The organism is Aequorivita sinensis, assembly GCF_006346335.1.
Classification (GTDB): domain Bacteria; phylum Bacteroidota; class Bacteroidia; order Flavobacteriales; family Flavobacteriaceae; genus Aequorivita; species Aequorivita sinensis.
In genome coordinates this window covers 57,672-115,342 of sequence record NZ_VDMC01000001.1, presented here as the reverse complement: position 1 = coordinate 115,342, position 57,671 = coordinate 57,672, and the positions used below count along the sequence as shown (strand labels likewise).

Annotated in this window: 52 protein-coding genes, 1 tRNA gene and 1 pseudogene (2 of these 54 cut by a window edge); 26 read left to right on the top strand and 28 right to left on the bottom strand. The window is 34.4% G+C overall.

What is annotated here, in order from left to right; genetic code table 11:
- The 4 genes in view from FHP04_RS00535 to FHP04_RS00520 are tightly spaced (at most 2 nt apart) and all read left to right on the top strand, a layout consistent with a single transcriptional unit that may run on beyond the window.
- A protein-coding gene (locus FHP04_RS00535) for a DEAD/DEAH box helicase family protein (RefSeq protein ID WP_139853880.1) crosses the window boundary here: on the top strand, positions 1 to 1,268 show its 3' portion. Its footprint begins 934 nt before the window's first position; 1,268 of the gene's 2,202 nt are visible here — the last part of the coding sequence; the start codon falls outside the window, past its left edge; its stop codon occupies positions 1,266 to 1,268.
- Positions 1,265 to 1,480, top strand: coding sequence for a hypothetical protein (locus FHP04_RS00530; RefSeq protein WP_139853879.1), 216 nt, complete (start codon positions 1,265 to 1,267; stop codon positions 1,478 to 1,480). Before FHP04_RS00535 ends, FHP04_RS00530 begins: the two co-directional genes overlap by 4 nt.
- 2 nt (positions 1,481 to 1,482) lie before the next feature.
- Complete coding sequence (locus FHP04_RS00525; RefSeq protein ID WP_139853878.1) at positions 1,483 to 3,678, top strand: AAA family ATPase; 2,196 nt, start codon at positions 1,483 to 1,485, stop codon at positions 3,676 to 3,678.
- Positions 3,675 to 4,154 (top strand): hypothetical protein, encoded by a 480-nt coding sequence (locus FHP04_RS00520; RefSeq protein ID WP_139853877.1) that lies wholly within the window; start codon positions 3,675 to 3,677, stop codon positions 4,152 to 4,154. Before FHP04_RS00525 ends, FHP04_RS00520 begins: the two co-directional genes overlap by 4 nt.
- A gap of 191 nt (positions 4,155 to 4,345) precedes the next feature.
- Here the strand turns inward: FHP04_RS00520 and FHP04_RS00515 are convergent, their stop codons facing one another.
- The 13 genes from FHP04_RS00515 to FHP04_RS00455 form a co-directional block, all read right to left on the bottom strand.
- Entirely contained in the window at positions 4,346 to 5,731 is a 1,386-nt protein-coding gene (locus tag FHP04_RS00515) for a DGQHR domain-containing protein (RefSeq protein WP_139853876.1), read from the bottom strand.
- A complete protein-coding gene (locus FHP04_RS00510) occupies positions 5,698 to 6,189 on the bottom strand; it encodes a hypothetical protein (RefSeq protein ID WP_139853875.1) in 492 nt (163 codons plus the stop codon). The genes FHP04_RS00515 and FHP04_RS00510 overlap by 34 nt, the downstream gene beginning before the upstream one ends.
- On the bottom strand, positions 6,179 to 6,532 hold the full coding sequence (locus tag FHP04_RS00505) for a DndE family protein (protein ID WP_139853874.1): 354 nt from the start codon (positions 6,530 to 6,532) through the stop codon (positions 6,179 to 6,181). The genes FHP04_RS00510 and FHP04_RS00505 overlap by 11 nt, the downstream gene beginning before the upstream one ends.
- Positions 6,516 to 8,609, bottom strand: a complete 2,094-nt coding sequence (locus FHP04_RS00500) for an AAA family ATPase (protein WP_139853873.1) — start codon at positions 8,607 to 8,609, stop codon at positions 6,516 to 6,518. Before FHP04_RS00500 ends, FHP04_RS00505 begins: the two co-directional genes overlap by 17 nt.
- Complete coding sequence (gene dndC, locus FHP04_RS00495; protein ID WP_218937250.1) at positions 8,599 to 9,966, bottom strand: DNA phosphorothioation system sulfurtransferase DndC; 1,368 nt, start codon at positions 9,964 to 9,966, stop codon at positions 8,599 to 8,601. The genes FHP04_RS00500 and dndC overlap by 11 nt, the downstream gene beginning before the upstream one ends.
- A 208-nt stretch (positions 9,967 to 10,174) precedes the next feature.
- A tRNA-Asp gene (locus tag FHP04_RS00490) sits at positions 10,175 to 10,248 on the bottom strand.
- Between the two features lie 258 nt (positions 10,249 to 10,506).
- The gene (locus FHP04_RS00485) at positions 10,507 to 11,436 is read right to left on the bottom strand and encodes a DUF58 domain-containing protein (RefSeq protein WP_139853872.1); all 930 of its coding nucleotides are present in this window, start codon (positions 11,434 to 11,436) and stop codon (positions 10,507 to 10,509) included.
- Positions 11,437 to 11,619: 183 nt separating this feature from the next.
- Positions 11,620 to 12,075 carry a copper resistance protein NlpE gene (locus FHP04_RS00480; protein ID WP_139853871.1) on the bottom strand — a complete coding sequence of 152 codons (456 nt, stop codon included), beginning with the start codon at positions 12,073 to 12,075 and terminating at the stop codon, positions 11,620 to 11,622.
- Positions 12,076 to 12,145: 70 nt separating this feature from the next.
- Entirely contained in the window at positions 12,146 to 12,691 is a 546-nt protein-coding gene (locus FHP04_RS00475; protein WP_139853870.1) for a ClpP family protease, read from the bottom strand.
- A 157-nt stretch (positions 12,692 to 12,848) separates the two neighbouring features.
- Positions 12,849 to 13,166, bottom strand: coding sequence for a thioredoxin (gene trxA, locus FHP04_RS00470; protein WP_068761863.1), 318 nt, complete (start codon positions 13,164 to 13,166; stop codon positions 12,849 to 12,851).
- A gap of 150 nt (positions 13,167 to 13,316) precedes the next feature.
- Positions 13,317 to 17,726, bottom strand: a complete 4,410-nt coding sequence (gene dnaE, locus FHP04_RS00465) for a DNA polymerase III subunit alpha (protein WP_139853869.1) — start codon at positions 17,724 to 17,726, stop codon at positions 13,317 to 13,319.
- 199 nt (positions 17,727 to 17,925) lie between these two features.
- Complete coding sequence (locus tag FHP04_RS00460) at positions 17,926 to 18,375, bottom strand: ferritin-like domain-containing protein (RefSeq protein ID WP_139854404.1); 450 nt, start codon at positions 18,373 to 18,375, stop codon at positions 17,926 to 17,928.
- A gap of 174 nt (positions 18,376 to 18,549) precedes the next feature.
- Positions 18,550 to 19,347, bottom strand: coding sequence for a DUF6252 family protein (locus tag FHP04_RS00455; protein WP_139853868.1), 798 nt, complete (start codon positions 19,345 to 19,347; stop codon positions 18,550 to 18,552).
- A gap of 138 nt (positions 19,348 to 19,485) precedes the next feature.
- On the opposite strand from FHP04_RS00455, the gene FHP04_RS00450 reads away from it, so the two are divergent.
- From FHP04_RS00450 to FHP04_RS00425, 6 genes are all read left to right on the top strand, one after another.
- The gene (locus tag FHP04_RS00450; protein WP_139853867.1) at positions 19,486 to 20,013 is read left to right on the top strand and encodes a 30S ribosomal protein S16; all 528 of its coding nucleotides are present in this window, start codon (positions 19,486 to 19,488) and stop codon (positions 20,011 to 20,013) included.
- Positions 20,014 to 20,024: 11 nt separating this feature from the next.
- The gene (gene rimM, locus FHP04_RS00445) at positions 20,025 to 20,549 is read left to right on the top strand and encodes a ribosome maturation factor RimM (protein WP_139853866.1); all 525 of its coding nucleotides are present in this window, start codon (positions 20,025 to 20,027) and stop codon (positions 20,547 to 20,549) included.
- A 32-nt stretch (positions 20,550 to 20,581) separates the two neighbouring features.
- A complete protein-coding gene (locus FHP04_RS00440) occupies positions 20,582 to 21,295 on the top strand; it encodes a tRNA1(Val) (adenine(37)-N6)-methyltransferase (protein ID WP_139853865.1) in 714 nt (237 codons plus the stop codon).
- Positions 21,296 to 21,346: 51 nt separating this feature from the next.
- Entirely contained in the window at positions 21,347 to 22,525 is a 1,179-nt protein-coding gene (locus tag FHP04_RS00435) for an acyl-CoA dehydrogenase family protein (RefSeq protein WP_139853864.1), read from the top strand.
- Positions 22,526 to 23,200, top strand: a complete 675-nt coding sequence (locus tag FHP04_RS00430) for a hypothetical protein (protein WP_139853863.1) — start codon at positions 22,526 to 22,528, stop codon at positions 23,198 to 23,200.
- Positions 23,201 to 23,297: 97 nt separating this feature from the next.
- Positions 23,298 to 24,194, top strand: a complete 897-nt coding sequence (locus tag FHP04_RS00425) for a metallophosphoesterase (RefSeq protein ID WP_139853862.1) — start codon at positions 23,298 to 23,300, stop codon at positions 24,192 to 24,194.
- Between the two features lie 4 nt (positions 24,195 to 24,198).
- On the opposite strand, the gene FHP04_RS00420 is transcribed toward FHP04_RS00425, so the two are convergent.
- From FHP04_RS00420 to FHP04_RS00405, 4 genes are all read right to left on the bottom strand, one after another.
- The gene (locus tag FHP04_RS00420) at positions 24,199 to 24,528 is read right to left on the bottom strand and encodes a 2Fe-2S iron-sulfur cluster-binding family protein (RefSeq protein WP_139853861.1); all 330 of its coding nucleotides are present in this window, start codon (positions 24,526 to 24,528) and stop codon (positions 24,199 to 24,201) included.
- A 60-nt stretch (positions 24,529 to 24,588) separates the two neighbouring features.
- A complete protein-coding gene (locus tag FHP04_RS00415; protein ID WP_139853860.1) occupies positions 24,589 to 25,641 on the bottom strand; it encodes an NAD(P)/FAD-dependent oxidoreductase in 1,053 nt (350 codons plus the stop codon).
- A gap of 72 nt (positions 25,642 to 25,713) precedes the next feature.
- Positions 25,714 to 25,953, bottom strand: coding sequence for a NifU family protein (locus tag FHP04_RS00410; protein ID WP_139853859.1), 240 nt, complete (start codon positions 25,951 to 25,953; stop codon positions 25,714 to 25,716).
- A 1-nt stretch (position 25,954) separates the two neighbouring features.
- Complete coding sequence (locus FHP04_RS00405; protein ID WP_139853858.1) at positions 25,955 to 27,094, bottom strand: Mrp/NBP35 family ATP-binding protein; 1,140 nt, start codon at positions 27,092 to 27,094, stop codon at positions 25,955 to 25,957.
- A gap of 245 nt (positions 27,095 to 27,339) precedes the next feature.
- Between FHP04_RS00405 and gldJ the strand changes: the two genes are divergently transcribed.
- From gldJ to FHP04_RS00375, 6 genes are all read left to right on the top strand, one after another.
- A complete protein-coding gene (gene gldJ, locus FHP04_RS00400) occupies positions 27,340 to 29,019 on the top strand; it encodes a gliding motility lipoprotein GldJ (RefSeq protein ID WP_139853857.1) in 1,680 nt (559 codons plus the stop codon).
- Positions 29,020 to 29,092: 73 nt separating this feature from the next.
- Positions 29,093 to 29,647 carry a nitroreductase family protein gene (locus tag FHP04_RS00395; protein WP_139853856.1) on the top strand — a complete coding sequence of 185 codons (555 nt, stop codon included), beginning with the start codon at positions 29,093 to 29,095 and terminating at the stop codon, positions 29,645 to 29,647.
- A 138-nt stretch (positions 29,648 to 29,785) separates the two neighbouring features.
- Positions 29,786 to 30,154 carry a BlaI/MecI/CopY family transcriptional regulator gene (locus tag FHP04_RS00390; protein WP_139853855.1) on the top strand — a complete coding sequence of 123 codons (369 nt, stop codon included), beginning with the start codon at positions 29,786 to 29,788 and terminating at the stop codon, positions 30,152 to 30,154.
- Positions 30,151 to 31,566 (top strand): M56 family metallopeptidase, encoded by a 1,416-nt coding sequence (locus FHP04_RS00385; protein WP_139853854.1) that lies wholly within the window; start codon positions 30,151 to 30,153, stop codon positions 31,564 to 31,566. Before FHP04_RS00390 ends, FHP04_RS00385 begins: the two co-directional genes overlap by 4 nt.
- 62 nt (positions 31,567 to 31,628) lie before the next feature.
- Positions 31,629 to 32,768, top strand: coding sequence for a tetratricopeptide repeat protein (locus tag FHP04_RS00380; RefSeq protein ID WP_139853853.1), 1,140 nt, complete (start codon positions 31,629 to 31,631; stop codon positions 32,766 to 32,768).
- Positions 32,769 to 33,108: 340 nt separating this feature from the next.
- Complete coding sequence (locus FHP04_RS00375) at positions 33,109 to 33,588, top strand: hypothetical protein (protein ID WP_139853852.1); 480 nt, start codon at positions 33,109 to 33,111, stop codon at positions 33,586 to 33,588.
- Here the strand turns inward: FHP04_RS00375 and FHP04_RS00370 are convergent, their stop codons facing one another.
- The 3 genes from FHP04_RS00370 to FHP04_RS00360 all read right to left on the bottom strand — a co-directional run bounded on the left by FHP04_RS00370 (position 33,589) and on the right by FHP04_RS00360 (position 36,760).
- Complete coding sequence (locus FHP04_RS00370; RefSeq protein WP_139853851.1) at positions 33,589 to 34,473, bottom strand: hypothetical protein; 885 nt, start codon at positions 34,471 to 34,473, stop codon at positions 33,589 to 33,591.
- Positions 34,474 to 34,673: 200 nt separating this feature from the next.
- Positions 34,674 to 35,747 carry a glycosyltransferase family 2 protein gene (locus FHP04_RS00365; RefSeq protein ID WP_158319096.1) on the bottom strand — a complete coding sequence of 358 codons (1,074 nt, stop codon included), beginning with the start codon at positions 35,745 to 35,747 and terminating at the stop codon, positions 34,674 to 34,676.
- 41 nt (positions 35,748 to 35,788) lie between these two features.
- The gene (locus FHP04_RS00360) at positions 35,789 to 36,760 is read right to left on the bottom strand and encodes a lysylphosphatidylglycerol synthase domain-containing protein (protein WP_139853849.1); all 972 of its coding nucleotides are present in this window, start codon (positions 36,758 to 36,760) and stop codon (positions 35,789 to 35,791) included.
- 111 nt (positions 36,761 to 36,871) lie between these two features.
- Between FHP04_RS00360 and ruvC the strand changes: the two genes are divergently transcribed.
- The gene (gene ruvC / locus FHP04_RS00355) at positions 36,872 to 37,423 is read left to right on the top strand and encodes a crossover junction endodeoxyribonuclease RuvC (protein ID WP_139853848.1); all 552 of its coding nucleotides are present in this window, start codon (positions 36,872 to 36,874) and stop codon (positions 37,421 to 37,423) included.
- A 115-nt stretch (positions 37,424 to 37,538) separates the two neighbouring features.
- Here the strand turns inward: ruvC and FHP04_RS00350 are convergent, their stop codons facing one another.
- Complete coding sequence (locus tag FHP04_RS00350) at positions 37,539 to 38,600, bottom strand: transporter substrate-binding domain-containing protein (protein WP_139853847.1); 1,062 nt, start codon at positions 38,598 to 38,600, stop codon at positions 37,539 to 37,541.
- A 129-nt stretch (positions 38,601 to 38,729) separates the two neighbouring features.
- Here FHP04_RS00350 and hemW point away from each other — a divergent pair, with 129 nt between their 5' ends.
- The 7 genes and pseudogenes from hemW (at position 38,730) to FHP04_RS00315 (ending at position 44,994) form a co-directional block, all read left to right on the top strand.
- On the top strand, positions 38,730 to 39,908 hold the full coding sequence (gene hemW, locus FHP04_RS00345) for a radical SAM family heme chaperone HemW (RefSeq protein WP_139853846.1): 1,179 nt from the start codon (positions 38,730 to 38,732) through the stop codon (positions 39,906 to 39,908).
- A 157-nt stretch (positions 39,909 to 40,065) separates the two neighbouring features.
- A complete protein-coding gene (locus tag FHP04_RS00340; protein WP_139853845.1) occupies positions 40,066 to 40,812 on the top strand; it encodes a cyclase family protein in 747 nt (248 codons plus the stop codon).
- A 3-nt stretch (positions 40,813 to 40,815) separates the two neighbouring features.
- Positions 40,816 to 41,165: pseudogene (locus FHP04_RS14815) on the top strand (DUF4260 domain-containing protein).
- A 1-nt stretch (position 41,166) separates the two neighbouring features.
- Positions 41,167 to 41,778 carry a DUF4230 domain-containing protein gene (locus FHP04_RS00330; RefSeq protein ID WP_139853844.1) on the top strand — a complete coding sequence of 204 codons (612 nt, stop codon included), beginning with the start codon at positions 41,167 to 41,169 and terminating at the stop codon, positions 41,776 to 41,778.
- 42 nt (positions 41,779 to 41,820) lie between these two features.
- Entirely contained in the window at positions 41,821 to 42,189 is a 369-nt protein-coding gene (locus FHP04_RS00325) for an MmcQ/YjbR family DNA-binding protein (protein WP_139853843.1), read from the top strand.
- 26 nt (positions 42,190 to 42,215) lie between these two features.
- Entirely contained in the window at positions 42,216 to 43,988 is a 1,773-nt protein-coding gene (locus tag FHP04_RS00320; protein ID WP_139853842.1) for a MutS-related protein, read from the top strand.
- Positions 43,989 to 43,998: 10 nt separating this feature from the next.
- Entirely contained in the window at positions 43,999 to 44,994 is a 996-nt protein-coding gene (locus FHP04_RS00315; protein WP_139853841.1) for a metal-dependent hydrolase, read from the top strand.
- Here the strand turns inward: FHP04_RS00315 and FHP04_RS00310 are convergent.
- Together FHP04_RS00310 and FHP04_RS00305 are read right to left on the bottom strand one after the other, a co-directional pair.
- Positions 44,991 to 45,419: a YybH family protein gene (locus FHP04_RS00310; protein ID WP_139853840.1), complete on the bottom strand. Its 429-nt coding sequence runs from the start codon at positions 45,417 to 45,419 to the stop codon at positions 44,991 to 44,993. The genes FHP04_RS00315 and FHP04_RS00310 overlap by 4 nt on opposite strands.
- 30 nt (positions 45,420 to 45,449) lie before the next feature.
- Positions 45,450 to 48,476, bottom strand: a complete 3,027-nt coding sequence (locus tag FHP04_RS00305) for an aminotransferase class III-fold pyridoxal phosphate-dependent enzyme (RefSeq protein WP_139853839.1) — start codon at positions 48,474 to 48,476, stop codon at positions 45,450 to 45,452.
- Positions 48,477 to 48,722: 246 nt separating this feature from the next.
- On the opposite strand from FHP04_RS00305, the gene FHP04_RS00300 reads away from it, so the two are divergent.
- Together FHP04_RS00300 and FHP04_RS00295 are read left to right on the top strand one after the other, a co-directional pair.
- Complete coding sequence (locus FHP04_RS00300) at positions 48,723 to 50,396, top strand: BCCT family transporter (RefSeq protein ID WP_139853838.1); 1,674 nt, start codon at positions 48,723 to 48,725, stop codon at positions 50,394 to 50,396.
- A 28-nt stretch (positions 50,397 to 50,424) separates the two neighbouring features.
- A complete protein-coding gene (locus FHP04_RS00295) occupies positions 50,425 to 51,303 on the top strand; it encodes a universal stress protein (protein WP_139853837.1) in 879 nt (292 codons plus the stop codon).
- A 92-nt stretch (positions 51,304 to 51,395) separates the two neighbouring features.
- On the opposite strand, the gene FHP04_RS00290 is transcribed toward FHP04_RS00295, so the two are convergent.
- The 5 genes from FHP04_RS00290 to FHP04_RS00270 all read right to left on the bottom strand — a co-directional run.
- Entirely contained in the window at positions 51,396 to 52,568 is a 1,173-nt protein-coding gene (locus FHP04_RS00290) for an ABC transporter permease (protein ID WP_139853836.1), read from the bottom strand.
- A gap of 122 nt (positions 52,569 to 52,690) precedes the next feature.
- Positions 52,691 to 53,647 (bottom strand): HlyD family secretion protein, encoded by a 957-nt coding sequence (locus FHP04_RS00285; RefSeq protein WP_139853835.1) that lies wholly within the window; start codon positions 53,645 to 53,647, stop codon positions 52,691 to 52,693.
- 94 nt (positions 53,648 to 53,741) lie between these two features.
- Positions 53,742 to 55,115, bottom strand: a complete 1,374-nt coding sequence (locus FHP04_RS00280; RefSeq protein ID WP_139853834.1) for a TolC family protein — start codon at positions 55,113 to 55,115, stop codon at positions 53,742 to 53,744.
- 205 nt (positions 55,116 to 55,320) lie between these two features.
- Positions 55,321 to 55,881 carry a Crp/Fnr family transcriptional regulator gene (locus FHP04_RS00275; protein WP_139853833.1) on the bottom strand — a complete coding sequence of 187 codons (561 nt, stop codon included), beginning with the start codon at positions 55,879 to 55,881 and terminating at the stop codon, positions 55,321 to 55,323.
- A gap of 99 nt (positions 55,882 to 55,980) precedes the next feature.
- Positions 55,981 to 57,671, bottom strand: the 3' portion of a protein-coding gene (locus FHP04_RS00270; protein WP_139853832.1) for a CHAT domain-containing protein. The gene runs 1,573 nt beyond the window's last position; the window shows 1,691 of its 3,264 coding nt (coding positions 1,574–3,264); its start codon lies off the right edge, out of view; the stop codon is at positions 55,981 to 55,983.

The following is a 57,671-nucleotide window of genomic DNA, read 5'->3' as shown; positions in this document are numbered from 1 at the left end:
TAAACTGCTTGCTTCAAGAGTACAAAAAAACAAAAACCTATAATGCTATTATTTTAGTGCCTTCAATCGCTTTGTTAAATCAATGGGAAGAGGAGGTAAGTGAATTTAATTTCAAAAATGTTTTAAAAGTAGGTGGTGGAAATAATTGGGAAAAAGACCTAGCAAACTATGTTAGTAATGTCTCTTGGGGCATAAAGAAAGATTTAATTATAATTTCAACTTATGGAAGCTTTGTTACAGATAGATTTCAAAAGTACTTTCGGAAAATTCAAGAAGACTATCTACTAATAGCTGATGAAGCTCATAATATGGGAGCAAGTCAAATCAAAAGGCTGCTTCCAAATATTAATGTTGAGAGCCGAATTGGATTGTCGGCAACACCTAAACGTATTTATGATCCTGAAGGAACTGTTGCAATTGATGCTTTTTTTAATGACACTCCACCTTACACTTATTCATTTTCAATGGAGCGCGCTCTTGAGGAAGAACGACTAACGGAATACAAATATTTCCCAAAGATTGTTGAATTACAAAATGAAGAGTTAGAAAAATACATTGATATTTCTAAAAAACTTCTTCGATATTTCGATTTTGAAAAAGGGAAATTTAAAAATGATCCAATAGTTGAAAAGCTTTTGTTGATTAGGAAAAACATTATTCACAAAGCTCACAACAAAATAAATTGCTTTAAAGGAATTGTTACAGAGTTAGAAAAAAGTAATAAGTTAAAATATGCTTTTACTTATGTACCTGAAGGGTTTGTTTATGATGAGGGAGGTGATGGAGAAAGAATGTTGAATCATTTTATGAGAGCAGCCATAGAAATAAAGCCTAACTTGAAAATAAACTCTTACACAGCAGAGGATGATGATTTGAAAGGAATTCTTACTGGTTTTTCTGAAGGGAAAATTGACATGGTCTTTGCTATGAAAATGCTGGATGAAGGTGTGGATGTGCCGCGAGCAGAGGTAGGTGTTTTCTGTTCTAGTACAGGTAATCCAAGGCAGTTTATTCAACGAAGAGGTAGATTGTTAAGAAAACATGAAGATAAAGCGTTTGCAACTATTTATGACATGGTTGTTGTTCCTTCGTTGAGTGATAATAATGTTGAAACATACAGAATGGAAAGAAGTCAGGTTAAAGCAGAATTGCAAAGAGTTGCATATTTTTCAAGTTTATCTATGAATTTTTATGATACGCGAGATGAGTTAGCATTGATATGCTCCAAATATGAATTAAATATTGACCAAATTATAAATGAATTATGAGTAAAAGAGATCAATTACTGAGAGAGGTACTAAATGACCCTCAGATAATGAAGAAATACAATATTCGAGAAAAAGACTTAAATGCATTAAAAACGACAGCTCCATATTCTGATAAGGTGATAGAGGTTCTTGCAACAATCATAAATGAGAATGACAATGGTAGGACGGCTAGACAAATTTATCCGATTTTAAAAAATATACATAAAATATAATTATGGCTTCAATTTTAAATAAGATTTCGTTTAAAAATTTTTTTAATTACTATGGTGACTTTAATGATAATAGTTATGATTTAGAGGAAGGGGTAAACATAATTGTTGCAGATAACGGCGCAGGAAAGTCGAAGTTTTTCAATGCTTTTTTATGGTTGTTTTATGATCAAATACTAGATTCTGATACAAAACAAAAGGTGAATGTCAAGAATGCAGGTGTTAAAATTCTGTCAGATAAAGCAAAAAACGAAACTCCGATAGGTTCAAGAGTTGATTGTGGAATTTTGATTGAATACACTTACGGAACACGCTATAAATATCAAATTATAAAATCTTTTACTGCTACACGAATAAGCGAGTCTATAACGAATGAGAGTAGTTGGCAGTTTATGATCAACGATATAGAGGTTAATCGAACAGAGCTTGTTTTACAGAGGTACAAACCAGTTTATGATGAATCCGAGAAGAGGCAAATCATTGATCGATTAATAATGCCCGCTTTTAGAAAGTATTCTTTTCTACAAGGAGAGGAGGTTGATGACATCATTGACTTTAGTAAAAAAGAGAGTATAGAAGAAGCTGTTGAGAACCTGACAGATATAAAAAGATATGAGGAAATTCATGAATTGTTAGCTGGGTTTAAAAAGAAAGCCTTCAATGATTTACAGAATCAAATGAAAGCGAACAATGCAGATAACGAAAGGTTTGATAATGCTGTAAAGGAGAAAGAAAATATAGAACATAAATTAGAGCATGAACAAGAGAAGTTACAAGAATGGAAAGATACTTTTGATGCTGCAGAAAAGGAAAAAATCGAATTAGATAAGGAGTATGCAAATGCGGAGAAAAGAAAAGAATTTGATGATAAACTAAAGCCGTTAAGAAAAAAGCTTAGAGATAAGAAAGAAGAATTTGAGAACTTCCTGGATAGAATAAATAATCGCTTTTTCGATGGGAATTTTGCCTGGATTGCATTTGGGTTTGAAGATGAAGTGCAGAAGTTTCGAGAATTAAATGACCGGTACATTGAAAGAAGATATGAAAAAAAAGCATTAAAAAGTGTTGAGGAAAATCCTAATGAATACTTCCATTTCTTACCTGAAAACTCCCCTGACTCAGTTTCTTTACAAAATATGATTGATGATGAACATTGTTATGTCTGTAATAGAGAAGCAAAAGAAGGTACGCCAGAATATCAAAACTTATTAAAGTTAAAAAGCAGGCCTAAGGATAAACAAACAGAACAGGCATTTGTAAAGAATGATTTAAAGAATTTCTTTGGAGATATTCAAATTAATGCACAACCTTTTTATACAAAATTTGATAATATTGAGGAGTCTATAATTAAAACGAAAGAAAAGGATGAAGAGCTTAAGAATAGCATTGAGAAGTTAAGAAAGCAAATAAAATCTTTAGAGGATGACCGTAGTTCTATTTTAATTTCGGGTCATGATGCCGAATTAACAGCGCAAGAAGTGATTAGTAATTATAATGGCGCAGTTAGGAGGATGGAGAATGCTAATGGTAAAATCAGTGATATTATTCTTCCAAAAATAAGTAAGTTTAAAAAAGAATTAAAGGCAGTTGAAGAGGAAATTAAAAACCTGAATAAAACCAATGATATTCCGTCAGGATATAATGAGAATTATGAAGTTTTGAATGATCTTGAAGAGGCAGCTCAAAATGCCAAAGAAAGGGTTTTCGATGGGATGATTAATCTTTTAGAAAAACACGCCAACATTCACTTTAAAAATTTAATTAAAAATAACGATTTATCAGGAGGGATTTTAAAATTTGAAAAGAATCCTAACGGCTCAATTAATTTCAATTATATTGATAGTAATGGAAATAACGTCCACGGTAGTTCAGAAGGCTTTCAACGTATGAAGAAATTCTCTGTTGTAATGGCTATCATTTCTGCAAATAATAGTGAATACAATTATCCACTCTTAGCAGATGCGCCAATATCTGCATTTGGAGAAGGGTTTACGGAAGGATTTTTTGATGCAATTGGAAATGTATTTCCTCAAAGTATTGTATTAGTAAAAGAACTATACAAGCGAGAAGATGATATGAAAATTAACGAGCTCGGAAAAAGATTACTTAAAGACGATATTGTTAAAACCATGTATGTAAATCATGTTCCAGAGAATTCTGAACAAATTGATTTAGTAACAACTCAAACAAAATTAAAATGAACGCACAAGAATTTAGAAGTTTAATACTTGTAAAAAAGCCTAGATACGCTAAAAGTAGAATTCCTGTAATGGAAGCTTTTGCTAACAAAGGACAGTCCAAATCTGAATACAGTCAATTTGGACCTCTTTATGAATTATATATATATGCTTTTCGATTAGGTTTGAAAAAAGGATTGAAGTTGCCACTTCCTCCAAGAAACCTAACTCAAGACTTCGTTGAAATAGGTAAATGGAAAAGAGATTCAAGTTTAGTTGACTTCTTACTGATGATTATTTTTAGTCGTTCTGAGGAAATTGGATTTGACTGGAACGATTTAGAAGATATGGAAGAAAAGGAAATCAATAAGGTTGTAAGTGATATTATTGACTTTATTGAAAGTTATGCAAATGGCGGACTTCAATATATTCAAGAGGAATGGGAAAATGATAATTTGATGAATTCGAGTTATTTGTTTGTTGATTTAATGAGACAGTAAGTTAAACAAGGTTTACTTATTTAGCTGATTTTGTCTTGAGATTATTAATTTAAAGGACACTATCCCTTAAGTCTTTAAATTAATAATCTCTTTTGAGTTATACTATTTCTAATAGAGTTATTACCTAATTAATTCTTATTGTCTAGTTTTAATAAAAAAACATGTTCATTTTCATCGGAAGCTTAGTTTGATTAGATATTCTTGGTAAGCCACGTTTTATATTTTTGAAGTACACTATTTTTATCTCTATATTCTTTTTCAAATTCCTCGTAAGATGAGGTGTCAAAAAGAACTATATTTTGGACTAAAGCTTCTTTTATTTTATTCACACTTCCTGCACTACCAACTCCACCAAAAGGTCCTTCTTTACTAAAATCGACATTTTCGAGTCCATCCAGATATCTAATTATATCGGTAGTCGTAGTTTCCTTTATTTTTCCAGGATCACCTTTCCATTCTTCAATAAATATTTTAGGAAAAATTAGATAAAGCAATTTTATTAATGCACCTACACCCATTCCTTTAGATAAAAGATAATCTGAAGGCTTTTCCCATCCATCGGATTTTTCTCTTACCGCCGAAAAAAAGTTCATTAAGAACTTAATAATCTCTACCTGGTAATTTTTATTTAGATAGTAGTATCTGAAAATAGGTTGATATATTCCAGAGCTAATGTTTGGATTTACACTTCTTGATAAAGAATCTATTAAAAAAGCTAGTGATATAGATAGAAGTTTTTTGTCTTCTTGATTTATATTTTGAGGGGTTACTCCAAGCATTTTAACTCTTTTATAAAATGGACTATGCTCAAGTTCATTTAGTGCTTTGACAACCTTGTGGATAAACGATAATTCATCTAGGTTTGAACTAAACTCTCCCATCAGGTGGTATAACAAAGAACGATTTACAGGTTTTTGTTGATAATTGATTGTATAGAATTGTTGTGCTATAACAGATCTGTCATAGCCAATAATAAAGGCAATTATTAGTTCATAACCGTCTTGTATATCCTTACTTGCTTTTTTTAATCCTTCGAGTCTATGCTGTCCGTCTATAATTAAAACAGAACCATTAGTTTTTGGTATATGTAATTTGAAATTACTACCTTGCCTTTGAAAAAAACTAAGATGGTTAGGAATATTTATTGTGTTTTTAAAACTTTCAATTGATGAGTCTTCATCAATACCTAAATCATCAATATCATTAATTAGGTCACAGTTTGCTATGATTGTATTGGGGAAAAAAGCATACTCTTCTTCTTCAAGAAATTTTTTCACTTCGTTTACTCTACTGTCTGTAAACTTTCTTTGAAAATCTTTATCAGTAATTGCTGCTTTATTAGAACTTATCAAATGAGTGTAATATTCTTTTTCATTTGGAAAGGAGTCTGCTAGAGCAGCATTTTTCTCAATATCATATATAGCCGGTCTAACGGTATAAACTTCTAGCAAATCTTTCGCTTTAATTTTACCTACATAAAAAGACTTTTCCTTCTGAGTAACTTTAAAAAGTTCGATTGTTGTGTAGTCAATTTTATTAATCATTATTGCTTTTTTGTTTTTTGAGAGTTGATCCATTCATCTATATTCTGAGATGTTTCTCTAGCTTTAACAAATTTTTTAGATTCTGCTAGTTTTTCAGCCGACTCATTCATTGGCTTAAGATTCAACAAAAATGAAAAAAATAATGCTGTAGCTATTATAATGAGCAGAATAATCATCATATTTTTACGAAAGAAATTTTTATGGTAATCATTTAAGAGTTCTGGATAAATAATAAAAAAAGCTATTAGTATAAAAGACACTAATATACCGAACCATTTAAAAGAACTTTCAGGTTCAGAAAACCTATCAAATAAGTATAGGCTTACTATAAGTAAAGTAAATGAATAAGATATAGAGCTGGATACAATGTTATCATTTAAATCTTCTGAAAGAAGGTAGCTTATCAATATAGGTAGTAAGCAAAATCCAACATTTATTAACAGCCAATTGAAGTAAATTTTTAATCGTAGAAAAGTTATTTTATTTTTCATAAAGTAAATTTGATTTTTTTTCTGTCATTTTTTTTATTAAATCCAACCCTTCATCCAAATGTAACTTAACCAATCTCCCCAAGTTTTTATCATTCCTTTGAATTCCATACAAATTACAAATCATTCCCAAATAAATGTTTTCATAATCACCAAATAAGACTTTACGAGAATATTCTTTTCCACCTGAGTCAGCAAGATTCTTTAAATCTAATTTTTTTCCTTCTTTCAAGGAATGTGCAATTGCCAAACGTGCGATAACATTTTCTGCACCTAAACTGTGCTTATTGGTGAGTTCCGTAACTAGCTCCTTATTTTCTTTGCTGGTTCTAATATGCGAGATCATGTGTTTGTAGATTAAATTTCTTAAATAACTCTTTAGGGTTTACCTTTTCTATTTCTGAAACACCTTTTTTGTTTTGAATGAGGTAGGTGTCATTTACACTTGGTAATAAAGAAGCATATTCTTTTTGTGTTAGCTCTTTTTCTAATAAAGGGAAAAGAACTACTTGTTCAGAAATTGTTGGGTAAAACTGTTCTAAAATATTGCCGGAATGTTCTAAATCAAATTTCTGCAGCGGACTGTCAATGAATATAGGGAACTCTATTTTTGATTCATCTACTAAAGCTTTAAGTAGGGCAGTAGCATATAATTGTTGTTCACCTTTTGACATTGAGTCTTTGTCTCTGACTTTACCGTCAGGCTTAATTAACTCAATATCCATTATGTCATTTTCAATTAGAATATTCACTCTTGATATAAAGTCTTTTTTGTGCATTAATTTTTGTAGACCAATTAAGATAGACTTTTCAAGTGCATATTTCTTTTCTTCCTTAATGCGCACAGTTAATTTATTTATTTGATCTAAAAGCTTCTGAGTGGTGACATATTTCTTTTGATCTATTTCAATAAGATTAAACTTCTTTTCATATTCTGACAGAACTTTTGCATTTGAATTAAACTCGGCCTTTAATTTACCTAATTCCTGCAACAATTTTTCTTTCTTCTCCTGTGCTTTATCAATAGCCTCTTTTAATTCTTCTTTATCAGCTCTAAGTTGTTGGGCAATTGGGTTTCCTTTTTTAGATTCAGATTGTTTTATCTTTCTATTTAATCTACCAATATGCTGACGTATATCACGTTCACTTTTAGTAATCATTTCAAATTGTTGTTTGAATGATGTTGTGACGTAATTATATGTTGCAATAATGTCTTGCGTTTCCTCTTCGGAATAATTTAAAAGAATCTCAATTTTATCTTTTGAAACATCTTTGAATCTTTCCTTTTCAAGTTCTGTAACAGCTTTTTCTATTTCTTTTTGATTTTCTTTAAATGACGGGAGTTTAGCAAGTTTTCGCTTTATAGAATTAGAAAAGTTTTTTATTTCTTCTAGTACAAACTCACTATTTGCACTTATTTTCCTTGCAGACGCTTCTTTTTTGAGTTGCTCGATTAATAATGAAAATTGTTTCTCTGCGATAGCTAAAGGTACTATATCCATTACATCTTTGAGATGGCTTCTTGCTTCAACTAAATCATTTTGCAGTTCACTTCTTTTACTTTTAAGCGCTAACAGTTCTTCAATTGTGATTTCATTTCCTTCACGAATGAGTTTTTCTTGAATATTGTCAATCTTAACCTGGTTGTTTTCTAAACCTTGTTCGATTTCCTGTTGTTTGCTTTCGTTTAGTTCAATTAATTTTCTTAGCTCGTCATCTTTTTCAACCAGTTGGTCAAGTTTTTCTTTATTAACACCTGTAACACCTTCCCTTTTTAATTTTGTTAAGAGCGTATTTAGATTGTATTTTAAATCCTCATATTTCTTAATTCCAAGAACTTCAGAATAAGCTCTGCTTAAACTTCTCAACTCGTTTTTCGTTTTAGCTTCAGCAAGCGAAACAATTTTTTCAGCATCAAAGAAGAAAAACTTAGCAATTTCACGAGGTAAAATAAAATCATTGATGAAGATATCATACCCAACTTCTTTCGTTAATTCATTTTCTTGGCCATCGATCAGAATTGATAAGCTTTCTATGTTGGATTTATAACTAAAAGAGCGTTTAATTATAACTTTCTTGCATGGAATGGATGGGATAAGTACATCAGCGAGTTCAAGCTCAACACTCATTTTAGCGTCCTTAATTTCTCCTGCTTCAAATTTATTTACCACGGAATGGTTTACACTATCTTTCAAGTAGTTTTCATAGCCACCAAGATTTTGAATATCGCGTTTATATTTGTCCTCAACTTGTCGCATTAAAGAACCATACATTACCCATATTAATGATGTTAAGAATGTAGTTTTTCCAAATCCATTTTTACCAGCAATGATTGATATGTTCTTATCTTTATTTTTAGTGAACTTAATTTCACTTGAACCGTATCCTCTAAAATTATTTAAGGCAATTCTATTAATTCTCATGGTCCATCTTTTTTACAAAATCTTCAATCCTTTTTTCAACATCGCTATGGATTCCATATTTCGAAACCAATAAAGTTTTTGATTCTTGTAATGCGATTAAATTATCGATCAACTCATAATGACTTGGTTCGTCTTTACAAACTTCACTTAAAAGTCTTCTTTCAGTTTGACTTAATGTTTTAAGGTTGTTTGTTGAAAGTTCTTTATCAAATACTTTTCTATAAATTTCACTAACAGTAATGTCGAAGAAACCATCTCTATTCCAAATCACTTGAATTGCAATCAATTCTTGATTCGTAATAAGCGTTATTTCAGGTTTTATTTTTTGAGTTTCTCTTTGGATTTCCAGTAATTCCCTTAACATTCTTATCATGTATGTATGGTTGTAATTACCTTGGTTATGTCCATCTTCAGTAACAGCTGGCATTCCGTTTCTTCGCGTATCAGAACGATTTTCGCTAATGTTTCTATTTTCAACTAAGTCATTTCTGAATTTTAGAAGGGGTAACATCCACTCTTCACCATTCTTCACAAGTGAGGACATTGATTTATCTTCTTTAACAACGGTACAAGTCCAGCAACCAAAACGACTTTGTCCACAAGAACTATGTTTTTTATTGGTAACTACTGTTGGGCATTCGTAATCATCAGCACTTGCATCAGAATAAATTTGGAAAAGAACAGAGTTGTCAAAACCCCAAGGAGAGTCAACAGCATTAATTATATACCACACCTCTTCAAGCATTAACTTTTTTATAGGAGAGTAAACATAGGTATTTAAGCTTGTTGGATGTTTTGAAATACGACTTCCTTCTTGTTCGTGTTTCTTCATTGAGCGTTCACGCGTTTTACTTTCCTCGTAGCGTGTACCTAATAACACAATGGCCTCACCTTTTTCGTCGATTTGCTCATGGAGGAAATTTGAAGTTGGTCTGATTTTTAATCGGTCTGTGCACCATCTGAAAGTATTATTGGGAACTGGATAACCTCGTCCAATAACATTAACCCAAAATGATTCATCCAACTTTGGGGTAGTTTTTTTTACAAAAATGGGTAAATCTTGTTCTCTTGCTGCAACTTGAATTTTTGCTAATACTTCATCAACGTAAGTCGCTATAATAGGGTTTTCAACCATAGTGTCATTACAAACAACATGGACAGGCCTTTTTAATTGAAAAGGATTCGGAAACTCTTCCCTAATTCGTCTTAAAGCAATCCATACTAATGTTAATAAAACTGTAGAATCTTTTCCACCACTAAATCCTATAATCCAAGGTCTTTCCGATGTATCTGCATAAGTATATTGTTCAATAATTTCAGAAATTATGCCCTCAACTTTTTTACTTCTTATTTTCACAACCGTTAATTTATTTTATCTTAAAATTAGACAAATTACTTGTTGTCTACAAGGTATATTATTAGAAGATATTTAAAGATTTTTTAGGATTGAAGTAATTTAAGAATTATCCTAAAACAAAAAAAGCCTCTCCGTGTGGAAAAGCTTCTCATCGGTCTATTTCTAAACCACAAGCCACCTTAAAGTGACTCAACACAACTTCTTGTTGCGGTCTGGACGAGACTCGAACTCGCGACCCCCTGCGTGACAGGCAGGTATTCTAACCAACTGAACTACCAGACCAATTTTTTCAATCTTCCTTTCGGGAGACCCTAACAACAGTTAGGCATTGTGAAAAATTGTTACCAATACATTTTGGAACTTGTTCCTTGCTGTATTAAGCGGTGGCAAATATACTACTCCAATTCGTTTTCACAAACTATTTTTTGAAAAAAATTAAAAAAATATTTCTTTTAATTGCAATTCGCTAGTTTTCAGTGAGTATCAAACGGTATAAATTTCACAAAAACCATACTGCTACCGATAGTAGACGATACTTTATTATCCAAACTTCTGCCGTTCTACCAAATAAGTGGTCAAAATCTTATTAAAGCTCTCGTTGGTATCTGCTAAAACGTACTTTATACGGTATTGTGCACAACGCAATTCTAGTTCTTTAAAATAATTTTGAACAGCTTCTTCGTATTGCTCTTTTATGTTTTCGGCGTAAAGGTTTACATATTCGCTAGTCTCAACATCTACAAAACGTTTAGGGCGATTGGAAAAATCGAAATTTACTTCCCGCTTCTTATCGAAAGTATGGAATAAAATTACTTCGTGTTTGTTGTATTTTAAATGTTGAAGTGCTTCAAATAGTTTTTCTTCTTCAGTGTCATTTTGAAACATATCGGTAAATAGAAACACTAAAGAACGTCTCTTGAGCTTTTCAGCAATTAAATGCAGATGCTCATAGGTTTTGGTCTGTGCTTTCTCTTTAGGTGAAAGCAAGGCTTCATTTAGCTTTTGAAGCAACATTTGATGATGGCGCTCGCTTCCTTTTTCCGATGCGTAAAATTCGTATTCATCACTATAAATACTTAACCCAACGGCATCACGTTGGCGTTTCATTAAATTCATAATTGCTGCTGAAGCTAAAACAGAAAATGCAATTTTGTTTAATGAGTTGATGTTAAACTGCTTGAGTTTTGGGTAGTGCATTGAGCTGCTGTTGTCTACAATTAAGTGACATCGCAAATTTGTTTCCTCCTCGTAGCGCTTAGTATAGAGTTTATCCGTTTTGGCAAATAACTTCCAATCTATATGCTTGGTGCTTTCGCCATTATTGTAAATTTTATGCTCTGCAAATTCTGCGGAAAATCCGTGAAACGGACTTTTATGAAGTCCAGAAATAAAGCCTTCTACCACTTGTTTTGCAAGTAGCTCGAGGTTTTTAAAACCTACAATCTCATTTATTTCTTTTTCTATATCCATATTGTCAATCAGAGCAAAGTTGAATAGGTATTTAATTTACTGAATCTGCGCGTAAAAACAGTTTTATAATAATAGGTGATTTTGTAATTACTTAGTAATAGCTATTAATTAATAATCTTTATGACACAAGATTTACTCGTATCATAAAGATTATAAAAAAGGACTTATTTTAAAGCTTGTATTTTATTTTTTCTTCAAAATATAAAAATCAGCTAATTCACCTTCTGCCATCTCTCCGTTAGCGTTAAGCATTGTAATTTGGTTTTCGCCTACTTTATATTGTGAAGTTTCTTCACCATTTTTTAGAATTACTTTTAATCCTGCTTCATCCCAAGAGAAAGTACCGTTATTTTTAAATTCTTCGGTGTTTTCTGGGCCTTTAAGGTAGGTTTGAGAGATTGTGTAGGTATTGTCTTCTTTTAGTTCAATAACTGTTTTAATACCCTCGCAGTCTGCACATGGAAGCGTTCCTTCGTAAACACCAGACCAGTCTAGTGAGTTTTGAGAATTGTGCTCGTCCACAACATCCGAAACTACTTCATCAATGGTTTCTGCATTAATTACTTCTTTTTTTTCTTCATTTTTACAGCCAACCAATGTTATCATGGCTATACCACAAACGAATAATGTCTTTTTCATGTTTGTTTTTTTATATGATTTATATTTTCAATCTATTTTCAAGTTTTATACCGAAAATGTATTTAAAGAATTATTTTAAAATTCCATCTACTATCCCGTAAGCTACTGATTCTTCAGCGTCCATCCAATGATCACGGTTGAAGTCTTTCATTACTTTTTCAAAATCTTGTCCGCAATTATCTGCTAGAATTCTAGCGCTTATTTCTTTTGTTTTTAAAATTTCTTGAGCAGTAATTTCAATATCGCTTGCAACTCCACGAGCTCCACCGCTGGGCTGGTGAATCATAACTCTAGCGTGTGGCTGAATAAATCGCTTGCCTTTTTCACCTGCAGATAGTAAAATACTACCCATTGAAGCTGCTAATCCTGTACAAATTGTTGAAACGGGGCTTTTAATTTCCTTCAGCATATCATAGATAGAAAAACCTGAAGTTACATAGCCTCCTGGGCTATTGATATAAAACTTAATTTCGTCGTGGTTTAAGGCGTCTAAGTACAATAACCTATCTACAACGTGTTTGGCACTTTTGTCGTCCACCATTCCCCAAAGGAATACTTTGCGTTCCTCCAATAGTTTGTTTTCAATTTTATCCTGTACTTTATCTGTTTTTTTCATATTTATTGCTCTGTCCCCTCGAGCGCAGTCGAGAGGTTTTTGATACTTGTTATTTTTTAATGAGGTCTCGACTGCGCTCGACCAGACATTCTACTAATATAAAAAAAGGCTTAGCGATATGCCAAGCCTTTTAGTGATTTATTTTTTTGCTTAATGATTACAAAAGTGAATCAATCGCTTCTGCATAAACATTTTTAGGAGCAACGCCTACTTGACGTCCTACTACTTCACCATTTTGGAATACCAAAACAGTTGGGATGTTTCTTACACCGTATTTTGCAGCAAACTCTTGGTTTGCATCTACGTCAACTTTTCCTACAACAGCTTTCCCGTCATATTCTTTGCTTATTTCCTCAATGATTGGTCCTACCATTCGGCAAGGTCCACACCAGGCTGCCCAAAAGTCAACCAATACAGGCTTATCGCTTTTTAAAACTGTTTCTTCGAATGTTGCGTCTGTTATTTCTAATGCCATAATCTTAATTTTTAATGAATTTCAAAAATAGTTATTTTTTTCGCTATAAAACACTTCTTAATATATGTTTAGGAAATGCAAGTATTGTTTATTTCTATTGTTGTTTTGTACTCAGACGTCAGCCTACGAAAAACCTAACAGATTCTTCTTCTAATTGAGCTTATAATGAACTTGCTCTCTGTCAAGTTCGTCTAACAACTCTTTAGAGATGTTGATTTTATGTGTTCTACTTGGCATTTCAAGAAGAATCTTCTCGTCTTTTTCAAAAACCACAAAATACAACTGCTTCTCGCCCTTATGGGTTTTTACTAAATCTTTAAGTTTATCAATGCGGCCATCTTTAACATCGGTTAATGGAAGGGTAAGGGTTAGTTTTTTACCTTGTGTTTCCATTATATCGTGTAACAGTTGAAAACTATTGTACTGAAGACGAGGCTCTCCTTTTTTGCCTGTTTCGCGGTTGGTCCAACCTTCTTTTACAAAAACGCGTCCATAAATAAAGCTATTGGGAACCAAAAAGTGACGCCACTTTAAGTAATCTTCTCCAAAAATCTTGAATTCGTAACTGTCGTCATAATCTTCAACAGTAAAAATAGCCCATCCTTTCCCGGCCTTAGATTCTCTGTGTTGCACATCGCTAACCACACCGCCAAAAGTCATTTCTTTATTTAAGAAATTGTCGAGATTATTGAAATCCGATACCTTGCAATTGGTAAAACTGTTCATTTCTATTTTGAAATCGTCTAATGGATGACCAGAAATGTATACCCCTACCACTTCGCGTTCTTGTTTTAATTTTTTCATAGTACCCCATTCTTCACATGGTGGTACTTCGGGCTCTGGAATTTGAACTTCACTTGCATCTCCAAACAAGCTTACTTGCGATGAGTTCTGTGTTTCTTGGTATTTAGCGGCATATCGCAATACTTTCTCAATAAACATTGTTCCGTCACCCGAATCGTGTAAATATTGAGCTCGATGTGTATCAAAACTGTCAAAACCACCCGCTAGGGCTAAGTTTTCAAAAGCTTTTTTATTTGCAGCGCGAAGATCTATGCGCTTCGCCAAGTCGAAAACAGATTTGTATTTACCGTCTTTCCTGTTTTCTACAATTGTAGCTACTGCACTTCCCCCAACACCTTTAATGGCACCCATCCCAAAACGGATAGCGCCTTGATCGTTTACCGTAAATTTGTGAAAAGATTCGTTTACATCTGGCCCCAATACTTTCATGCCCATTCGCTTGCATTCGTCCATAAAGAAGGTGACTTGCTTTATGTCGTTCATATTGTTTGAAAGCACGGCAGCCATATATTCAGCAGGGTAGTGGGCTTTTAAGTATGCCGTTTGGTAAGCAATCCAAGCATAGCAAGTAGAGTGCGATTTGTTAAACGCATAACTCGCAAAGGCCTCCCAGTCTTTCCAGATTTTTTCAAGTTTCTCTGCATCGTGACCTTTTTCAGAAGCTTGTGCAATAAACTGCGGCTTCATTTTGTCTAGTACTGCTTTCTGCTTTTTACCCATCGCTTTACGTAAAACGTCGGCTTCACCTTTTGTAAAGCCAGCAAGTTTTTGGGACAGCAACATCACCTGCTCTTGGTAAACAGTAATTCCGTAAGTTTCCTTTAAATACTCCTCCATTGCAGGTAGATCGTATTCAATTTCCTCTTCCCCGTGTTTTCTTTTAATGAAGCTAGGAATGTAGTCCATAGGTCCTGGACGATACAAAGCGTTCATTGCAATTAAATCTGCAAAAACTGTAGGCTTTAATTCCTTCATATATTTCTGCATCCCTGCAGATTCATACTGGAATATCCCTACGGTTTCACCTCTTTGGAAAAGTTCGTAGGTTTTTTCGTCGTCGAGAGGAAAACTATCAGGGTCTAAATCTATATTGTGCCTATGCTTGACAATCTTTACGGTGTCTTTTATAAGGGTAAGTGTTTTTAATCCTAAGAAGTCCATCTTCAACAATCCAGCGCTTTCTACTACGGAGTTGTCAAATTGGGTAACGTATAAATCACTGTCTTTTGCCGTGGAAACGGGGACGAAGTTTGTAATATCACTTGGAGTAATAATTACGCCACAAGCGTGAATTCCGGTGTTTCTAACAGATCCTTCAAGAATTTTTGCTTGATTTATTGTTTGCGCTTCCAAATCACTTCCTTCGGAAAGGTTTAAAAGTTCATTCACCTTTGGAAGATCGTCACTTCTAAAGCGAGCTTTTAACTCTGCAGGACTTAAGCCGAAAATTTTGTTCAGCTTAGTCATATTAGGGATAAGTTTTGAAATCCTATCAGCATCATTTAATGGTAAATCAAGCACTCGCGCGGTATCGCGGATGGATGATTTTGCCGCCATTGTACCATAGGTGATAATTTGAGCTACTTGGTTACTTCCGTATTTATTAATTACGTAATCCATAACCTTGCTTCGGCCTTCATCATCAAAGTCAATATCGATATCGGGCATACTTACACGATCTGGATTCAAGAAGCGCTCAAAAAGTAAATCGTATTCTATTGGGCAGATATTTGTAATTCCTAAACAATAGGCAACTGCACTACCTGCAGCCGAACCACGGCCTGGACCAACCGAAACCCCCATTTTTCGGGCTTCAGCAATAAAGTCTTGAACAATCAAGAAGTAACCCGGATAGCCTGTATTGGCGATAACTTCAAGTTCGAAATCTAAACGTTGTCTAATTTCTTTTATTCGGTCTGAGGCATCCTCAGGAAGTTCCTTGTCTGTTAGTTCCTCTAGCGTTACCTCAGATAATTCTGGATAACGTCTTTTTGCGCCTAAATAGGTTAAGTGGCGGAGGTATGCATTTTCCCCTCTTTTACCACCATCAGCATCTTCAGCAGATAAAAATTCATCAGGAATTCCGAAATTAGGAAGAAGTACATCTCGGTGTAATGAGAAAGGTTCAATTTTTGAAACTACTTCCTCGATATTTAAAATTGCTTCAGGAAGATCCTTGAAAAGCGCTTTCATTTCTTCAGAATCTTTGAAGTAATATTCTTGATTCGGTAAACCGTAACGATAACCACGACCTCTACCAATTGGAGTAGCTTGTTTTTCGCCATCTTTTACACACAATAAAATATCGTGTGCATTGGCGTCTTCTTTTTTAATATAATAGGTGTTGTTGCAGGCTACAATTTTCACATTGTTTCTTCTTGCCATAGCAATCAAAACATCGTTTACGCGTCTTTCATCTTCTTGGTCGTGACGCATAACTTCAACGTAAAGATCGTCGCCAAACTGTTCTTTCCACCAAAGCAGTGCTTCTTCAGCTTGAGCTTCTCCAATATTTAAAATCTTGCCAGGGACTTCACCGTAAAGACTTCCCGTTAAAACAATAATGTCTTCTTTGTATTTTTCAATAATTTTCTTGTCGATTCTCGGTACGTAGTAAAATCCTTCAGTATAGGCTATAGAAGCCATTTTTGCTAAATTGTGATAGCCTGTTTTGTTTTTTGCAAGCAATACAATTTGATAGCCATTGTCTTTATGCGATTTGTTTAAGTGATCTTCACAAACAAAGAATTCGCAGCCCACAATTCCTTTTAATGCCTTGTGTTTATTTTCTTCTGTTAGGTTTTTGTTGTAATTGTTAACCGATTGCACAAAATGAAACGCTCCCATCATATTCCCCGTGTCTGTAAGGGCTACTGCAGGCATGTTATTTTCTACTGCGGCATTCACTAAATCTTGAGTGCTAGAAGTAGATTGAAGAATTGAAAATTGTGAATGGTTATGAAGATGCACAAATGGCACATCTTCTAAAGTGGCAATGTTTTCTTTTATTTCTTCTGAAGAAATTTCTTCAGTTTCTGATAAAGCTTGTATTTGCTCCCGAATTTTTTGTGAAGCTTTTTGAAGATTAATATGTTTTAATCCTATAAGCTCGATTGTTTGAGGGTTTTCTTTTGAAAATTTCTCAAAATAATCTGGTTGAACATCAAGTTCTTCAGCTGTAAAAACTTGTCGACGCACCAATTCGAAAAAGCAACGTGTTGTTGCCTCCACATCGGCAGTTGCGTTGTGCGCTTCAGAAAAAGGTGTGTTAAATAAAAACTCGTGAAGCTCGGTTAATGTAGGTAGTTTAAACTTTCCACCACGTCCACCAGGAATCTGACAAAGTTGAGCTGTAGTTTCGGTACAAGTATCTAAAACTGGGAGGGTGGTCAATGGGGTGTCAATCCCTAAGCGGTAGAATTCCGCTCCCATAATATTTACATCAAACCCAACATTCTGACCAACGACAAATTTTGTTTTTGAAAGTGCAATGTTGAATTTCTCAGCTACTTCCTCTAAAGCTACACCTTCGGCTTCCGCTAATTCGGTAGAAATTCCGTGAATTTTTTCTGCGTCGAATGGAATGTTGAAACCCTCAGGTTTCACCAAAAAATCTTGGTGCTCAATTACATTTCCCATGGCATCGTGGAGCTGCCAAGCAATCTGTATACAACGTGGCCAATTATCGGTGTCGCTTATTGGAGCATTAAAGCGTTTAGGTAAGCCAGTGGTTTCTGTATCGAATATTAAATACATTGAAATTGAGTGTTTTAGATTGACGAAATTAAATTTTGAATGTATTGCCTATGCGAAGTCGAAGGATGGAATTCAAAAAAGTAAAAATAGAAAAATCAACCGCTATTGTGAAATAAAAGTCTAACGAATTGTTCACAAAAGAAAACCGTTCGAGGAAATTTCCTCGAACGGTTTCAATCTTTCTTTTTCAAAAATATTATTAAGCAATAATGGATTCAAAATTCTTAGCATTTTGCCATGCAGTATCGATGGTGTCACGCTGGTTGGTCAAAATTTTCTGCGTTGTAGGTGGTAACGTAGTGTCTTTAATTACTTCGTTGTACTCTTCAATTGCAGCTTTTTCACCTTTTTGAACTTCGCCTAAAATTGTTTTCTCATTATTTGAAGAAAAGGCAGTTTCAATATCCATCCAAGTTCTGTGTAATGCTCCGGTTGTACTACCACTTTTTTCAGGAGTTTCACCGTAGTTTTTAATTTCGCTCTTTAATTCGTGACCAAAATTGTAACGTTTTTGAGCTTGTTCGTTAAAGAATTGCTTCAGTTTTGTGTTGTCCACTTTTTCTGCAGCTTTTTTATAACCCTTTTCGGCATCATAGTTCTTCTCTAACAATTCATTTAATTTATTCGACATCTTTTCAGTAAACTTCATCATCATTCATTTTAAATTATACAGTCGTTTTATTTCTGAATTCCTAATAAAGACAACTGCTCAACTTCATTGGGATATACCCCAATATACCATGAATAAAGGTGATAAAAGAATTTTTAACCTAAGCTTAGTATCATTTAAGAAGGTTTAATGTAATAAGAGTCTTTAAGGGGTTTATTTGTATGTAATGTTAAATTTCCCCTCAGTAATAAGTGTGTTATCAGTGTTAAAACTAAACGTGCCCTTCATGGTTTTTTCTGAAGTATTATGTTCGCTTAAGCTTACTACACCTTCTCTTGTTGTCTTAGAGCCATCGGCATTTGTATAAATTGCTTGTACTGTGGCATTAGGTAAGGCGTAATTTCCAGTTGATACGTCTGGTTTAAAGTTTAAAGTGATTTTTGAATTCACGTTGTTTGCTGAAATTGATATTCTATGAGTAGTTTTTCTAGCCGAAACTATAAATGGAAGGAATTCATTATCATTAATCTTAGCGGAAAAGGTTCCTGCGTTAACGGGATCAAGTTCGGAGCTATTGTTATAAGGTATATCGAACAATGTACCGTTAGAAACGTAAATTGTATCTATGCCTGGGAGAATAGCGTTAAAGTGAAATATACCCGAAATAGTTTTGTTTACTTCATTTACTTCAGATATAGTTACCATTCCCTCACCATCTGGCAAGGTAGTGTAAACACTTCCACCTGGACCTTCATACATAGCAAAGTTGGAAGAACCTTCACCAATTGTATAGCTGTTTTCTGCTAAACTTGATAGTTTAATCGTCATACCTTCATTTTGAGAAGAACCCAAAATGGTTAATGTGCCATCGTCGTTTACTGAAGCGCGAGCATCTGCAGCCATGTAAAGATTATTATCAATATTGGCTTGCAAAGCAGAATCTGTTACTTTAGTATCTTCACAAGAAATGATAAAGAAAGCTGAAAGTAAGACAAGTAGGATTTTTTTCATTGGTGATGTTATTATGAAGTGAATTAGACAAATGTAAAAGAAAAACTTTAATTGATTGAATTTCAAAAAGAAAATATATTATCTTTGCCGTCCTTAATTATAACCGGGGTCGTGAACCCTAAAAAATAATTTTTTAAAATGTCAGTAAAAATAAGACTACAAAGACGCGGAAAGAAAGGGAAACCTTATTTCTGGATTATTGCGGCAGACAGCCGTAGCAAAAGAGATGGTAAATACCTAGAAAAAATAGGTTCTTACAATCCAACAACCAACCCAGCACAGATTGACCTTAATGTGGACCTAGCTGTAAAATGGCTTCAAAACGGAGCTCAACCTACAGATACGGCTCGTGCTATTCTTTCTTACAAAGGGGCTTTAATGAAAAATCACCTTGCTGGTGGTGTTCGTAAAGGTGCTTTAACTGAAGAGCAAGCTGAAGCTAAATTCAACGAGTGGTTGGAATCTAAAAGAGAGTCTATCGACAAGAAAAAAGCAACTCTTACTGAAGCTCAAGAAAAAGTGAAAGCTGAAAAACTTGCTGCTGAAAAGGCTGTTAGTGATAAGCGTGCTGCTGAAGCTGCCGCTGCTGCTGCTCCTGAAGAAGAGGCTACTGAAGAGGCTGAAGCAACTGCTGAAACTGAAACAGAAGACAACAAAGAAGCTTAATTTTTATAACGATGCAAAAGGAGGATTGCTTCTACTTGGGCAAAATCGTTAAGAAATACAGCTTTAAAGGTGAGTTACTCGTAAAATTAGATACGGACGAACCTGAACTCTTTACCGAAATGGAATCGGTTTTTGTGGAACAACGCAAAAACCTGATTCCATTTTTTATTGAAGAAAGTTCACTGCACAAAAGCGAATTATTGCGTGTGCGTTTTGAAGATGTTACTAACGAAGAGGAAGCCAACGCTTTAATTGGTGCTCATCTATACCTGCCTTTGGAATTTTTACCAGAGTTAACAGGAAATAAATTCTACTACCACGAGATTATCGGTTTCACCGCAGAAGATGAGTCTTTTGGGAAAATCGGTGAAATTACTGGAGTAAACGATACAACTTCGCAGGCATTATTTGAAATAGACCGCGAAGGAATAGAGATATTAATTCCTATGATCGATCATTTTATAAAAAATGTAGATCGAGAAAATAAAACTATCCTGCTAGATGTTCCTGAAGGACTAATTGAAATGTATTTATAATTCTGAATTCAGAATTAAAAATTCAGAATTAAATGAACAAGCCCTTTCAATTCAAACAATTTACGATAGAGCAAGATCGATGTGCCATGCAAATAGGTACAGACGGAGTTTTGCTTGGAGCTTGGGTTTCAATTGAAAACAATCCATTTTCAATTTTAGATATTGGTGCAGGTACAGGAGTTATAGCTTTGCAGCTTGCCCAGCGTTCTGATGCCGAAATGATTGATGCTCTAGAAGTAGACGACAACGCCTACGAACAATGCGTTGATAATTTTGAAAATTCACCTTGGGGCGATAGACTATTCTGCTACCACGCTTCCTTAGGAGAGTTTATAGAGGAAATAGAAGATAAATACGATCTTATTGTTTCCAACCCGCCATTCTATTCTGAAGACTATAAAACATCCGACGAATCGCGTGACCTTGCACGATTCAACGATTCACTTCCATTTGATGAATTAATTTTTAGTGCTTCACAATTACTTTCAGAAGAAGGAATTTTTGCTGTTGTTATTCCTCGAAAAGAGGAAGAAGGTTTTTTAAAGCTAGCAGAACAAGAGAATCTTTTCGCAAAGCGAATTTGTCGAGTAAAAGGAAATGAAACTTCTCAAGAAAAAAGGAGTTTGATAGCGTTTTCTTTTGAAAAATCGACACCGAAAATTGAAAATCTTACCATAGAAACTTCACGACACAAGTATACTGAAGAATACATTAGCTTAGTTAATGAATTTTACCTGAAAATGTAGGTCTATATGGTTCTGATTTCTAAATTTGTATTCCTTTAAATTTATAAATACATGAAACCAGATTTATTCGAAGCTCCAGATTATTACAATCTAGACGAATTACTTTCAGACGAACATAAACTAGTGCGTCAAGCTGCTCGCGAGTGGGTTAAGCGTGATGTATCTCCAATTATAGAGGAATACGCTCAAAAAGCAGAGTTTCCTAAACAAATTATCGGTGGACTTGCCGAAATTGGTGCTTTTGGTCCTTATATACCCGTAGAGTACGGTGGTGCCGGCCTAGACCAAATTTCTTATGGATTAATAATGCAAGAAATAGAACGCGGCGATAGTGGTGTTCGTAGTACAGCATCTGTACAATCTTCATTAGTTATGTATCCAATATACAAATATGGTACTGAAGAACAACGTAAAAAATACTTGCCAAAACTTGCATCAGGTGAGTGGATGGGATGTTTTGGTTTAACTGAACCAGATCACGGAAGTAATCCAGGTGGAATGACTACCAACTTTAAAGATATGGGTGACCACTATCTTTTAAATGGTGCAAAAATGTGGATTAGTAACGCTCCATTTGCTCAGGTTGCAGTTGTTTGGGCTAAAAACGAAGAAGGTCGTATTCACGGTTTAATCGTTGAGCGTGGAATGGAAGGTTTTTCTACTCCAGAAACACACAATAAATGGTCGCTTCGTGCTTCAGCAACAGGTGAGCTTATTTTTGATAATGTAAAAGTTCCAAAAGAAAATTTACTTCCAAACAAATCAGGATTAGGTGCGCCACTTGGCTGTCTTGATTCTGCGCGTTACGGTATTGCTTGGGGTGCAATTGGAGCTGCAATGGATTGCTATGACACTGCCTTACGTTATTCAAAAGAAAGAATGCAATTTGGGAAGCCAATTGGGCAATTCCAACTTCAGCAGAAAAAACTTGCCGAAATGATTACCGAAATTACAAAAGCACAATTATTAGCTTGGAGAGTAGGGGTAATGCGTGATGCTGGAACAGCAACAAGTGCACAAATTTCTATGGCAAAGCGTAATAATGTGGATATGGCTATCAATATCGCTCGCGAAGCTAGGCAGATGCTTGGAGGAATGGGTATTACTGGTGAATACAGTATAATGCGTCACTCAATGAACCTTGAAAGTGTAATTACTTACGAAGGAACCCACGATATTCATTTATTGATTACAGGTCTAGATATTACAGGCTTAAATGCTTTTAAATAGATGAGAAATATTGCCTTTGGAATTTTAATTTTTTTTGGAATTCAAGCATTTGCTCAAAAGAAACCCTTTGAAAATGTAAGTTTAGATGCTTTTTTAACTGAAACTCAATACTTCAGTGATAACCCTAAAATGTTGGAGTTTGTTTGGTGGCTTCCTAGAGAGTTTTGGGGTGTTTCATATGCTCAAGATTCAACGGTTAGTGAAGAAGACTATAAGGAGTTGCTTAAAATGTTTCAAAATTTTGAACTATTCGCCGTTACACAGGGTGAAATAGGACATTTTGGTGGAGTTACATACTATTCTAGGGAAGATGTTATTGATAATCTGACTATTCATTATAGAGGTGAGAATTTAATGGTTGCTTCAGAAGAAGAAATCTCGTCAGATTTTTCAAATTTTATAATGATTATGCAACCAATGATTGCCAACATGTTGGGGCAAATGGGAAGTAATATTCATTTTATACTATTTAAAAGTATACGAGGAAACGAAGTTCTACCTATAAATCCTTTAGATAGTAAAAATTTGGAAATTACACTTTCTGAGTTTAACAAAACAATTGAGTTACCATTAAGTAGCTTATTGTTAGAGAAAAGATGTCCAAATGACGATAAACTCTATTCAGGTAAATGGAATTATTGTCCGATACATGGGGAAAATTTAATTTTAAACTAATGGTAAATTTATTAAAAAGCTTTCCAAATTTTGGGAAGCTTTTTTATTTTACACACCTTTCACATACTAATTGTATCTTTAAAAAAACATTTACAGTATGTCGTCAAAATCTCGAATGTACCGTGCCTATAACACCGCCCGACGGGTTACATTCAATGATGATTCAAAATTTATAATTTTTAGTGATTGCCATCGCGGCGATAATAGTTTTGCCGATGAGTTTGCAAACAACCGAAATATCTACTTTCACGCACTTCAAAATTATTACAAAAACGGATTTACTTATTGCGAGTTAGGTGATGGGGATGAACTTTGGGAAAATATTTCTTTTAAAGATATTTTCGAAGCACATCAAAACGTGTATGAATTAATGAAGCTTTTCTATAATGAAGGGAGGCTTTATAGGCTGTATGGAAACCACGATATGGTTTATCAAAATGAAAGTTATGTAGAGAAAAACCTCTTTACCTATTTTGATAAAATTACGGGAAAAGACGCTCCATTATTCCCTGGTATTAAAATTACAGAAGGCTTAATTCTAGAACACGAAACTACCAAACAAGAGATTTTTATGGTTCACGGGCATCAAACCGATTGGATGAACTATGTGGGTTGGAAAATCAATAGGTTTATGGTTCGAGTGCTATGGCGGCAACTTCAAGTTTTTGGAATAGGTGATCCTACTAGTCCTGCAAAAAACTATAAAGAATTAATTAAAGTAGAAAGACGCACCAAACGATGGATCGTAGAGAATAAAAACATCTTTACAATTATGGGTCATACCCATAGGCCGCGCTTTCCAGAGCCTGGAGATATAGCACTGTTTAACGATGGAAGTTGTGTTCATCCTCGAAGTATAACAGGCTTAGAGATAGAAAATGGCGAAATTTCACTTATCAAATGGCAAATTTCAACCACAGCCGATGGCACCTTAAAAGTTAAGAAGTTACTGCTAGAAGGACCTCAAAAACTTATTGACTATAAAACAGAATAGCTGATTAAGCCTCAGGAGCTAATTCTATTTCTAAACCGTCGAGCTCTTCATTGATAAATATCTGACATCCAAGACGGCTATTATCTTTCACGTTAAAGGCCTCTGCAAGCATAAGGTCTTCATCATAACTCATTTCTGGTAGTTCGTGATCGCTCATTACGTAGCACTGGCAAGACGCACACATTGCCATTCCTCCACAAACACCAATTGTCCCTTCAGGAGCTAGCTCGTACGAACGAACTACTTCCATAACATTCATATTCATATCGGTAGGAGCATCAACTACGTGAGTTGTTCCTTCGCGGTCTGTTATTTTAATTTTAATGTCTTTCATAAAGATAAATCAGACTTATCTGTTTAGAATAATAAAACTGCACAGATAAAATTTTGAAGATTAGTCGAATGCTTTAATTACGGCTTTTGGAGCTTCTTTCTTACTGCCATCAAAACCTTGTACTCCACCAACCGTAGTGTATTTCATAACATAGCGCTTATCCGGAAAAATTCTTTGGTAAGCACTTTGACACATTAGTGTTGCTTCGTGAAAACCACAAAGTATTAATTTCAGTTTTCCAGGGTAAGTATTGATGTCGCCAATAGCGTAAACGCCAGGGATATTGGTTTGATAGTCTAAAGAATTATCAACTTTAATTGCATTCTTTTCAATTTCGAGTCCCCAATCTGAAAGCGGCCCTAATTTAGGTGCTAATCCGAAAAGAGGAATAAAATGGTCGCATTCTCTATTGAAAACCTCATCACCACGTTTAATTACAACTTCTTCAAGTTTATCATTTCCAACTAAGCCTACTACTTCAGCTGGGGTGATTAATTCTATTTTTCCGATGTTTTTTAGTTCTTGAACTTTCTCAACACTGTCTAAAGCTCCTCTAAATTCATTTCTTCTATGAATTAAGGTTACACTTTTTGCAACATTTGTTAGGAAAATACTCCAGTCTAAAGCAGAGTCACCTCCTCCTGAAATAACCACATTTTTATCGCGGTATAATTCAGGGTTACGAATGATGTACTCTACACCTTTATCTTCGAAATCTGCAAGATTAGAAATAGCCGGTTTTCGCGGCTCAAAACTTCCTAATCCTCCTGCAATTGCAACAATAGAAGCGTGGTGTTTCGTGCCTTTGTTAGTAGTTACTATAAAAGTGCCATCATCTAACTTTTCAAGTTTATCAGCTCTTTCTCCAAGAGTAAAGCCTGGTTGAAAAGGTTCAATTTGTTTCATTAGATTATCCACTAAATCTCCTGCTAAGACTTCTGGAAATCCAGGAATGTCGTAGATAGGTTTTTTAGGATATATCTCAGCACACTGCCCACCTGGTTGTGGAAGTGCATCTATAAGGTGACATTTCAGTTTAAGTAATCCTGCTTCAAATACGGTAAAAAGGCCAGTAGGTCCTGCGCCAATTATAAGAATATCAGTTTTTATCATGAAAGAGGTGCTCTTAAATTTTGTTTCAAAATTAGTTCGGAAAAAATGTTTAATAAATGACTATTGTCAATCTTAAGATATGTTTATGACTTTCTCAATTTGAGGCGCATATTTTTTGATTGTCATTTCTACGCCACTTTTTAAGGTCATTTGGTTAACCGAACACCCTACGCAAGCACCCAGTAATTGGACTTTTACCACCTTATCATCTTCAATCGAAATCAGTGATATATCACCACCGTCGTTTTGCAAAAATGGTCGAATCTCGTCCAATGCCTCTTGTACTTTTGTAGTTAATTCTTGCGTTGTCATATTATTTTTTTACGGCGCTGCAACCTGCCATTGTTGTAATCTTTATAGCTTCAGTAGGAGGAAGGTTTTCGTTTCTACGAACTGTTTCTTCTACTACATTACGAGTTATTGCTTCAAATGCTTCTTCAATTGGTGTAGCCGATTGTAGTGCTGCTGGTCTTCCAACATCTCCTGCTTCACGAATACTTTGAACCAATGGAACTTCACCTAAGAAAGGAACTTTTAAGTCTTCAGCAAGATGTTTAGCACCTTCTTTTCCAAATATATAGTATTTATTGTTTGGAAGTTCGGCCGGTGTAAAATATGCCATGTTTTCAACTATACCCAATACTGGTACGTCGATATTTTCTTGTCTAAACATAGCAACACCTTTACGAGCATCTGCTAATGCTACGTTTTGAGGTGTACTAACCACAACAGCACCTGTGATAGGTAGCGATTGCATAATACTTAAATGAATATCACCAGTTCCTGGAGGAAGATCTAATAACATAAAGTCTAATTCACCCCAATCTGCATCAAAAATAAGCTGATTTAACGCTTTTGCAGCCATTGGTCCACGCCATATTACTGCTTGGTCTGGTTGCGTGAAAAAGCCAATAGAAAGAATTTTTATTCCGTAATTTTCAACAGGCTTCATTTTACTTTTACCCTCAACATTTACAGATAGTGGTTTTTCCATTGCCACGTCAAACATAATTGGAATAGAAGGTCCGTAAATATCAGCATCTAATATTCCAACTTTGAACCCCATTTTTGAAAGAGTAACAGCTAGATTTGCAGTTACAGTAGATTTACCTACTCCTCCTTTTCCAGAGGCTACAGCAACTATATTTTGGATTCCCTTAATAGGTTTCCCCTTAATAAGATTAGGGTTTTGAGGTTTCTGAGGTGCTTCAACCTTTATGTTAACTTGTACTTTTGCATTAGCATCCACTTTTTCGTGAATGGTTTTAATTACATCTGCTTCTGCACGTTTCTTTATATGTAAAGCCGGCGTAGTTAGTTTTAAATCTACTACAACTTCGTCGGCAAAAGTTACTACATTCTGAACAGCTCCGCTATCCACCATATTTTTTCCTTCGCCAGAAACTGTTATTGTCTCTAAAGCTTTAAGGATGTTTTGTTTTGAAATGCTCATAATTATTTGGAGATATTTAGATTCATTCTAAAGTGCAAATATACTCTTTATGATTTGTATTTTAAAGAGATACTCTTTCATTTTCGTTTTCATAGCTTTCTACGGTTTCAAGTGAAAAATTTATCTTGAATTATAGGAATATTTGAAGTCAATATTTTTTTTACTACCTCTTTATATAACTTGTCAAATTAAAGTCGAATATGTAAATTGTAGTTCCCCAAGATTATAGAAATTCACTTACACACATTAACAAAACAAATATTCTAATGTATCGATTGTTACTTGTTTTTCTTTTGGCTTTACTGGTTTCCTGTTCAACTGATACTGATTATAAAAATAGATCGCGTGCCACAGGTTGGAAAATGATAGGTGGAAAAGGAGTCTTTTCTAAGAATTATAAGGGAAAAATAAATGTGCAAGAAACAGGTCCAGGCCTAGTTTTTATTGAAGGAGGTACTTTTACAATGGGGCGAGTACAAGACGATCCAATGGGCGATTGGAATAATACACCCACTCAACATCACGTGATGTCTTTCTACATGGACGAAACCGAAGTTACCAACTTAATGTATTTAGAATATTTGGATTGGACAAAGCGTGTTTTCCCTCCGAGTATCGAACTTTATAAAAATATCTACCCTAGCGCTGTTCCCGATACTATGGTATGGCGAAATCCACTTGGTTTTAATGAAGATATGGTTTACAACTATCTGCGTCATCCAGCTTATTCTGAATATCCAGTAGTGGGGGTGAATTGGTTGCAAGCAGTTAATTTCTGTAAATGGCGAACCAATAGAGTTAATGAACTATTACTCGAAGAAGCTGGAATGATACCTAAAGATGCGCGTTTGCATATAAAGGGAGATGAAACTTTTGATACGGAAACTTATTTTGCAGCGCCTACCTTAACCTATGGTGGAAATGACTCTATTCTTCACGGAGGTAAAAAATCTAAAGCATTATTAGAGCTTCGTAATGATAGTACCTTAGTGGGTGCAGAGCGTACTCAGTTATTTGTACAACGCAAAGATGGTTTATTGCTTCCAACGTACAGACTTCCTACAGAAGCTGAATGGGAATACGCAGCTTTAGGTTTAGTTGGCATTCGAGAATACAATTCATTTAAAGGTAGAAAAAAATATCCTTGGAATGGTAGTTATACCCGTTCAGGGAAACGAAAGAATAAAGCAGATCAACTGGCAAATTTTAAACAAGGACAAGGTGATTATGGCGGAATTGCAGGTTGGAGTGATGATAATGCAGATATTACTGCTCCCGTAAAAAGTTACCCAGCCAATGATTTTGGACTATACGATATGGCTGGAAATGTTTCGGAGTGGGTTGCTGATGTTTATAGGCCAATTATTGAAAAAGATTACAATGATTTTAATTACTACAGAGGGAATGTTTTTACAAAACCATCTAGAAATGCCGATGGGACTTACAATGTTATTCCATTAGACTCTATTGTATATGATACGCTTCCTAATGGGAATTTGGTTCCAAAGCATTTTCCAGGCGAATTAGTTCAAGTTCCTGTTGGAATTGAGGAAACTCATCTTCGCCTTAATTTTTCACAGAGTGATTACCGAGATTTTAAAGATGGTGACTCTTTGTCTAGAATTAAGAGAATTCAGGATGAATCCTCACAACGTCCAATGTATAATTCCCCAAGACACCATATTCTAATTGATAGTATTGGAACTGTGTATACAGAATATGATAAAGACAACAACAGGAGAACTTTGATAGATAATCAAACTCGTGTTTACAAGGGTGGTTCATGGAGAGATCGAGAATATTGGTTAGACCCAGCTCAACGTAGATACTTACCAGAATATATGTCTAGAGATGATATTGGGTTTAGATGTGCAATGTCTAAAGTAGGATCCAAAATGCAGGGTAAGAAAAAGCGCAAAAATTAGAAACTGAATTTATTAAATTCTAAATTTTTTTATCAACTTGGCATTAGTTATCTTCCTTCACAAAAAATAATAAATGATATCAGAAATAATTAAAAATCGGCGTGCAGTTTTTCCTGCACAGTACAATTCCCAACCTATAACAAAAGAGGAAATTCTTTCAATTTTGGAAGCTGCCAATTGGGCCCCTACGCATAGACGAACTGAACCATGGCGATTTAAAGTTTTTCACGGAGAATCTCAAGCTACTCTCGGAAAATTTATGGCAGAATATTACAAGGAAACCGCAGCCAAATATTCAGAATTCACTTATAATAAGTTTTTAAACAACCCAGTGAAAGCAGGTTGCGTTATCGCTATTTGCATGCAGCGTGACGAAAAAGAGAGTATTCCTGAATGGGAAGAAATTGCTGCAACTGCTATGGCAGTTCAAAATATGTGGCTTACTGCTCATAGCATGAAAATAGGAGCGTATTGGTCTTCTCCAGGTGTGATAAATAGTATGGATCAACATGTAGCTATGGAAGAGGGAGAACGTTGCCTAGGCTTGTTCTATTTAGGAAAATTCGACGATGAACTGCCAGAAGGAACTAGGAAAACTACTATCGAAGAAAAAACTACTTGGTTGTAATAACCTAATTAGCAAACCTGACACGTCTCGAAAACCTGTCAGGTTTTTTTATTTTTAAATTTTAACAACTAAAAACTTAGTTTAAACTAATCTTTTAGTTATATTTGATTGATAATAAAAACCTCATATTCTTTACTAATGAAACAGTTAACAAAAGCAGAAGAAGATATAATGCAAATTTTGTGGGATTTAAAAGAGGCAAATGTTGCATCAATTATCGATGAACTTCCAGAACCTAAACCTGCATATAATACTGTTTCTACCATTGTTAGAATATTGGAGAGTAAGGATTTTGTCGATTACCGAAAGGAAGGGCGAGGACATATTTACTTTCCAAAAGTTAAAAAATCGGAATACAGCAATCAGTCTTTGAAAAAGTTGATGGACGGTTATTTTCAAGGCTCTTTTAAAAGCATGGTCTCTTTTTTTATGAAGAAAAATGATGTCAGTATTCAGGAAATGGAAGCTATTATGAAGGAAATAAATTCAGAAAAACCCGAAAAATGATACATACAATTCTACAAATACTCGTTTTTCAACTGCTGTTCCTCGCAGTTTATGATCTCTTTCTAAAAAAGGAAACTTTTTTTAATTTGAATAGAGCGTATCTATTACTCACCCCAACCTTGAGTATTATTTTACCCTTTGTGAGTTTGGATTTTCTTCAGGAGAATATTCCTCAGGAGTACGTTGTTCAATTACCTGCCGTAATTCTTGGAAACACTGCTTCGGAAGCCGGGAGTAACGCAACATTTTGGATGTCAACATTAAGTAGCCTTTATTTTATAGGCGTTTTATTCACCTCCTTTATTTTCAGCTTTAATCTTTTAAAAATAGCTAAGCTGCGCGTTTCAGGAAAAAAGAAGAACTTTAAAGGAACGAGATTGATACTTCTTCCCAAAACCGATCTTACTTTTTCATTTTTCAGCACAATTTATCTAGGAGAAATTGTTTCCGAAGAAAACAAAGCCAGCATCATTGCACATGAAAAAGTTCACATTCAGCAAAAACATTCTTATGATTTGCTGTATTTTGAACTACTTCGCATCGTTTTTTGGTTTAATCCACTGGTTTATATGTTCCAAAATAGAATCGCCACGCTTCACGAGTACATAGCCGATTCTGAAATAACGCGTAATAAAGACAAAAAACAATACTATCAAAACCTTCTTTCCGAAGTATTTCAAACCGAGCAAATTTCATTTGTCAATACATTTTTCAAGCAGTCATTAATCAAAAAACGAATCATTATGTTGCAAAAATCAAAATCACAAAAAGGAGCGCAGGTAAAGTATTTACTGCTGTTGCCCATAATCTTTAGCATGTTGTTTTACACATCATGTAGCAATGAACCTAAGCCAGAAGAGATACAATCTACTTCTCAATCTGATTCTGAAGTTATGACCAAAATTAATGAACTTGCCGAGGCCATTATGAAAAAAGGTGATATGACTGCCGAAGAAGAAAAAGCTCTAAAACTCCTAACAACGGAAGCGCAGCCAGGTGATAAGGTTTATACTTCGGTGAGTGAATATTTAGACGATACGAAGGGCGAGAATGGTACAGATGTCCCTTATTCCGTTATCGACCAAGTGCCGGCCTATCCGGGTTGTTCTGGTGATAATGAAACCATGAGGAAATGTATGTCCACCAAAATAGCAGAATCGATAAATTCGAATTTCAATACGAGTATTGCCAATGATTTGAATATTTCAGGAAGACAACGGATTGCTGTTCAATTTAAAATTGATAAAACTGGAAATGTAACTGATGTTCGCGCTCGAGCAAAACATCCAGAATTAGAGGCGGAAGCTATGCGTGTAGTAAATTTACTGCCACAAATGAAGCCTGGCGAGCAGAAAGGTGAAAAAGTTGGCGTTTTGTATTCCTTGCCTATTGTTTTTGATGTTGTGGAATAAAAAGCAATACCTAGGCCCCAAAGGTTTCAAAAACCTTTGGGGCCTTTTTAAAATTCAGCCAAATGGAAAACAGCCTAATTCTCATTTTTATAGTACTATTTTTTAAAGCCGAAGCGCAATCTGTTTCGACTTTAACAGTTTCAAAAAAAGGAGACAGTCTTTTTACAATTGGAGAATACAATAAGGCAATTCCATACTTTCTCAAAGCAAATCGATTTTCGGAAGTCGCTAATTGCTATGAAAAGATAGGAAGCTATAGCAGTGCAGAACGCTATTATAAAAAGGCAATTACGAAAAACAACTCCAACCTCATAACCGAATTTGAATATGCTAAAATGTTAGTAAAGATTTCAAATTTTAAACTAGCCGATAGTATCCTTCAAAACTTAAATTCTCGTTTTCCAAACAACCCAAATTTTATATATGAAAGAGGTCTCGTGAAAGAGTTTCAAAAGGATTCGACAGCAATTGATTTATTTCTGCAAGCTTATTCCATGGATGAAGGTAATGTCAACGCCAGTTATAAAATTGCGAGGAATTATGTTGAGAATAGAAAGTTCGAAGCGGCAGTTCCTTTTATTGAGAATGGATTGTTAGTAGATCAAAACAGTTCTAGGTTTCTTACGTTACGAGCCTTAAAAGAGTTTCATACCAAAGAGTACCACAAAGCAATTGACACCTATTCAATTTTGACTTCGAATGGAGATAGTTATATTTCTTTACATGAAAATCTAGCCGAGGCTTATACTAAAACAATGCAGTTTGAAAAGGCTTTAGAACAATATGGTGTTTTATTTGAGAAATATGACGACCAAAACCCAAAATGGCATCACGAAGTTGCGATTCTGTATAGAGCAATGAAAGAAATAGAAAAAGCAAAGAAACATTTAAATATTGCTATTGGTTTGTTGGAAACTCCTTTATCTAATGAATATTTGGAGTTGGCAACCATTTATAAACGTAAAGGGGATTATAAAAACGAGATGGCGGCACTTAAAAAAGCGTTGGCAAATAATCCGAATAATGAAATGGCTTTATATAATTTAGCTGTAGCTGCAGATAATTATTTTAAGGATAAAAAGACGGTTTTAAAGTATTATGAAAATTACCTAAATCAATTTGGCGAGAAAGGTATAATGCGTAATCTAGGAAAACAGAGAGTAAGTGACTTGAAAAAGAAAATTCATTTTGAAACAGACTGAACTTCTCAACACTAGATGCAAGGAGGCTAGCATAAGGCAACAATCCTTCTTACTATAGTTATTGAAGTTTAGAATAAATTTTACAATCATAATAAACCTGACAGGTCTCGATGACCTGTCAGTTTTTTTTACCAATTTTATACCTATTGATAGGAGCGCGAAGTTAATTTATAGACATTCCATAACTACTTTAAAAATTAATCCTTTATGTTTCAGTAAATTTGTACTTTTCAAGTTGAATTTTCTTTGAAATGGAACATCCATTATTTATTTATAAAATATAGCAATATGTCTATTTGGATGTTCCATTTGTCCTTTTAAAAAGAAATAGTAAAGACAAATGAAACACAGCTTTCTTTTAATTTTTCTTCTTCTAACGGTTGCCTCATGCCAGTTTTTTGAGACTGAAAAGGTTTCTTCAGAATCTATATTTAAAGAAGAAATTAAAACAATAGATTGGAAAGATGTCGATCGTTATCCTTCTTTCTCTAACTGTGAAAATGAGTTGGAGAAGCCGGAGCAAAAAGACTGTTTTATAAATACTATAAGCTCGCAATTATATAAGTCTATAAATCACGAAGGAATTATTGCTTCTCGGGATATTTATGATACGGTGCGTGTTAATTTCCAAGTGAGTAGTGCTGGAGAACTTACTATTGTAAATATTAAAATGGACTCTTTACTTCAACGCGAATTTCCAAAATTAGAAACTTGGATATTAGAAAGTGTCGATTCACTACGTCCCGTTGCCCCTGCCTTTAAAAGAGGTATTCCTGTAAGAACTCAATTTACCTTACCTGTAATTATTAAAACTAATTAATTACAAACTAAACTTATACCCAACAGTAAAGTCTATTGGAAAGTTTCCGTTATTTTCTACGTTTAGTCCTACTATATCGTTGTAGTTAAATGTAATATAGTTCTTCCCAACTTTGTAGTCTGCACCAATGCCAAAGGTAATAGGAGCGTTAAAATCGCTTCCAGAATTTGTTTCGTTTATAATCATCGGTGGATTAGTTTCTATTACATAAGTTATTTCTTTGGTAGAATAAGTAAATGAAGCTAGTTTACAATTCACAAAGGCGTCAAACTTTGAAGTTTTTACAAACTTAAATCGGTAATTTAATGAAAGTTGAGAAGCTGAGTATTTGTGATCGCTACTTTCAAAAGTTTGCTTGAATCGGAAGACTAATGCGTGTCTTTTTAATTTCACTTCTTCAAATATTTCAAAATCAACACCTACCACAGGATGAAGGGCGTCGTTTATGTTATTTGTAAAAACACTGTTTGAAACTCCGGCAAAACCTCCAAGTCTTAACTGTATATTGGTATTTGTCTTTTCATCTGTAAAATTTGGATCAATTTTTTGATTGTATTCCACAAAATAGTTGTGGAGGCTTGATAAGTTAAACTTTAAACTTTCGGTATCTATTCCACTTCCTTTAGTTTTTTCTGCTAAAACAACTTTGTATTCTTCTTGATAATTACCATCTTCTTTAGTGTTTTTCAGTTCAACCACTTCTACATTTTGCTTTAAAAAATACCTGTAATTTCCATCTAAAGTGTTCCAAAGTAAAGTCAAGGGACCTTCAACCTCAGTTTTTAAAGTGTAGGTTTGGCCGTCAACATTATAATTTTGTTGGGCGATTAGTGATGGTGTAGAAATGAGAAAAAATAAAATGAAAATTGTAGCAAACGATTTCATACCTGAAAGTTTTAATAATGCTAAGGTATAGAATATATTGATAATTTAAATTTTGTCTTAAAATTTTCGATAATTAGAGGTTTTAGGTGAATCGCTGTTGTTTTGTCAATACTTCCTGCTTAATTATCCAAATCAAAGACCTTCTTCTGTGTCCTAATCGAGCGCAGTCTAGAGTAGTTTATATCCCTCGTAAACTAATTTTAAAACGCTCGTCCCTTCCAAGAGTAACTTCCTTTTAAACTTTTAATAACTACAATAGTCGTCACTAATGCATAAATAAATACTTGCGGAATTAACTTCCAAAATGAAAGCTTAACATTAAAAAACTGCGCTGTTTGGTGAATGACAAGAAAATCTGTAGCAATTTTCAAGAAAATTAATATTAGATAAACATCAATTTCTTCAGTGTTATAAACCATTAAAAACGGTATGGCTAAAATCAAAACATTTACACTAACAACCAACAACCCCAAAAATGTTGAGGTCAAGTTTCCTTGTTTAGAAGTCTTTGAAGCCCAGCGCACACGCTGATTTATTATACCTTCCCAAGTTTGTTGAGGTTTTGTAAGTACAATACTAGCTTTCGATTTCAAAAAGAGAATTTGTTCTGGAAATGCTCTTTTCATCTTTTCTAATAAAAATACATCATCTCCACTAGCAATATGGTCGTTTCCTGAAAATCCACTTACTTGGGCAAAAGCAGTTTTAGAATACGCAAGATTAGCTCCGTTGCTCAACAATGGATTTTTAATTCCAAAACTTCCAATTGTAACAACTTGTAAACTCAATCCATCTAATTGCTGATAAACTTGGATAAGTTGCCCATCCGATTTGTATTTTACGGGTGCGCATACCATTACTGGCTTGGTTTCTTGTATAAAAGTATCAAGAGATTTTAACCAGTTTTTCGGCAACTCACAATCTGCATCGGTAGTAACAATCCATTCAAATTTAGAAACTTCTATAGCATGCGTAATCGCGTCTTTTTTAGGGGAATTTGAAACGCATTTATTTTGAATAAGTATAATATCAAATTCACTTTCCTGTATAGCTTTTTGAATAATCGCTTCGGAGGAATCTTCTGAAGCATCGTTTACAAATATGATTTCAAAAAGTGTTGAAGGGTAATTGAGCTTTTCTATAGAATTCAGCATGTCAACTAGGTTTTCCGCTTCATTTCTAAATGGCACAACAACACTAAAACCAGTTTTTGGAATGCCTTTCTTTTCAGAAAAAGTTTCAATTTTATTAAAACCAATTCTCAAGGCTATCATGCAAATGAAATAGCAAACAAATAAAATTATTAGGCCCCAAATCATCGGGTTGAAGGTTGATAGGTAACTATATAAAAGCTTCCCAATAGTGAAGGCAGCACAAAATTAAAAAACCACATCGCCAGTACTGTTGGAAGAATTACCAATTCTGAAATTCCAGCAAATGAAAACAACCATACTGCTACACCGCCGCGAATAACCACATCGAAAATAAAAAGTGTCGGTAGGATAGAAACTAGTAAATACATAGAAAATATTAGCAATATTGCTTCTATAAACGCAATGTCAGCGCCAAAAAAAAGCAGTAAACAATAAAACATCCCACTGAAAATAACATATCGAAAAATTGAAAAAACTATAGTTTTCAGTTTGATATGAAACGGGATTTTTTTGAAAAACCGGATTGCCTTAGAATTGGTTAAGTCCTTATTTTTCTGTTTCTTTTTATTAAAATAATAGGCAATAGATAAAAATGTAATGAGTCCTATTCCAAAATACAGAAATGAGACAATAGAATAGTCGATCTTAAAATTCCGAAGGAAATAAAATAAACCAATCACCCCAAAAATCACCGTTGCCAACATTTGTGCGGTTCCTGACAAGAAGTTTAAAAAGAGTATTTTTTTTCTTTTTGACCTTTCAAAAAACAAAGCTTTAGCACCGTATTCCCCAACTCTATTGGGTGTTGCTAGTGAAACTGTTAGTGAAGCTAGACTTTGTTTCATTGCTGTTTTAAAATTCATCTCTTCTAATGTTGAAACTAAAGTTTGCCATTTTAAGATTTCAAAAAACCAGTTTGCAGCTGTCAAACTTAGAAATAAGCTCAAAAAATATATCGAGCTGCTTCCTTTCTGCTGAATTAAAGAAATAAAATCAACGAGATCTACTGTAGGGTTGTTCTTTAGTTTGTAAAAAATATATCCAAAGGTAATAACCAAGATCAAAGCTTTTGCTGAAGCAAGCAGATATTGTTTAGCTTTGTAGGATGCAGTAGTCATTAGGCTAAAATACAAAATGAATTTATTTGTCTCGTTTTGGGAGAGAGCTTATTCGTTTCTAAATATATATAAATATAGAAAGTCATCCTCATAAAGGTTAGGATTAAGATTTTCGGAATCTAACAAATGCAAACAGAAAAAATAATTTTAGGAATTGATCCAGGAACTACCATTATGGGGTTTGGACTTATAAAGGTTGTGGGTAAAAAAATGGAATTTATTCAACTTAATGAACTCCAATTAAAGAAATACGACGACCACTATGTAAAACTAAGATTGATTTTTGAACGCACTATCGAACTTATAGAAACGCATCACCCAGACGAGATTGCTATTGAAGCGCCCTTCTTTGGAAAGAACGTACAGTCTATGTTGAAATTAGGTAGAGCTCAAGGTGTAGCAATGGCTGCAGGACTTTCAAGACAAATTCCCATTACCGAGTATTCCCCTAAAAAGATAAAAATGGCAATTACCGGAAACGGAAATGCTAGTAAAGAGCAAGTAGCTAAAATGCTTCAAAGTCTTTTAGGTTTAAAGGAACTTCCAAAAAATCTAGATAGTACCGACGGACTCGCAGCTGCAGTTTGTCATTTTTACAACTCTGGGAGAGTTGAAGTAGGAAAAAGTTACTCAGGTTGGGCTGCTTTTGTAAAACAGAATGAAGACAGAGTAAAGTAGCAGTGAAGTAACTTTTACTATGCTTTTATTAATACTTAACTATTTCAGCTCAACTTAAAACTTTCTAAGTCACCCCCGATTTCCTATAAGATTCGAAGGTTACTCTTCAGTAATATCAATTTCTAGAAATCCAATCCTGAACAATATTTTCAATTTCTTTATTCTCTTGAAGTTTGATGATTTCGAGATCTACTTTTCTTTTTAAATCGCTTTCAATAGGGAATATAAAACCATAATATTGAGGTTCAATTTTCTTCATACTTAAGATGTACTCATCCTTATCTTTCAGTTGAAAGATATATTCTAGAGGAATTTGATCATAAATTAACGCATCAACCTTTTTGTTTAGCAACATTTCATATCCTTCAGAAACGGAATGCACGGCTATAGGAGTACCATCTACATTACTAACTCTGTCCATTATTTTTTTATAATTCGGTACGGCTACCTTTTTGCCTTCTAAATGCTGTATGCTAGTTATGGTTTTATCTTGCTGAACAGTTGTAAGGGATAGGGTAGTTGCAATTCCCGCAACAAATGAAGTAGCTAAAATCAATGAAATAATCATCCAAGCTCCCATTACAAATCGTCCTGCAGGAGTACGAGGTGCATAATCGCCATACCCAACAGTTGTCATAGTTACAATCGCTAACCATACCCCAGAACCAATACCTTTATAAAACTTATCCCCGTAGTCTTCCTTGTACTTTCTGCCTTCTACTATCCAAAATAAAAATCCAACTACGCTAAGCACCAATAATAAACCTAGAACACCGTAAAGAAAAGTTTTGGAAAAAATAGGCCTTACCTTATCCCAAAATGTTTGTTCAATAATGGGTGCTAGAATTGCCATTTCGGTATTGTAATACGGTTGAGAAAATGATACTTCTTCAGCTCGTTCTTTATTAATGGTTGTTGGCCCAATTAGAATATCAACTTCATTGTTTTTAGTCGCTGCAATACCCTCTTCGGTTGAGGGAAACTCCTTAAATGTGTATTTCAGCTGAAGATCATAGGCTATCTCTTTCCAAATATCAAATACAATTCCCTCTTCTTTTTGGTTGTGCATTACAAAAGGAGTGGAACCAGTATAGCCTACTCGAATAATTTTTTCATCTGTTTGTCCAAAAGAAACTATAGAACATAAAAGAAAAATGAATAAAATAATTCGAGACATATTTTAGGTTTTTTAATGAGTTGAGGTTCTGAAATTAAAGTTATGAATGCTTATTGCGGTAAAAATAATAACTAATTTTGAGGACTTATGAAGTTTTGAGCTTTTTAATGTCGCAATCCCCTTTAAAATATGGAGAATATTTCAGAAAATGATGTAATAAGTAATAAAGGTTTTGGCATATATATACATATTCCATTTTGTAAACAAGCCTGCCATTACTGCGACTTTCACTTTTCCACTTCTTTGAAGAAAAAAGGAGAGCTAATTGCTGCGCTCTGTCAAGAATTAATACTTCGAAAAGATGAAGTGCAGGGGATAGTAGAAACTATTTATTTTGGTGGTGGAACTCCAAGTTTACTTTCTTCGGAGGAATTGGAGCAGATTTTTGAAACGATTTCTAAAAACTACGAAGTTTCTGAAAGCCCAGAAATCACCCTAGAAGCAAACCCTGATGATATGCTGTCTGTTCATGCGCAGTCGAGAACTATTTTTGAGAATTATAAAACTCTCGGAATTAGCCGTCTCAGCATAGGGATTCAATCCTTTTTTGAAGAGGACCTTAAACTAATGAACCGTGCCCATAACGCTACCGAAGCGTTAGATTGCATTAAGGAAGCTCAAAAGTATTTTGAGAATATCAGTATCGATTTAATTTATGGAATTCCAGGAATGTCTAATGAGCGTTGGATTGAAAATTTAAATATTGCTCTAAACCTCAATGTGCCACATTTGTCGTGTTATGCTCTTACGGTAGAACCGCGAACTGCCCTAAAAAAGTTTATCGATAAGGGAATAGTCCCAGCTGTAGATGAAGAAGTGGCAAAGCAGCATTACGAAATTTTAGTAGATGAAACAGAAAAGGCAGGATTTGATAATTACGAGTTTTCAAATTTTGGAAGAGAAGGATTTCACTCTAAAAACAATACTGCCTACTGGGAAGGAAAGCCCTATTTAGGAATTGGTCCTTCAGCACATAGCTATAACGGAAAATCTCGTAGCTGGAATGTGGCCAACAATACGAAATACATTAAAAGTATAGCGGAAGAAATTCTCCCTTCTGAAATGGAAAATCTTTCAAAAGAAGATAGGTATAATGAATATATAATGACCGGCTTGCGTACCAAAAAAGGAGTTTCCTTACCTAAGGTTGAAAGTGAATATGGAAAAGAATTTGCTGAATATCTATTAAAACAAGCCGAAGATCATTTACACAACCAACTACTTATTTTAGAGAACCAAAGCTTAAAAGTTTCAAGAAAAGGGAAGTTTTTGAGCGATGGAATTGCAAGTGATTTGTTTTGGATATAAACTCTTAATCCAAACAGATTGTCAATACCAATTAGGTTTTAAAAATTGTATCTTTAGTTGATTAAATTCTGTGAGATTTCTTTTTTTGGCTTTGTGTAATTTCAAAGCTTAAGAAAACCTTGACCGAATTGAGTTTTGCAAACTTGAAATTTAAATAATGAAAACTACTATTGAAATAAATAATCAAACTATAAATGTTGATCTCTCCAAGCCATTGGATATTTCACTGCCTATACAAGCCAATGAAGAAAATCCACTAGCTTGGTACTTAACCGAACCTACTATAGAACCTGTGCAAATGGAAGACTGGGTAGGAAAAGTTTCTGAAGGAGCTTCGGTTAATTTTAATAACATTTATTTTAATCCGCACGGTCACGGTACCCATACCGAAAGTTATGGGCATATTTCAGAAGAATTCTACTCAGTTAATGATGCTTTAAAAACCTTCTTTTTTATAGCTGAAGTCATTTCAGTAAATACAACTGAAGTTGGAGAAGATCAAATTATATTTCAAGAAACAATTCGCCAAGCTTTAAATGGGAAAACCCCTGAAGCTATAGTAATTAGAAGCTTGCCAAATTCTTCAGAAAAAAAATCAAAGCATTGGTCTAATACTAATTGGCCGTTTTTAGAAGAAAAAGCAGCACTTTTTTTAAGAGAAATCGGGGTAAAACATTTATTAATAGATCTTCCATCTGTAGATCAGGAAATGGACGAAGGGAAACTTTTGGCACACAAAGCATTTTGGAATTACCCAGAAAACCCACGTAAAGATTGCACTATAACAGAACTTATTTACGTCCCAGATTCAATTGTAGATGGACAATATTTGCTCAACTTACAAATGGCTTCTTTTCATAATGATGCATCCCCAAGTAAGCCCGTTTTATATAAAACTATTTAATTAATGAAAACCACGTTGAAAATTGAGGAATTGACGCAATTAATTTTGGGTGTTTTTCTTTTTTCCTTACTTGACTATAGTTGGTGGTGGTTTCCTATATTAATTTTAGCTCCCGATATAGGGGCAATTGTTTACTTAGTAAATTCAAAAATCGGGCAACTATTTATAAGCTTTTTCATAATAAAGCGATTTCAATAACCATGGGATTGTGTGGTTTTTACTTCGAATATTCGTTGTTAATATTAATAGGTGTAATTTTGTTCTCCCACGCGGCTGTGGATAGAATTTTTGGTTCTGGATTGAAATATTCAGACAATTTTAAAAACACTCATTTGGGGAAAATAGGTAAATAATATGGAATATCTTTTTATCGGTTTGGCCGTTGGGGCCATTTTAGCATACTTTCTGTTTTCGCGTTTTAGTGGCGAACGAAAACGTGAGAAGGTAGATACTCAGTCTGTGATCCTAATGGAAAAAATTCGCAGTGTGTGTAAATTCATCACAATTGAAGGCGATTTCTCTGAAATATTCTACTATGAGAATGTAAAAGACAAGTGGGTGAATCTATTATTAGGTAAAAAGAAAGCTTTGGTTCTAATAGAAGCAAAAGCACACATTGGTTTTGATTTAACTAAAGTGAAAATGAAAGCTGATACAGAGAAGAAAACCATTATTTTAACAAATTTTCCGCAGCCAGAATTATTGACTATTGAAACCGATTTTAAATATTATGATAAACGCGAAGGTTGGGCAAATCCTTTTACAGCTAGTGATTTAACCGAAATAAATCAAGAAGCTAAAAAGCATATAGTAGATAAAATCCCTGAAACGGATTTATTCAACCAAGCTTCTAAGCAAGCTTTAGAAACAATTCAGCTTATGGAAACTTTGGTAGAAACTATTAACTGGAAATTGGATTATTCTGCGCTTTATGCCTTGGAAGATAAACCTAAGCTCGAAAATTAAGTATTTAAAACTCCATGCCTGATAGGTTTAAAACTTCCTTATATGAATATAGAAGAGTTTAGAGATTACTGTATCTCTAAAAAAGGAGTAACAGAATCTTTTCCTTTCGACGATAAAGCACTTGTTTTTAAAGTTATGGGGAAGATGTTTGCACTAACAGGTATCGATTCAAATCCCACTACAGCAAACTTAAAATGCGACCCAGAACGTGCTCTTGAATTACGGGAGGAATACGACGGATTAATTGTTCCTGGATATCATATGAACAAAAAACATTGGAATACTGTGGAAATAGAAGGAAATTTGCCGCAGGATTTAATTATCGAGTTAATTGATCATTCATATAATTTAGTAGTAAAAGGACTTACCAAAAAACTTCAAGCTGAATTGCAAAACCTAACTCGTCTTTAAGAGCTTTTAGGTTTAAAAAATGTAAAATGAAAAGACCATCAGAATTTTATAAACAACAGATTGAAATCTACACCAAAGAGTTGCAAAACTTAAAACGAAAACTCGCTATTTCTAGCAGTATTCGATTGCTAATTTTTTTAGTAGCGTGTTTTGGAGTTTATTTTTTCTTCGGAAATGTAAAAGTGATAATTGCAATAATTTTTATAGCTATTCTCACTTTCATTTTTTTAGTAACCAAACACAGTGGGCTACAATATCAAAGAGACCTACGAAAAGCTTTGATTGCTGAAAATGAAACTGAATTAGAAGTTTTAAATAGAGCTTTTCATCATTTACCTTCAGGAGAAAAGTATTTGGATCCTAACCATTTTTACAGTCAGGATATCGATCTTTTTGGACGCGGCTCTTTCTTTCAATATTTAAATAGAACCGCCCTTAATAGCGGGGCTGATTATCTAGCGGAAATTTTCACAGAAAACAAAATTAATTCCATTCCAGAAAAGCAGAATGCTATTCAAGAAATTGCTGAAAAGGCTGAGTGGCGCCAGCGCTATTCGGCAATTGCTTCATTAGTAAAAACTGAAGCCTCAGTAACCGATGTAACAAGTTGGTTGAAAGATTATAAAACTTTTGCACCAAAGTGGATTAAACCAGTTTCATTTGTTTTCACCATTGTTTCTGTTGGGTTGTTTGTTTTAAATTACCTCGATTTACTTTCGGGTTATGCTACTGCTGGATGGTTTTTATTGGGTTTTGTGCTTACTGGTATTTATGGGAAAAAAATAAATGAACTATCATCTCGTACTTCCAAACTACAAAGCATTTTCGACCAATTTCATAAACTGATTTTAGAGATAGAAGATGAAGAGTTTACTTCAGAAATACTCTCTAAAAAACGTAATTCTGTAATTGAGGCCGATACTAAAGCTTCAACCACCTTGAAAAAATTTTCCAGGTATTTGGATGTTTTAGAACAAGGGAATATTATGCTTTTTGGGCCGATAATCAATGGATTTACACTTCGCAACCTTCGCCAATGTTATTATATTGAAGAGTGGATTAAAGCACATAAAGCGAGTGTTCCGGCTTGGTTTGAGGTTATCACGTTCTTCGATGCTTATAACAGTTTAGGGAACTTCGCGTTTAATCATCCTCATTATGTTTTCCCTGAAATTAACGATAGGGTTCCCGTTTTAAAAGTAAAAGGTGCTGGACATCCATTACTTGATGAATCGGTTATGGTTCGAAATGACATTTTAATAAATTCAGAAGAATTTTTTATTGTGACAGGAGCAAATATGGCTGGGAAAAGTACGTTTCTAAGAACGGTTTCGCTTCAAATAGTACTGGGAAATATGGGATTGCCTGTTTCTGCTGAAAAAGCTGAATACAATCCAATAAAACTCATCACAAGTATGCGAACTACCGATAGTTTAACAGATGATGAATCGTATTTCTTTAGTGAGTTAAAACGTTTAAAATTTATAGTCGATAAAATTAAAACCGACCGTTATTTTATCATTTTAGACGAGATTTTAAAAGGGACAAACAGTACAGATAAAGCTATTGGCTCTCGAAAGTTTGTTGAAAAACTTGTAGCGAGTAATTCTACAGGAATTATAGCAACTCACGATTTAAGTTTGTGTGCTGCAGCAGATGAATTGCCGGAAGTAAAAAATTACTTCTTCGATGCTCGCATAGAAAACGACGAACTCTTTTTCGATTATACTTTTAAACCTGGAATTTGTCAAAATATGAATGCTTCATTTTTGTTGAAGAAAATGGAGATAGTAGATTAGTTTTTTTATAATGGATTCAGTTACACAGATAGTTTTAGGAGCCGCAGTAGGTGAAGCAGTTTTAGGAAAAAAGATTGGAAACAAAGCTATGGCTTTGGGTGCAATTGCAGGTACAATTCCCGATTTAGACGTGCTTTCAAGTCATTTTACCGATACAGTTAATGCTTTAGAAATCCACCGAGGGTTTACACACTCAATTATTTTTTCCATTGCTTTTGGATTGTTTTTCGCCTGGATGTGTACAAAATGGGACAAACGAGCCAGATTAAAAGAATGGTTTTTATTCTGGTTTATGTGTTTTGTTACTCATCCCTTGTTAGATGCACATACTACTTGGGGAACCCAACTTTTTTGGCCATTTGATATCCGATTGGCATTTAAAAACATATTTGTAATAGACCCACTCTATACCTTGCCATTTCTAATATTTTTGATTTTGGCAATGCTTCAGAAAAGAGGAAGTATTAAAAGACAAAAGTTTAATAACCTAGGATTAATTGTGAGTAGTAGTTATATGGTAATTACTATAATCCTAAAAGGAATTACATACCTGAAGTTTGAAAACGCATTACAAGATCAAAATATTGATTACGTAGAATTGCAAACGAAGCCTAGCCCGTTTAATACAATTCTATGGACTGCAAATGTGGAAACTGAAGATGCTTTTTTAATTGGCGATTACTCTTTTTTCGACACTAAACCAATTCAGTTTTTCCCCCATCCCAAAAACCATGAAGCACTTGGCGATTTAGCCAATGAAGACAAGGTAAAACAACTTATCAAAATCACCCAAGGTTGGTATACTGTTTCTGAAAAAGAAGACGGAATTTACCTTAACGATCTTCGTTTTGGAATGATGAGTGTAGATCAGAGTGTTGGGAAATTCGCCTTTAGTTTTCGTTTAGATAAGGTAGGTGATAAGGTTATTGTTAGTGAAGAGCCAAAAGATAGGAGTGAAGCCAAAAGACTTCTTTCGGATCTCTGGGAGCGAATAAAGGGAAGTTAACAACTCATATCGGCTATAATTCTCCACTCGCCATCAATCTTTTTGAAGATAATTAAGAAAACACCATTTGCATTGCCCATTTTTCGAACCAAATGGTATTGCCCCATCACGTGATAGGAGTTTTCTTCAATTTTGGTGATTGCATCGATTGTAAAATTTAAGGTTCCCGTATGTTCTTTCGTAGGATAGGACTTTTTGTAGTTGCTTAATGTTTTTTGCCACCCGTTTGTAAGGCCGCTACTCCCGTAAAACTTCAAAGAATCACTCTTCCAATAGCCTTGCATATATCCTTCTAAGTCGAATTGATTCCAAGCTTTTTCTTGTGATTTTAATACCGAAAGAATTGCTTCTTTATCAGAAACTTCTGTTTGGGAAACAGCAGTTAGCGTTGTAATTAAGCAGAAAAGTAAAAGTATTTTTTTCATAATCGAGGGTTTTGACAAAGAGTTCCTTTATTAAAATTTCAATGGTTTCTGAGCGTAGCCGAAGGACATATAATCTTCACCAAAAACAGTATTTAGTCTAAAAATAAGCTCTTCTGCATTCTTTTTACTAAAAACAATTGGCGGTTTTATTTTTAAAACATTGTGGTCTGGGCCATCAATACTCATCAAAATCCCAAATTGTTTCATTCTATTTGCCAAATAAGAAGCATGGTCAGGCAACGGGTTTTTATGTGAATCATTTAATTCGAAGCCTAAAAACAGTCCTTCTCCGCGCACATCGCCAATTATTGGAAATTGTTTCTGTAATCTTTTTAATTCAGCTTTTAAAAATCCACCAACTTCCAAAGCATTTTGTTGAAGGTTTTCGTCTTCGATAATTTCTAAAACAGTGCGACCAATGGCGCAAGAAACAGGATTACCACCAAAGGTGTTGAAGTATTCCATACCTGTATTAAATTTTTCTGCAACTTCTTTTGTACAAGCCACAACTGCTAATGGATGCCCATTTCCTGCAGGTTTTCCCATGGTAACGATATCTGGTTTAACATCGTAAAGCTCAAATGCCCAAAAGGTTTTTCCCATTCGTCCAAAACCTGTTTGTACTTCATCGGCTATGCAAATACCACCAGCTTCGTGAACGTGTTTGTAAACTTCTTTGAAATAATCTTTAGGAGGAACAACTTGTCCGCCACAACTTATAAGTGTTTCCCCAATAAACCCTGCAATTTCTTTCCCTTCTGCTTTTAAAGTTTCAATAATTTCCTTGGCGTGTTGGGCATAATCTACACCGCAGTTATCTCCAGAATATTTCCCGCGGTATGAATCAGGCAGTGGTAAAATATGCGTCGTCTCAGGTTTTGGGAAACCACCTTTACCTTCAAACTTATAAGAACTCACATCCATCACGGCATTAGTATTTCCGTGGTATCCAACTTCAATAGCTAAAATATCTTTATTGCCAGTTACCGTTTTCGCCATTCGCAGAGCAAGTTCATTAGCTTCGCTACCAGAATTTACAATGTGAATCACCGATAGATGTTCTGGAAGCTTTTTCAGCAGTGCTTCAGCATAAGCTATAATTTCTCTGTGTAGATAGCGGGTGTTTGTGTTTAAAACGGCCATTTGTCTTTGCCCCGCCGAAACTACTTTTGGATGCTGATGTCCAACGTGGTTTACATTGTTTACGGTGTCTAGATATTTTCTTCCTTCAATATCTATCAAATAAACGCCTTCACCGCGTACAATATGCAAAGGTTTTTCATACGAAAGACTCAAACTTTTCCCAAGGTGATCTTTTCTGAATTCAATCATACTTTCTTCTGAAAGCTCTTGCTCTAAATTCTCAAGTTCTTCTTTAAATATCAGATTCGGATTAGGGCAAATGCTTTTCCAAACATCAACTTTTGCTGGTAACGCAACGCCGTTGAAGTTTTCATTATTCCCTAAAAGATCCAAAATAATTTGAAAATGTAAGTGTGGCGCCCAGTTTCCATTTTCACTTGGAGATCCGATATAGGCTATAAGATCACCTTGTTTTACAGCTTGTCCAGGTTTTAAAATATCAAGAGAACTCAGCGTTAAATGTCCATAAAGTGTGTAAAATGAATCCCCTTCAAAACTGTGTTCTAAGATTATCATAGGGCCATAATCCTTATCGTAATTATTGTGGTGGATTACTTTTACAATAGCGTCAAAAGGTGCGTGAACTGGTGTTTCTGCCGGCACCCAGAAATCAGTTCCCAAATGTACGGTGCGATACTCAGGGCCGTTATTACCTTCACTTTTAAAAGCGTCGGTTGTGTAGAAAGGTCGAGTTTCTAAATAGCCATTTAAGAGTATGGTTTTTGGGTAGTGTTTCTGAAATTGTTTTAGTTTAAATTCTGAAACTTCAGGATCGTTGTATTCTGAAATATTTCCTAATAAAGTGCTGCCAACACTCATATCTAAGTTCACGATTTTTTCTGAAGTGACAGTGGGAAATATAGTTTTCAAGGAAATTTGATTGCTTTTCGCCCAAATTTCAAACTTTTCTTCTAATGGATGTGCTGAGTATCCACAAGCATTTCGGAAAGAATGATATGCAAAACTCTCATTTATTTTAAACCATTTTAGCAGTAAATTCTGAGCAGGTTTTTCGCTTATAACATAGTATTCATCGTCTGGAAATTCTTCTTTTTTAATGGAGGCATTGGTAAGTGTTGTAGCCAAACGCATTCCAACCAAAGTATGAAGACATTTTAATTCGTCTTCAGAAAAGCTATAGTTTTTGTTATAAGCTTTCACTATGTCTAAAGCTGCAGAAAGCGGGTCGGGAATTTCTGTAATCGCATAGGCTAAAGTTATGGCGAGATCATTTACGGTTTGAGTAAAAACTGAATCTCCAAAATCTATTAACCCTGAAATTTTTGGTTCTACTAAATCAGAAGTTACCAAGATGTTGTAATCGTTTATATCATTGTGTATAATGCTCTTCGGGAGATTTTTATAAATAGGCTGAATCTCTAAAAACCTAGTTTGAAAGTGTTGAATCGCATCTTTTTCTTCTCCATTGAAACGATTAATATGGTTGTTTGTCCAATCTGAATTCGCTAAATCCCATTCTAATCTTCTATTAGCTGAAGTGTTTTTGAAGTCCTGTAAAGCGTTGGTTAAACTTCCTGCTGCTTCACCTAAATTAGTTCTTAAGCGTTCAGTTTTAGGATTTACATCCGCCCAAATACGGCCAGGAACCCAAGAGAGTAATCGTGCGGTTTTGCCATTGGAAAGTGTTACAAGGGAATTGCCATCTTCAGAATTAAGAACTTTTGAAGTTTTAAAAGTTAGGTTTTTGGTTGAAAGGTGGCTTAATATTTCATTCTGAAAATTTAGTAACGCATTGTTTTCTTCAGAAGAAATTTTTAAAAGATACTTCTCTTCTGTATTTGTCTCTAACAGAAAATTTTCATCCTCATAACCATCTAGCTTAATAGCTTCAGCAGTTATTTTAAAATGTTTTTGAGCGATTTGGGAAGCTTCTTGAGCAGTGATTTTAGACATAGCTTTATTGGAGTGTTACAGTAACAAATTTACTTAAAAATGAAGTCTCTTAAAGCTCAACGGCTAGGTATAATTTTAGAATTATTTGTAAATCGAATTAATTTATGTTATAATGTCAGCTTTAAATTTTATAAAAGCAGTCTAAGGAAATCGTTTTTAGACAGCTTTTCAGAAGTACTTAAAAGATTTAAGTGAAACGAATCTTCATAAATTTAAATCTCTAATTATTTAATAAACCATTTATATATGTCGATTAAAGTTACTCGTAAGGACAGCACTTCAACATTTCTTGGTCTAGTAGTTAATAAAACAGTATTTTTTTCTGCCATTGCGGTTGTGATTTTTAGTGTTGGGTTTACTCTTATTTTTGAAGATGAAGCCGAACACTATTTTGGAATTGCCCAAACTGCAGTATCTGCACATGGTGGGTGGATTTACACTTTAGCGGTAAACTTATTTATAGTTTTTTGCTTGTACATGGCTTTTAGTAAATTCGGGAAAATCCGAATTGGAGGTAAGAAGGCGAAGCCAGAATTTAGTTTATGGGCTTGGTTCGCGATGTTGTTTAGTGCAGGAATAGGAAATGGATTAGTGCTTTTTAGTATTGCCGACCCCGTTCGAGATTATCTTTCTCCGCCGCGTTTAGCGGGAGAAGAGCCATCTCTTATTGCACAAGAGGCGATCAACTTTTCATTTTTACATCACGGAATTCACGGGTGGGCAATTTATTCGGTTGTAGGACTTTCCTTAGCGTATTTCACTTTTAACAGAAAGATGCCGCTAACATTGCGCTCGGCATTCTACCCACTATTAGGGAATAGAATTCACGGATGGATGGGAGATGTAATTGATATAATGGCGGTGATAACTACGCTTTTTGGTCTAGCAACAACCATCGGGTTTGGTGTAGGGCAAATTAACTCGGGGTTAACTCACGTATTTGGGGTTCCGAGTTCGTTGTTCTATCAAATAATTATAATTGTAGGAGTGACATTAGCCGCTACAATCTCTGCTTTTAGTGGTGTAAACAAAGGGGTGCAAATACTTAGTAAGCTTAACGTAAGAGTAGCATCGGCTATATTTTTATTGGTATTAATTTTAGGGCCAACTACGTTTATCTTTAAATCATATATTCAAAACCTTGGGAGTTACTTAGTTCACTTTATCGATATGTCCACTTGGACGGAAGCACTTCGCGGAACCGATTGGCAAAAAATGCGAACTATAATGTATTGGGGTTGGTGGATATCTTGGTCGCCATTCGTAGGAACTTTTATCGCTCGTATTTCTAAAGGAAGAACCATTAAAGAATTTATTCTATGTGTTTTAATACTACCAGCACTGGTTACATTCTTGTGGTTTAGTGCATTTGGAGGAATTACAATGCGTGATATCTTGCTAGGAGACACAGCTATGATTGCCGCTGTAAACGATAATATATCGACTGCACTTTATGTGTTTTTCGATAAGTTTCCAATTGCAATTGTATTGAAGTCGCTTGGTGTAGTTCTAATTTGTAGCTTTATTATTACTTCAGCCGATTCAGGAGCAATTGTGGTAAATAGTATTACTTCAGGAGGTAAATTAAATACGCCATCTTTTCAAAGAGTAATTTGGGCGGTAGCTACTGGAGTAATTGCTGGTGTATTGATGTATGGAGGAGGTTTGGATGCGCTGCAAACGGTGGTTACAATTTCAGGATTACCCTTTGCAATTCTTCTTGTTATGATGTGTTTTTCATTATATAGAGGAGTAAATGAAGATTATGATAAAGCCGAGCGAAAAGAAAAACTTTTAGAAAGAGAAAGTTATCGCAAAAACATACTCAACTTGGTAAATGAGGAGCGAGAAGAGAAAAATTTGGATAAGATTGACCCGGATACTCCACCTAAGAAAAAACCAACAACAACTGATTTATAAAATAAATTTCACATAATAGTTATTTAATATGACACAGAAAATAAATTTAGAGAACAACTTGAGGTTGATGGTTGCTTTGGATCTTACTGAAATGGATCCTATTTTGTTGCAATACGTGAATTTCCTTTGTGAAGTGTGGAATATTGAACATTTGTATTTTACACATAATATAAAGCAGTATAAATTATACGATTTATATGACGAATTTCTTGAAGAAGGAATAACCTTAGAAGATATTGTAGATCGAGGTTTACAAAAAACTATCGATAAGTATTATACGGCATCTGTACCCAATACCGTTTTAATAACTACTGATGATTATACTGAAAGTATCTTAAGTCACCTGGCTAAAGAATACAGAATCGATATAATGGTACTAGGTAATAAGGATGAACTTCAAGGTACTGGAGCTTTAAATCAGAAGCTAGTAAGAATGCTTGATGCCAATGTATTACTAGTTCCCGAAGAAGCTAAACACGAAATGAATAATGTGTTGGTGCCTACCGACTTTAGTTCGGCATCTGCCCGATGTTTTGCTGTTGCAGGTAGTTTGGTAGAGCGCTCAGAGGGAAAAATTGAAGGACTACACGTTTATAATATTCCTTCATTTTTCTTTCCTTACATCAATTCGGAAAAGGCTATTGATAAAACTAAGAATCACCTAAAGGATAAAGTGAAGCAATTCAGAAAAAAATATAAACTCTCAGAAAATATTCCTTTTAAATATATTGATAGAGAAGGGTATTCGGTTGTTGAAGCTATTGAACTTCACGCAGAAAAAACGGATGCAGATATCGTTGTGGTTTCTGCAAGAGGTGGAAGTAATATCACGTCATTATTTGTTGGAAGTGTCACAAATGACCTGTTAATTAGAAATAGGAAAATGCCTTTATTGGTTATAAGATAATAGTGTTAACTTCAGCAGAAGTTGTTAAAGAAAAGCCTCTCTAAGGAATTCCTTGAGAGGCTTTTTTGTTTGTGATATTTTATGTTTCCTGTCTATTCAGTTATTTGTTTTCCTTTCTTTCTATGAAGACGAATCTTCAGTTGAAGTAGAATAACCATGGCTATAAAGGAAACGGCCATAATGATAAACAACATACCTAATTCTGGTTTTATTGAAGCCAAATCTCCGTCATAAAATGCAATTTTTCTAAAGCCGCTTAAAAACTGTGTCAGCGGAATGAATTGGGCAATATTGGTAATTGCGTCTGGAATAGCCATAGTTGGCCAAGTAAAACCACTTAAAATAAATGCAGGTGTAGAAATTACCATTAAAAGTTCGGTGGCTTTTAACTGACTAGGTATTGCAATTGAAAATAACATTCCAATAAAGATGGATGCAAATGTTAATAGTACAACTAATACAAACATCGGAAAGTTAAATATGTTGATGTCCACATTAAAATATGGGAAAAACAAAGCAACAACCAACCAGATTAAAGGAAGCATTATTAAAAATGGAGTGGTTTTTAGGGCTATAAGGTATAGAGAAGATTTACTTTCTTTTACCAAAGTTCTAAAGTAACCATCTTCAAAATCTCTTGAGAAAACCAAAGCCATTGCTAAGAAAATAATCTGCTGCATAATACCACCCAATAAACCAGGTAGCATAAAAGTTACATAGTTACCAGTGGAGTTATACAGTTTATTGATGTTAATCTTGAAGCTTTCATAAGAGGCTTTAGCTTGCGCTGGGTGCATCCCTTGTTTTTTCAAACCTTCTATTTCCATTCCGGCATTTAGTGTCAGTAAAACTGCTTGAATGTGATTACTAGCGGTGTTGGCGTTTAAGATGTTCGCCATATTCAAATCTACGCGTATTTCTGGATGTTTTTTCTGGAATACATCTGCTTCAAAATTACTTGGTAGCGTAATGACAGCTGCATATTGCTGCGTCGGCATTTCATCGATTAGATTTCCTGCGGTATAACGTACATCGCTCACCAATAAACCTTCGTTATCTCCAAATGCATCTATAATCTTGTCTGAAGTAGGGCTGCGATCTTGATCTATAATCACTATTGGTAAATCTACAACTTTGGCTTGTTGATATACATAGCCAAATAAAATACCGTATAGAACAGGGGCTCCAAAAAAGATAGCAAGCAAGACATCGTTTGCGAAAATACGCTTGAATTCAATTCGAAGAAGTCTTATAAATTTATTCATAATTTAGTTTTTCATTAGACAAAGACGATAGGACTTAAAACTTTCGATTAGTTCGTGTTTATCAATCTTGTATTTGATTTATGACCTACCCTTTGGCTCTAAGTCACTCCTTAAAAGGCTTGTTATTTAATAAGCATTGTTGCATTTAAATAAAACGTCTTGTCTTCAATATTTCCAGTTGGAACTACTTTCAATTCATAAATAGACTCGTCCAATCCATATAAAGGTGCTGTACTAGTAATGTTTGCATATTGAGCAAGTTGATTAATAGCAGTAATTTCAGCTTGAATAACTTCTTCAGTGTAAGGGTTTTCAATAGTTAGTTTTTGGCCTAGTCTATAATCGTATATTTTAGATTCTGGAATAGTAAATCTGAAATAAACACTATTCTTTTTATAGCCATTAAACAAAGAATATCCTGGCGTTAACAATTCACCTTCTTCTAGGCTAATGGTTTCAACAGACATATCTACAGGAGCGATTAAATATTTTTCGTTAACTGCGGAAGCTACTTCTTCTTTAGCACCTAAAGCTCTATCTAATTGTCCTTGGGCTTGTTCTATTTGTTCGGCGCGAGCTCCTTTTCGCACCTCAGTACGTTTAGCTTCTAATGCTTCTACTTGTGCCTGTGCCATTGAAAGTTTCATTTTTACTTCATCAAACTGCTGTTGACTCACTAGTGAATCTTTGTACATGTTTTCTAATCGGTTGTACGATTCTTGAGCAAATTTTAATTGTGCTTTCCCAGAGTTTAATTGTTGCTCTATCTGACTTAATTGTTCTGTAGTAGCTCCATTATAGGCCATGTTTAATTGTCCTTGAGCTGCTGTAATTGCACCTTCAGCTTGCATCATTTTAGCACCCACTTCTGGGATATCAATAAATGCTAGGGTGTCACCCTTTTTTACTTCTTGGCCTTCGCTAACATATATTTTTGAAATTCTTCCACCTAGTTTACTGCTTAGGGATATAGTTTCAAATTTTACTTTTCCTCTTTCTGTGGTTATTTTATCATCACCACAAGAGCTTAAAGCTAATAAGGAAACAAGTGCGACTAATATGGTTTTAGTTGATTTCATCTTTATAATTTCTTTTAATCTATAATTTTAATGTAGGTTAGTTTTGTCTTAAATCCATCGATTTAATTCTATAGAAATCCATTTCTCGACAACTTTAATATTTTAAAACTCCCTTGGCGTGAAGCAATTCTGTTACGGCTCTTCGCTGATCAAAAAGTGATTCTTGTAGTTTAAAGTTTGCCTTTTCTAAATCGGTTAAAGCATCCAAAACATCATTTATAGAAGCTAAGTCGTTTTTGTATTGTTTATTTACCATTTCATAAGTATCGGTAGCTAATTCAATTTCCTTTTCTACAATTTTTGAATTCTGTAACGTTGATTGATAAGCTTGTTCAGCTTTTACAATACTCAAGTCGATTAACTCTTCGGCTTCTTCAATTCGTTCTCTATAAATTTCACTCTCTATTTTTGATTTCTTAGCTTTTATACTTGATTGAGTTCCGTCAAAAACATTCCATTGTATTCCAACACCTACATACCATTTAGGGTCTAAAAGCGATAGGTATTCTTCAATAAATTCGTAATGACCTTTTAAAGCAACTTTCGGAATAAAATGGCTTTTTTCCATTTTGGATTTATAAAGTGTTGCCTGCTCAGCTTCCTCTAATGCTTTAACTTCATTTCGCTTTTCAGTATTAGAAGTTACACTCAAGCTAAAAGACTCCAGCTTTGGTCTTAATAATTTTAAATTATCTCTGCTTTCGCCTGTAAGTTGGTGTAGGGCTTCAATTAAAAGCGTTTTGTTGTGTTTGAATTCTAATTTTTTACCTTCTAACTGCTGTTGTGCTAATTCAATTTTTTTTCTGCCGATAGGGGTGGCAAGGCCATTTTCAATTGCTTTTCGCACATAATGCTCTTGTTCGTTTAGGTAGTTTTCGGAAGTGTTTAAAACTTTCTCCGAAGCATAAACCAAAGCAAGCTTATCATAGGTTTCAATAATTTTAAGTGTCAGCTTGTCTTTTTCTGCCATTCCCAAATAGTTTAGCGAAGACTCTTTGTGTTTACTCGCTTTAATTGCGTTGCTAGCTTCAAAGCCGCTAAATAGAACCCAATCAACGTCAACAGAAGTCTTTAAAATATTTTTATCCTGAAGATTTGGGGTTTCTTTTAAAGGAATTCCATCAGGAAATGGCGCGTTAAAAGGCACTCCCGCTCCTTCTTTAATAAGAAGTTTTTGCGTTGCAATTAAGAGGTTTTGAGTGTCCTCGTCAAAAGTGATATCGTCATTCAAGCGAGTGTAGCTACCATTCAATGTAACTTTTGGAATGAATACCGATTTCGCTAGTTGCTGATCTAATTTTGCTTGCTGTGCCTCAAGGGATTTTATATTCACCGTCTGGCTTTTATCTAAACCTTTTTTAATGAGGTCTTGCAAAACTGGATCAAATTCCTGTGAAAAACTTAAATTAGAAAACAATCCAATAATACTGATACATAAGAAATTGAATATGCCTTTTTTGATTCGCATTTATTACAGTTTTATAATTTTATTGCAAATTTACAGTAACTAAAGGAGGTTTCCTTTGACCTAAATCAAAAAAGTATATTTAAAATATTTTAATAATCAGACAATTAGAGCAAAATGTTATTCTGAATTCAACGAATTATAAGCTAGAATAAAATATTTAGATTGTAATGATGTGTTGTCTAGTATTTAAAAAAAGTAAGATTTTTTATCCTCTACGAATGCGGCTTAGTGTTTCTGAAGTCATTCCAAGATAAGAGGCTATATACCCTAAAGGTACGCGGTGGGAAATATCTGGAAATTCTGCCAACATATATTCATAGCGTTCACGAGCGGACTGAAACTGAATAGCGTTAAGCTTGTTGACTACTTTTGTAAGCATTTCAATTGAAGCTAATCTTCCCAGCTGTTCCATTTTATGGTATTTTGAAAACAACAGATCCATTTTTTCTTTGGAAATTGAATAAACAACAGAATCTTCTAGAGTTTCTAAATAATACAAACTTGGGCGTTGTTGGAAAAAACTATCTACACTACTCATAAACTTACCTACACTAAAAAACCATTGCGTTATTTCCTTGCCATCTTCTTTTAGATAGTAACTTCTTACCATCCCTTTTTTTATGTAATAAAGTTTTTTACAAACCTGGCCTTGCTCAATCAAAAGTGTGTTTTTAGGAATGAATTCTTGTTCAAAATGTGATGTAATATCTTTGAGCTCGTGTGAATCGAAAGGAGTAAGTGAAAGTAGAAAGTCTGATAATTCCATTTAGGGAGATAAAAGTTATTCCCAAATATATCGAAAATTGATGGAGAAATGGAGGATAAATTATGTAGTTAATAGGGTGTATACGGGTACCTCAATTTTTTATAAAAACCATGTGTTGTGATTTCTGTCTTTACGATGTTTATAGAATAAAATGAGGAGTGCAAATATTAATAAAATGCCAGCTACCCACCACCAAATATGATTTGTATTTCCTTGTAATTCAATTGGTGTTGTATCCCCAATTAACACTAATCCAGCCCAATATTGCGGTGCGGCACCTCGGCCTTCCACGCTAGAGAGGTATTGTATTTTTGCCTTTTTTAGTGCTTCATCCTTTGGAAGTCCTTGGGCGAGATATTCATAAAAATATTCTACAATTTGGGTGCTAGATACCTCATCGATATTCCATAAACTTGTTAGGATACTTTCACTGCCTGCATAATTAAATGCGTGCGCAAGCGAAATTGCACCTTCACCAGATTGATAGATAGATTTTCCTGTTTCACACGCTGTTAATATGGCAAGGTTCGATGAAAGATTAGTGTTGTAAATTTCATAAGCATAAAGTGAATTCTCATCTAAGGCTAGATTTTCTCCTTTTCGCTTGGCAAACACTAATCTACTGAGTTCAGGGGTGATATTGTCGGATTCAGCATGAGTTCCAATGTGTATTATTTTATGTTCTTTAGCATTATTGATAAATAAGGTTTTGCTAGCGTTCTCATTCATGAAATAATTTCCTTTGAAAACTTTGGCGTATTGCTTTACTAAATTTTCACTAAAAGGTTGAGGTAGAAGTGTTAAGTATGATTTATCTAGTTTCATCGAATCTTGTAAACCAAGTACATATTCTTGTTTCATATTCTTATTGAATCCTGGCGCAAAACCGACATAATTCTCGTTATAATCCATAACTTTTCTGTTGTCCTTATAGAGCAAAAGACTGAAGTTGTATGAAATATCATACTTTGCTAAAAGACTATTTGTGGTGAATTCTTTAAAGCTTTTTATAGGTTCGGGCGTCAACATTTCGAAGCTAATATTAAACAGCTCCCTATCTGGAATTACAACCACTTTTTTAGTTTTAATGCTTTCTTCCAAAGGCTGCCAAAGCATTTTGTATAGGTCGTGAAGCAACGCACTTTTTTTCTCCACTGAAAAATCTTCAACTGTCAATTCTTTTATTTTCTTCTCAAGAGTTGAATTGTTTAAAAGGAAAATATTTTTTTTAGATCGTGAAACCACAAATGCATTTAGTTTGTCTTCAATGAAAAGGTAGCGAATTACGGTAGTATTTTCAGGTATCTTTTCTTGTAAATCTTTTATTGGTTCTTCCAGTGTTTCATATCTCATTTTATAATATGCAGGATAGTCCTTTTGTAGTTTTTTCATAAAAAGCTCCCATTTTTCAGACGCTGAAATATAAGCGTTTACCTCTCCATTATTTTTCTCTAATGTCTTTGAAATATTACTTTTAAGAAGCTTTTCCTTTTCAATAATTTCATTCGGAACATTTTGAAAAGCAATGTTATCGCGTATGTTTAATCGTGAACGTATGCGATTGTAAATTCCAGATTCATGAAGTGAAATAGCTTGATCTAGATAAGAATCATCCTTAGTGTCTTGGTAAAGCTCTAGTAGAATCTTCTTTGCGAAATTGAAGAGTTCGTTGTTTTCTTTATTCAGAATAGTTAAATCGTCATAATTATTAACTACTTTTTTACGTTGGTCTAAAATTGAAATTGCTTTGTTGAGTTCAGTTGCATACTGTTTTAGGTCTGCCGTTGTTC

What these genes read in the sequence shown, in the direction of transcription:
- FHP04_RS00530 (WP_139853879.1), top strand. Translation starts at nt 1,265, where the DNA reads ATGAGTAAAAGAGATCAATTACTGAGAGAGGTACTAAATGACCCTCAG.
- FHP04_RS00525 (WP_139853878.1), top strand. Translation starts at nt 1,483, where the DNA reads ATGGCTTCAATTTTAAATAAGATTTCGTTTAAAAATTTTTTTAATTAC.
- FHP04_RS00520 (WP_139853877.1), top strand. Translation starts at nt 3,675, where the DNA reads ATGAACGCACAAGAATTTAGAAGTTTAATACTTGTAAAAAAGCCTAGA.
- FHP04_RS00515 (WP_139853876.1), bottom strand. Translation starts at nt 5,731, where the DNA reads ATGGATCAACTCTCAAAAAACAAAAAAGCAATAATGATTAATAAAATT.
- FHP04_RS00510 (WP_139853875.1), bottom strand. Translation starts at nt 6,189, where the DNA reads ATGAAAAATAAAATAACTTTTCTACGATTAAAAATTTACTTCAATTGG.
- FHP04_RS00505 (WP_139853874.1), bottom strand. Translation starts at nt 6,532, where the DNA reads ATGATCTCGCATATTAGAACCAGCAAAGAAAATAAGGAGCTAGTTACG.
- FHP04_RS00500 (WP_139853873.1), bottom strand. Translation starts at nt 8,609, where the DNA reads ATGAGAATTAATAGAATTGCCTTAAATAATTTTAGAGGATACGGTTCA.
- FHP04_RS00485 (WP_139853872.1), bottom strand. Translation starts at nt 11,436, where the DNA reads ATGGATATAGAAAAAGAAATAAATGAGATTGTAGGTTTTAAAAACCTC.
- FHP04_RS00480 (WP_139853871.1), bottom strand. Translation starts at nt 12,075, where the DNA reads ATGAAAAAGACATTATTCGTTTGTGGTATAGCCATGATAACATTGGTT.
- FHP04_RS00475 (WP_139853870.1), bottom strand. Translation starts at nt 12,691, where the DNA reads ATGAAAAAAACAGATAAAGTACAGGATAAAATTGAAAACAAACTATTG.
- trxA (WP_068761863.1), bottom strand. Translation starts at nt 13,166, where the DNA reads ATGGCATTAGAAATAACAGACGCAACATTCGAAGAAACAGTTTTAAAA.
- dnaE (WP_139853869.1), bottom strand. Translation starts at nt 17,726, where the DNA reads ATGTATTTAATATTCGATACAGAAACCACTGGCTTACCTAAACGCTTT.
- FHP04_RS00460 (WP_139854404.1), bottom strand. Translation starts at nt 18,375, where the DNA reads ATGAAGTTTACTGAAAAGATGTCGAATAAATTAAATGAATTGTTAGAG.
- FHP04_RS00455 (WP_139853868.1), bottom strand. Translation starts at nt 19,347, where the DNA reads ATGAAAAAAATCCTACTTGTCTTACTTTCAGCTTTCTTTATCATTTCT.
- FHP04_RS00450 (WP_139853867.1), top strand. Translation starts at nt 19,486, where the DNA reads ATGTCAGTAAAAATAAGACTACAAAGACGCGGAAAGAAAGGGAAACCT.
- rimM (WP_139853866.1), top strand. Translation starts at nt 20,025, where the DNA reads ATGCAAAAGGAGGATTGCTTCTACTTGGGCAAAATCGTTAAGAAATAC.
- FHP04_RS00440 (WP_139853865.1), top strand. Translation starts at nt 20,582, where the DNA reads ATGAACAAGCCCTTTCAATTCAAACAATTTACGATAGAGCAAGATCGA.
- FHP04_RS00435 (WP_139853864.1), top strand. Translation starts at nt 21,347, where the DNA reads ATGAAACCAGATTTATTCGAAGCTCCAGATTATTACAATCTAGACGAA.
- FHP04_RS00430 (WP_139853863.1), top strand. Translation starts at nt 22,526, where the DNA reads ATGAGAAATATTGCCTTTGGAATTTTAATTTTTTTTGGAATTCAAGCA.
- FHP04_RS00425 (WP_139853862.1), top strand. Translation starts at nt 23,298, where the DNA reads ATGTCGTCAAAATCTCGAATGTACCGTGCCTATAACACCGCCCGACGG.
- FHP04_RS00420 (WP_139853861.1), bottom strand. Translation starts at nt 24,528, where the DNA reads ATGAAAGACATTAAAATTAAAATAACAGACCGCGAAGGAACAACTCAC.
- FHP04_RS00415 (WP_139853860.1), bottom strand. Translation starts at nt 25,641, where the DNA reads ATGATAAAAACTGATATTCTTATAATTGGCGCAGGACCTACTGGCCTT.
- FHP04_RS00410 (WP_139853859.1), bottom strand. Translation starts at nt 25,953, where the DNA reads ATGACAACGCAAGAATTAACTACAAAAGTACAAGAGGCATTGGACGAG.
- FHP04_RS00405 (WP_139853858.1), bottom strand. Translation starts at nt 27,094, where the DNA reads ATGAGCATTTCAAAACAAAACATCCTTAAAGCTTTAGAGACAATAACA.
- FHP04_RS00395 (WP_139853856.1), top strand. Translation starts at nt 29,093, where the DNA reads ATGATATCAGAAATAATTAAAAATCGGCGTGCAGTTTTTCCTGCACAG.
- FHP04_RS00390 (WP_139853855.1), top strand. Translation starts at nt 29,786, where the DNA reads ATGAAACAGTTAACAAAAGCAGAAGAAGATATAATGCAAATTTTGTGG.
- FHP04_RS00385 (WP_139853854.1), top strand. Translation starts at nt 30,151, where the DNA reads ATGATACATACAATTCTACAAATACTCGTTTTTCAACTGCTGTTCCTC.
- FHP04_RS00380 (WP_139853853.1), top strand. Translation starts at nt 31,629, where the DNA reads ATGGAAAACAGCCTAATTCTCATTTTTATAGTACTATTTTTTAAAGCC.
- FHP04_RS00375 (WP_139853852.1), top strand. Translation starts at nt 33,109, where the DNA reads ATGAAACACAGCTTTCTTTTAATTTTTCTTCTTCTAACGGTTGCCTCA.
- FHP04_RS00370 (WP_139853851.1), bottom strand. Translation starts at nt 34,473, where the DNA reads ATGAAATCGTTTGCTACAATTTTCATTTTATTTTTTCTCATTTCTACA.
- FHP04_RS00365 (WP_158319096.1), bottom strand. Translation starts at nt 35,747, where the DNA reads ATGATAGCCTTGAGAATTGGTTTTAATAAAATTGAAACTTTTTCTGAA.
- ruvC (WP_139853848.1), top strand. Translation starts at nt 36,872, where the DNA reads ATGCAAACAGAAAAAATAATTTTAGGAATTGATCCAGGAACTACCATT.
- FHP04_RS00350 (WP_139853847.1), bottom strand. Translation starts at nt 38,600, where the DNA reads ATGTCTCGAATTATTTTATTCATTTTTCTTTTATGTTCTATAGTTTCT.
- hemW (WP_139853846.1), top strand. Translation starts at nt 38,730, where the DNA reads ATGGAGAATATTTCAGAAAATGATGTAATAAGTAATAAAGGTTTTGGC.
- FHP04_RS00340 (WP_139853845.1), top strand. Translation starts at nt 40,066, where the DNA reads ATGAAAACTACTATTGAAATAAATAATCAAACTATAAATGTTGATCTC.
- FHP04_RS00330 (WP_139853844.1), top strand. Translation starts at nt 41,167, where the DNA reads ATGGAATATCTTTTTATCGGTTTGGCCGTTGGGGCCATTTTAGCATAC.
- FHP04_RS00325 (WP_139853843.1), top strand. Translation starts at nt 41,821, where the DNA reads ATGAATATAGAAGAGTTTAGAGATTACTGTATCTCTAAAAAAGGAGTA.
- FHP04_RS00320 (WP_139853842.1), top strand. Translation starts at nt 42,216, where the DNA reads ATGAAAAGACCATCAGAATTTTATAAACAACAGATTGAAATCTACACC.
- FHP04_RS00315 (WP_139853841.1), top strand. Translation starts at nt 43,999, where the DNA reads ATGGATTCAGTTACACAGATAGTTTTAGGAGCCGCAGTAGGTGAAGCA.
- FHP04_RS00310 (WP_139853840.1), bottom strand. Translation starts at nt 45,419, where the DNA reads ATGAAAAAAATACTTTTACTTTTCTGCTTAATTACAACGCTAACTGCT.
- FHP04_RS00305 (WP_139853839.1), bottom strand. Translation starts at nt 48,476, where the DNA reads ATGTCTAAAATCACTGCTCAAGAAGCTTCCCAAATCGCTCAAAAACAT.
- FHP04_RS00300 (WP_139853838.1), top strand. Translation starts at nt 48,723, where the DNA reads ATGTCGATTAAAGTTACTCGTAAGGACAGCACTTCAACATTTCTTGGT.
- FHP04_RS00295 (WP_139853837.1), top strand. Translation starts at nt 50,425, where the DNA reads ATGACACAGAAAATAAATTTAGAGAACAACTTGAGGTTGATGGTTGCT.
- FHP04_RS00290 (WP_139853836.1), bottom strand. Translation starts at nt 52,568, where the DNA reads ATGAATAAATTTATAAGACTTCTTCGAATTGAATTCAAGCGTATTTTC.
- FHP04_RS00285 (WP_139853835.1), bottom strand. Translation starts at nt 53,647, where the DNA reads ATGAAATCAACTAAAACCATATTAGTCGCACTTGTTTCCTTATTAGCT.
- FHP04_RS00280 (WP_139853834.1), bottom strand. Translation starts at nt 55,115, where the DNA reads ATGCGAATCAAAAAAGGCATATTCAATTTCTTATGTATCAGTATTATT.
- FHP04_RS00275 (WP_139853833.1), bottom strand. Translation starts at nt 55,881, where the DNA reads ATGGAATTATCAGACTTTCTACTTTCACTTACTCCTTTCGATTCACAC.